Source organism: Aquipseudomonas alcaligenes NBRC 14159, from assembly GCF_000467105.1.
Lineage (GTDB): Bacteria > Pseudomonadota > Gammaproteobacteria > Pseudomonadales > Pseudomonadaceae > Aquipseudomonas > Aquipseudomonas alcaligenes.
In genome coordinates this window covers 109,669-163,795 of the sequence record NZ_BATI01000008.1, presented here as the reverse complement: position 1 = coordinate 163,795, position 54,127 = coordinate 109,669, and the positions used below count along the sequence as shown (strand labels likewise).

The window sequence follows — 54,127 nt, the reverse complement described above, 5'->3', positions numbered from 1 at the left end:
GCTGGTTGAGGATGTGCCGCGCCACCGCGGCGAACAGCTCGGCGCCGTACTCCAGTTCGGAGAACTCGCGGTGGTTGCAGTACAGGGTGACATGCACACGGCCACTGTCGGCGGGCTCGATGATGGCCTGTACGTCGTAGAAGGAGTGGGCGGCCTGGGCCTGTGGCGGTGCACGGCGCTCCAGGTGCCTGGCGCGCTGCGGTGGGGCCGGCAGCACCTCGTAATAGAGGATGTCCAGGGCGGCCGGTGGCAACGGGCTGTCCAGTGGCAGCAGGGCGTTGCGGCGGTACAGCACCGATTGCAGGAAGCGTTGCAGCGGCGTCAGCAGGCTCTGTTCGTCGCGATAGGGCAGGCGCTGGCGCCACAGTGCGTTGTGCTCGTCGAGCACCGTCAGCTCGGCCTGGGCGCCATCGATGCGGTAGAACACCTGGATGCAGTCGGGGCGCCCCAGCGGCAGGATCAGGGCCAGGTCCTCGCCTTCCAGGGCGTAGCGGTCCAGGTGCAGCGGGCTGTAGCTGGGCTGTTCCTCGCCGAGGTGCTCGAGCAGGCTTGGCAGGTCGTGCAGGGCGGCGTGGCTGACCTGGCCGGGCAACAGCTCCAGTACGTGATAGTGCTGCTGGACCTGCAGCAGGTAGCGGCTGTTCGCGGCGCCGGCGAGGCTGGTCAGGGTGTCGCGGAACAGTTCCTCGACGCGCTGGGCGATGGCCTGGGCGCGGTTGCGGCAGAAGCAGCGTACCTCCAGGCGTGGCCGGCGGCCGTCGGCCGGCAGCGCGTTGAGGTAGTCGCGCAGGCAGTCGAGCAGGGCGTTGGGGCCTTCGTAGCGGCTGACCATCAACTCGTTCCAGCTGTTCAGGCTGACCTGGTCGAGGGTCAGCACCAGGTTCTCGCGCACGCCGGAATAGCCCAGCGAGTCGGTGCGGCCGGTGGTCAGGTGTACATTCAGCTGGCTGTGCGCCTTCAGCGGGTCGACGCCGACGTTGACCAGCAGCAGCGTCTCGGCCGGTTCGGCGGCGTGCAGCAGGGCTTCCTCGCTGACCGGCGCCAGGGGTAGCGGTGCCACCTGCTGCAGGCTGCCGAGCAGGCTGGACAGCTCGAACTCGCTGAGGTCGCTGCTGCCGGGGTGCAGCGACAGGCGGGTGCTGGTGTCGATCACGCCGTTGCGGTGGCACCAGGCGAGCAGCTCGATCAACTGGCGCGCCCGCTTGAGCGGGGCGAAGTCCGGCCATTCCTGGCCGTTCAGGTTGCCCTGGTAGAGCGCCCACTGGGTTTCGCCTTCGGTTTCCTGGCTGGGGCTCTGCACCAGGGTCAGGGTGTCCTCGGCCAGGTCCGGGGCGATGCCGGGGTTGATGAACTCGATCTTGCCGGCCTTGCGCTCGAAGGCGGCGTACAGGCGCCGACCGAGCACGCCAAGGTCGCGGCTGTTGAGCGGGATGGCGGTCTGTTCGCTGCGGGCGAACTGCGACAGGAAGCGGTAGCTGTAGGTCAGCTCGTTGACCAGCGCGCGCCGCTCGGCGCTGACCTGGCGCACCTTCCACTGGCTGCGGCTGTCGAGCATGGCCAGTTCGCGCTGGCTCCAGCGCCACTCGCCGGTCAGGCGCTCGAACAGCAGGCGCTGCCAGCTCTTGGCGCGCTGCCGCGGCGGTACGCTGAGGCGCTTGCCGATCTTCAGGTACAGGCAGCGGCGGATCAGCTCCAGGCGCTCCAGCTCGCCGCGCGCGGTGAGGTACTCCTCCAGGCGGCGGTACACCACGATGTAGGGGTCGAGCTCGTCCAGGTCCAGACGGCCCTCGTACACCGCCTGCTTGAACCTCAGGCTCAGGCATTCCACGCGCGGATGCTCGCTGGCATAGACCTCGGTGAGCAGCAGCTTGAGCACCGATTTGTAGGGCGACTCGATGCCCTTGAACAGCTGCCACATGCCGGCGCCGATGAATTCGCCGGGCGGGATGCGCGCCAGGTGGCCGAGGTCCAGCACCTCCTCGGCGCGGACGAAACGCTTGCTCAGCAGGGCGTGGGTGTAGGTGCGGTAGTTGGCCTCTTCGTACACCGGCACCAGCCACCACAGCGGGGTGCGGCCGCCGAGCCAGATGGCCGTGCGGTAGAACTCGTCGAGCAGCAGGTAGTGCTGGGTGGTGCCGCAGTCGTCGGAGGTCAGCTGCGCTTCGCGGTCGCCCAAGGTGTAGCGCGCTGGGTCGATCAGGAAGCAGTGCGCCTCGGCGCCCTGAGTGGCGGCCCAGGCCTCCAGCAGATCGCATTTCTTGCGCAGTTCGGCCAGGGCGCGGGCGTCGAGAGCCGGGTCATGGCATACCCACAGGTCCATGTCGCTCTGCTCGGCCTGCGCCACGGTGCCCAGGCTGCCCATCAGGAACAGGCCCTGGATCGGTGTTGGCGGCTTGCTGCCGGGCGTGCCCCGGCGTGCCTTGTAGGCGAACGAGCGGGTCAGGCGCTGGGCCTCGGCCAGGGTGTTGTCATCCGGCTCGTAGCCGGACAGCCCGGCCGGTGTGCTGGCCGAGACATAGCCCGGCAGCAGCGGATGATTGACGTGGAACAGCAGGGGCAACAGCTTGAGCACCAGTTGCTGGCGCGTCGACAGCGCCTGCATGGCGCGCCCCAGGCGCCCATCGTTGACCTTGAGAAAGCGCGCGCGCAGCTGCCCCAGGACCTTGCGGTCGATGCCTTCGTTGATATCCGTGCGGATTTCCAGGGTGCGCGTCATGTACGGCTCGGAGCGGTGGTGGCAGCAAGACTACCAGTGCCGCGGGGCATCTGGCAGCCATCTCTGCCCAGTGTATCGGCGGCACCTGGCCGCCGCTGCAGGGGAAAATCCGGGGCCGCTCCGCCCCGTTCGGTCAGGCGCGTGCGGGCTCGGTGCGCAGAATGGTCAGCAGCGCCTGGGCATGCTCGGCGGCATCCAGCCCCAGGCTGGTCAGGTAGCCGCCGTCGGCCTGGGTCACCAGCCCCTTCTCGTGCAGACGGGTGATGGCCATCTGGGCACGGTTGGAGGCGTTGTTGTGCACCTTGAGTCCTTCCTGATGATTGTCCAGGTTGTACAGGGCGAGAATTTCCAGCTCGGCGATCAGTTCGGGGGTGTAGGCCATGGTCGTTGCGCTCTTGTTGTTGTGAGGATTGGTTTGAGTGTAGAGGCGTCGCCTGAGGGCGTCGCATCCGGGAGATGCCAGCGCTCGATGATCTGCTGGTAGCGCCCGTCACGATGCAGGGCGCGCATGCCGCTGTCGAAGCGACTCAGCAGCAGCTCGGCCTGCGGGTGGTAGCGCGAGAAGGAGACGAACAGCTGCGGGCGGTGCAGGGTGGCGACCGGCACGAACTGGCCGGCCAGCTCCGGATGCTCGGCAAACAGGGCCGCGGCGATGCCGCGATAGGCGGCGGTGTAGGCCACCCGCTGGTGCGCCAGCATGCGGAATCCATTGAGATCGCGGCGCACTTCCACGCGCTCCACGTCGGCCAGGCTGTCGAAGGGGGTGCCGTACTCGTAGCCGATGGTCACCGCCACCTTGCGCCCGGCCAGCTGCTGCAGATCGGTCACCGGCCGAGCGTTGTCGTGCCGCGCCCAGAGCAGGATGTCATCGCTGAACAGCGGCTCCTGCGGCAGGCGGAATTCGCTGGCGATGTCGGCATCCGGCGAGGTGTTGAAGCAGGCAGCCAGATGGCCCGTTCGAGTCAGCTCCATACAGCGCGAGTAGGGGTAGGGCACCAGTTCGACACGGGTATTGCTGGCGGCGAAGGCGGCGCGCACCAGATCGGCGGACATGCCCTGCACCTTGCCCTCGCGCAGCGCGGTAAAGGGGTACCAGTCGTCCTCGGCGCCGATGCGATAAACCTCGTCGGCCGTGGCCGCCGGAGCGCACAGCAGGGGCAGAAGTATGGCGAGGCAGAGCCGGAGACAGCGCGCGGCCATGAAGTGACCTTTCCGCAACGGGGCCATTGCACCTTAGCAACACCAGGTCGTGGCGGAAATAGACCTTGGTCAAGGCCGGCTCATTCTTCCCCGGGCAGCTCCGGCAGGGCGCGCAGGGCCTGCTCATACCAGGCGCCGTCGAAGGGCCGGTCGTCGCGCAGCATGGCATCGATCTCGTGGGCCAGGACCAGGGCCATCAGCTCGAGGATTTCCTCGCGCTCGTAGCCGACCAGGGTCAGCTTGTTGTACACGGCCTTGGCCGCCGGCGGGTTGTCCGCTTCCAGCTGGTTCTCGATGGCCTGGATCAGGGTTTCTTCGGCGAAGGCTTCATCGTCGTCGTGGTCATGTTCGCTCATGGCTTTTCCTCGTGGGCGGCGCTGTAGTCTGCCACAGCCATCATTCAGCCGGCTGATGGAGCTTCCCGCACGCAGCTGGCCAGCGATAACTGGAGTTTTCCGGATCGGTAAGCCGCCATGCTCAGACTCCACGGATTCGCCGTCAGCAACTACTACAACATGGTCCGCCTGGCCCTGCTGGAAAAGGGCCTGGCGTTCGACACCGTCAGCGTCTACGGCAGCCAGGACGAGGCCTTCCTGGCGCATCTGCGCAGCAGGGCCTGAGGCTCAGGGGCAGGGCTTGCCGGTACCCTTGAGGTCGAGCTTGAAGAATTGCAGGCGGAAGCCCGAGGTCTTGGCGCGGCTGCACAGCTTGGCGTTGTAGGCGCGGTAGTCGGCGATGAAGATCGGCTTGCCTTGGCGGCGCATGGGCACGTAACCGCCGCACTCCTCGTACTGGTAGCAGCTCTCGTTGACCGCGAAGTCGAAGTAGGCTGCCAGCTGCGGCAGCAGCTCGACGGCGTTCTTCAGGCCGACGCTGAGGTTGCGCTTGTGTGCTTCGCTGGCCAGCCAGCGGTTGAAGTCGATCTGCTGGGCGCGGGTCAGCTTGAGGCCGTTGTCATTGCTGTAGCCGTCCACGTTGTCCGGGTCGACGCCGTCGCAACCCTTGCTGCGGGCCAGGTCCAGGCGCTTGGCCAGCAGCTTGCGCACATCGCTGCGGCGATAGTCCAGCCAGCGCTCGCCGGGCCACTCCGGCAGCGGCTTGCCGATGGCGGCCTTGGGATAGAGCTTGGCGTCGCTGCGCCAGTCTTCCCAGGTGCCGGCGCTGAAGTAGCAGATGACGATGCGGCCCTGGCCCTTGAGGTTGGTGATGGTCTGCTTGGGCGTGTCATACAGGTCGATGTCGTAGACCTGCCGGTTGGGCGTCTGCAGGGGGCCGTTGAGTTGCAGGTGCCAGCTGGCATTGGCCGGGATGGCCAGGGGCGAAGCATTGGCGAGCGTAGCCAGGAAAAGCGGGAGCAGAGCCAGGAATGAGCGCATGGGGCGGCCTTGGTGGGGCTGGACGTTTGGGCAAGATACGTGAGCGGCTGGGGCGCCCCAAGCACAGGGCGCCGGGCGGTACTCAGCCGGCAGCGAAGTCGAGCAGCGCCTGGCCGGTCAGGCGGTAGGAGATCCAGTCGTCCTTGGGGCGGGCGCCGAAGGACTCGTAGAACTCCATGGCCGGTGTGTTCCAGTCCAGCACGGCCCACTCCATGCGCCCGCAGCCCTTGGCCACGGCCAGTTGTGCCAGATGCTGCAGCAGCGCCTTGCCGGCGCCGAGCTTGCGGTATTCCGGCGCGACGTACAGGTCTTCCAGGTAGATGCCGTGCTTGCCCAGCCAGGTCGAGTAGCTGAAGAAATACACGGCAAAGCCGATCGCCACGCCATCCTGCTCGCAGATCAGCGCATGGGTGGTCGAGCCCGCGCCAAACAGGCTGTCGCGAATGCCAGCGACGTCGGTCTGCACCTCGTGTTCGGCCTTCTCGTAAATGGCCAGGTCGGTGATGAAGCGCAGGATCAGTGCGGCATCATCGGCTGTGGCGGTGCGGATATGCAGGCTCATGCGAATATTCTCGAAGTGTTTAGCCGTAGAGGAGAACCAGTACAGCCAGTGGCAGGGCAACCAGACAGAGGACGCCGAAGGAGGCGATCCAGTTGCCGCGTGGGCTGTCCGGATCGATCTGGCGCAGTGGCAGGCGCGGATAGCGGCCCAGCGTCAGCAGGCGCAACAGCAGCCAGCCGGCGCTGTAGAAGAAGTAGCCGAAGATCAGCCCCAGAATGGCCTCGCCGAGGAACAGCAGGCCACGTAGCAACAGCTCAAGCATGGGAAGTCCTTTTCCCTTGGCGGGCGATCAGCGCGTCGCCAGCAGTTCCCAGCCGCGCGCCACGGCGGCACGTACCTGGTTCGGCGCGGTGCCGCCGATATGGTCGCGGGCGTTGACCGAGCCTTCCAGGGTCAGCACGGCGAACACGTCGTCGCCGATCTGCTCGCTGAACTGGCGCAGCTCGTCCAGGCTCATCTCGGCCAGGTCCTTGCCGGTTTGCACGCCGTACTTCACCGCGTGGCCGACGATCTCGTGGCAGTCGCGGAAGGGAAGACCCTTGCGCACCAGGTAGTCGGCGAGGTCCGTGGCGGTGGAGAAGCCACGGCGGGCCGCCTCACGCATGATGTCCTTCTTCGGCTTGATCGCCGGAACCATGTCGGCGAAGGCGCGCAGGCTGTCGCGCAGGGTGTCGGCGGCGTCGAACAGCGGTTCCTTGTCTTCCTGGTTGTCCTTGTTGTAGGCCAGCGGCTGGCCCTTCATCAGGGTCAGCAGGCCGGTCAGGGCGCCGAACACCCGGCCGGATTTGCCACGCACCAGCTCCGGCACGTCCGGGTTCTTCTTCTGCGGCATGATCGAGGAGCCGGTGCAGAAGCGGTCGGGCAGGTCGATGAACTGGAACTGGGCGCTGGTCCACAGCACCAGCTCTTCGGAGAAGCGCGAAAGGTGCATCATCGCCAGCGAGGCGGCCGCGCAGAATTCGATGGCGAAGTCACGATCCGACACGCCGTCCAGCGAGTTGCCGCCAACGGCGTCGAAACCCAGCAGTTCAGCGGTGATCTCGCGGGCAATCGGGTAGGTGGTGCCGGCCAGCGCGGCCGAGCCCAGCGGCATGCGGTTGACCCGTTTGCGGCAGTCTACCAGGCGCTCGTAATCGCGCGACAGCATCTCGAACCAGGCCAGCAGGTGATGCCCGAAGGTCACCGGCTGGGCGGTCTGCAGGTGGGTGAAGCCGGGCATGATGGTGTCCGCTTCGGCTTCGGCCAGGCCCAGCAGGCCCTGCTGCAGGCGGGTGATTTCGGCGAGGATGAGGTCGATCTCGTCGCGCAGCCACAGGCGGATGTCGGTGGCCACCTGGTCGTTGCGCGAGCGGCCGGTGTGCAGCTTCTTGCCGGTGACGCCGATGCGGTCGGTCAGGCGCGCCTCGATGTTCATGTGCACGTCTTCCAGGTCGACGCGCCAGTCGAACTGGCCCGCTTCGATCTCGGCCTGGATCTGCTTGAGGCCAGCCTCGATGGCGTCGCGCTCGTCCGCGGTCAGCACGCCGACCTTGGCCAGCATGGTCGCGTGGGCGATCGAGCCCATGATGTCGTGGCGGTACAGGCGCTTGTCGAAGTCGACCGAGGCGGTGAAGCGGGCGACGAAGGCGTCGACGGGCTCGCTGAAGCGGCCGCCCCAGGACTGGTTGGTTTTTTCGCTGCTCATGGCTGGACTCGTGGCAGGGCAGACGCGGCGGGCGCCTGCGAAACGGACAAAGTGTGTCGATAATAACAGCCTTGCCGGGAAAACCGAGGCCGCGCCGATCTGTTGCCGCCGTCACAGTTTGCGTGGTTCGGCGGCATTTGGGTCACCGTTTTGGCCCGGCCGGGCCGCTCTGGCTTGCCGCCCGGTGGCGCACACAAGGAAACTGCAGGGATGAAAATCCAATGGTTCAACAAGGGGCGCACCCTCGCCCCGGACGACGATTTCTTCCTGCCGGAGCTGTGCGAGCCCGAGGCGCTGCTTGGCCTGGTGCTGCTGGCCGAGCTGCTGGTGCTGGTGCTGGTGCTGGCCGAACCCATGCTGCCCGCGTTCAACTGGGAGCGCCTGGCGCTGACCTCACTGTTCGTGCAGTGGATCGTGCTGCTCTCGGCGGCGCTGCTGTGCCGCCTGCGGCCGCTGCTGGCGCGCCTGCGAGCGGCCCTGGCCGGGGCACTGTGCTGCACGCTGGTGGTAGCGCTGACGCTGGCCTGCACCACGGTGGCTGACTACTTCAACCTGGGCGGCGTGTTGCCGCGTGAGGGCGAGGTTAACCTGTACCTGCGCCATGCGCTGATCAGCCTGATCATGTCCGGCCTGATGCTGCGCTACTTCTACCTGCAGAGTCAGTGGCGCAAGCAGCAGCAGGCCGAGCTGAAGGCGCGCATCGAATCGCTGCAGGCGCGTATCCGTCCGCACTTCCTGTTCAACAGCCTGAACAGCATCGCCAGCCTGGTGGTGGTCGACCCGGTCAAGGCCGAGCAGGCGGTGCTTGATCTGTCCGATCTGTTCCGCGCCAGCCTGGCCAAGCCCGGTACCCTGGTGTCCTGGGCCGAGGAACTGGAATTGGGCAAACGATATCTGTCGATCGAGCACTATCGGCTCGGCGACCGGCTACAGTTGGATTGGCAGGTGGAAAATGTGCCGGCGGATCTGCCGATCCCCCAGCTGACCTTGCAGCCGCTGCTGGAGAATGCCCTGATCTACGGCATCCAGCCGCGCATCGAGGGCGGACTGGTACGGATCGAGGCGGACTACCGTGATGGGGTGTTCCAGCTCTGCGTGAGCAACCCCTTCCAGGAAGTCGCCGATCAGCAGCCGTCGCGCGGAACCCACCAGGCCCTGGTGAATATCGATGCGCGCCTGGCGGCACTTTTCGGCCCCGGCGCGAGTCTCAGCGTGGATCGCCGTGACGGGCGCCACTTCACCTGTCTACGCTATCCTTGTTCGAGACTCATGCAGGAAGCCCGAGCAATATGAATGTGCTGATCGTCGATGACGAACCCCTTGCCCGCGAGCGCCTGATCCGCATGGTCGGCGAACTCGAGGGTTATCGTGTCCTCGAGCCCTCGGCCAGCAACGGCGAAGAAGCGCTGGCGCTGATCGACAGCCTGCGGCCGGACGTAGTCCTGCTGGACATCCGCATGCCCGGCCTCGATGGCCTGCAGGTGGCAGCCAAACTGTGCGAACGCGAGGCGCCGCCGGCGGTGATCTTCTGCACCGCGCATGACGAGTTCGCCCTGGAGGCCTTCGACGTCAGTGCCGTCGGCTACCTGGTCAAACCGGTGCGCCCTGAGGCCCTGGCTGCCGCGCTGAAGAAGGCCGAGCGGCCCAACCGCGTGCAGCTGGCGGCGCTGACGCGCCCGGCCATGCCCGGCAATGGCGCCGGCCCGCGCAGCCATATCAGCGCGCGTACCCGCAAGGGTATCGAGCTGATTCCGCTGGAGCAGGTGATCTTCTTCATCGCCGACCACAAGTATGTGACCCTGCGCCATGAAGGCGGCGAGGTGCTGCTGGACGAGCCGTTGAAGGCGCTGGAGGATGAGTTCGGCGAACGCTTCGTGCGCATCCATCGCAATGCGCTGGTCGCCCGCGAACGCATCGAGCGTCTGCAGCGCACGCCGCTGGGGCACTTCCAGCTCTATCTCAAGGGTCTGGGGCCGGACGCCCTGACCGTCAGCCGGCGCCATGTGGCCGGTGTGCGCAAGCTGATGCACAGCCTGTAAGCCCCCCGGATGCAGCCTGCGGCGATCGTGCCTGCGGGCGTGCGCCGGTCATCCTGTTATCATCCCCGGCAGTTCGTCTTCTGGAATTGCCCATGTCCCGCGAAATCCGCATCGCCACCCGTAAGAGCGCCCTGGCCCTGTGGCAGGCCGAGTACGTCAAGGCCCGCCTGGAGCAGGCTCACCCCGGGCTGAAGGTCAGCCTGGTGCCCATGGTCAGTCGTGGCGACAAGCTGCTCGACGCGCCGCTGGCGAAGATCGGCGGCAAGGGCCTGTTCGTCAAGGAACTGGAAACCGCCCTGCTGGAGAACGAGGCCGATATCGCCGTGCACTCCATGAAGGACGTGCCGATGGACTTCCCCGAGGGGCTCGGCCTGTTCTGCATCTGCGAGCGTGAAGACCCGCGCGACGCCTTCGTCTCCAATACCTACGACAGCCTCGACGCACTGCCGCCCGGCAGCGTGGTCGGGACCTCCAGCCTGCGCCGTCAGGCCCAGCTGCTGGCGCGCCGCCCGGACCTGAAGATCCACTTCCTGCGCGGCAACGTGAACACCCGCCTGGCCAAGCTGGATGCCGGCGAGTACGACGCCATCATCCTCGCCGCCGCCGGCCTGATCCGCCTGGGTTTCGAGGCGCGCATCCGTGCCTCGATCAGCGTCGACGACAGCCTGCCGGCCGGTGGTCAGGGCGCGGTGGGCATCGAGTGCCGCACCGCCGATGCCGAGATCCACGCGCTGCTGGCGCCGCTGCACCATGCCGAGACGGCCGCGCGGGTGACCGCCGAGCGCGCGCTGAACAAGCGCCTCAACGGCGGCTGCCAGGTGCCGATCGCCTGCTACGCCCTGCGCGAGGGCGAGCAGCTGTGGCTGCGCGGCCTGGTCGGCCAGCCCGATGGCGGCCTGCTGCTGCGCGCCGAAGGCCGTGGCAGCGATGCCGAGGCGCTTGGCGTGCAGGTGGCCGAGCAGCTGCTGGCGCAGGGCGCCGAGGCCATTCTCAAGGCGGTGTACGGCGAGGCCGCGGCCGAGTGACGGGCTGGCGCCTGCTGCTGACCCGCCCGGCTGCCGAGTGCGAGGCGTTGGCCGCCACCCTGGCCGAGGCTGGCGTCTACAGCTGCAGTCTGCCGCTGCTGGAAACCGAGGCGCTGGCGGAAACGCCCGAGCAGTGCGCCATCCTCCGCGATCTAGAGCGTTACAGCGCCGTCATCGTGGTCAGCAAGCCGGCCGCGCGCCTGGGCCTAGCCCTGCTCCAGCGCCACTGGGCGCAGCCACCGTGCGGCCCGCGCTGGTTCAGCGTGGGCGCCGCCACTGCGCAGATTCTCGACCAGTACCTGCAGCCGCATGGCCTGCAGGCCTGCTGTCCGAGCCTGGGCGACGACAGCGAGGCGCTGCTGGCCCTGCCCGAGCTTGACCAGGCGCTGTGCGTGGCAAACCCACGGGTGCTGCTGATGCGCGGCGAGGGCGGGCGCGAGCTGATCGCCGAGACCCTGCGCGCGCGTGGCGCCGTGGTCGACTATCTGGAACTCTACCGGCGTCTGTGTCCTCAATACCCCAGCGGCACCTTGCCGCAGCTGGTGGCGGCGCAGCGTCTCAACGCACTGCTGGTGAGCAGCGCCCAGGGTCTGGAAAACCTGCTGCAGCTCGCTGCCAGTGCCTGGGCGGAGCTGGCTCGGCTACCCTTGCTGGTGCCCAGCCCGCGGGTGGCCGAACTGGCCCGCGCGGCGGGCGCCCGGCAGGTCATCGATTGTCGCGGCGCCAGTGCTGCGGCTGTTCTGGCGGCCCTGCGCGCCCATCCGGCGCCGGCCTCTGATGCATAAGGAAGGACTCGTGAGCGAAACCACCCCGCAGATCAGTGAACAGACCCCGCCACTCGCCGCGGAGCCGGCCCCGCAGGCAGCCGCCAAGGCCAGTGGGCGCGGCCCGGCCTGGTTGGCCCTGCTGGTCGGCCTGGCCGGCCTCGGTGTCGGCGCCTGGAGCGCCTGGCAGCTGCATCAGCAGCAGGGGCAGGCGGCGGAGCAGCTGGAGCGGCTACGCGAAATCGGCGCGGCGACCGAGACCCGGCTGCAGGGCAGCGAGGATAGCGTGGCCAAGAAGCTGGCCGGTCTGCCCTCGGCGGACCAGCTGGCCACCCAGCGCGACCTGCTGGTGAGCCTGCAGGGCGAGCAGCAACGCCTGGCGCAAAGCCTCTCCGGCCTGCTCGGCAAGAGCCGCGAGGACTGGCGCCTGGCTGAGGCCGAGCACCTGCTGCGCCTGGCCATGCTGCGCCTCTCGGCGCTGCAGGACGTCGACAGCGCGATCGCCCTGGTGCAGGGCGCCGATGACATCCTGCGGGCGCAGAACGATCCGCAGGCCTTCGCCGCCCGTGGCGAGTTGATCAAGGTGCTGGAGGCCCTGCGCAGCTTGCCGCAACTGGATCGCAGCGGCCTGTTCCTGCAGTTGGCCGCCCTGCGCGGCCAGGCCGCCCAGCTGCAGACGCTGACGCCCGAATACCTGGTGCCGGCCGAAGCTCCGGCCGGCGCCAACAACGCCAGCGACGCCAGCCGCTGGGAAGAGCTGTGGCAGCAGGTGTCACGCTATGTGCGTATCGACCTGCACGCCGATCAGGACGTGCGTCCGCAGCTGGCCGGGCAGAGCCTGGCGCAGGTGCGCCTGACCCTGGTGCTGGCCCTGGAGCAGGCGCAATGGGGCGCGCTGAATGGCGAGCCGGAAGTCTACCGTCAGGCGCTGGCCGCCGCCGGTGACGTGCTGGACAGCTACTTCGACCGCGACAACCAGGCTGTGCAGGCCCTGCGCCAGCGCATCGGCGAGCTGGCCGAGCAGCCGGTGGTGGCTCAGCTGCCGAAGCTGGATAACGCGCTCGACGTGCTGCAGGCCTATCTCAAGCGCCGCGAGGCCGCCGAGCTGATGCCCGATGCGCAGGCCGAGCCGGCGCTGGAGCCGGATATCGAAGCCATCGAGGAGGACGGGCAATGATCCGCGCCGTCCTGCTTCTGCTGCTGGTGGTCAGCGCGGCCACCCTGCTGGGGTTGGCCGTCGCCGAGCACAGCGGCTACGTGCTGATCGCCTGGAAGGGTCTGCGCTACGAATCCAGCCTGTGGGTGTTCCTGCTTCTGCTGGCGCTGGCCTGGGGCCTGTTCGTCGGCGTGCGCTGGCTGGTGCGGGTGTTGCTGGCCTCCGGTGGTGTGGTCAATCCCTGGTCCCGGCGCAACCGTGGCAAGCGCCAGCAGCTGGCTGCCGACAAGGGCCTGCTGGACCTGATCGAGGGGCGCTGGGAGCGTGCCGTGCGTCACCTGTCGCTGGCCGCCGAGGGCGAGCGTCAGCCGCTGATGTATTACCTGGGCGCGGCCCGTGCCGCCTACAAGCTGGGGCGGGTGGAGGAGGGCGAGGCGCTCCTGGAAAAGGCCCTGCGCAGCCAGCCGCAGGCCGAGCTGGCCGTGGCCCTGACCCATGCCGAGCTGCAACGCGAGCGCGGCGATCTCGACGGTGCCCTGGAAACCCTGCAGGCCATGCGCGAGCGTCATCCGCGGCATCATGCGGTGCTTGAGCAACTGCAGCGCACGCTGGTCGAACGCGGCGACTGGGCGGCCTTGCTCGACCTTCTGCCGGAGCTGCGCAAGAGCCGTGTGGTTGAGGGCGAGGCGCTCGCCGAACTCGAGCGCAAGGCCTGGATCGACCGCCTGCAACGTGCCGGCGAGCAGGGGCTGGAGCAGGGCGAGTTGGCCCTGCAACCCCTGACGGCGGCCTGGCAGCAGCTGTCCTCGGCGCAGCGCCAGGATGCCGAGCTGCTGCTGGCCTATGCCCGCCAGCTGCGCGCCTTGGGCGCCCAGGAGGAGGCCGAGGAGGTGCTGCGCAAGGCGCTCAAGCAGGGTTACGACGAACGTCTGGTGCGCCTCTACGGCCAGCTGCGCGGGCGCGACCCGGCGCGCCAGCTGCAGAGCGCCGAGGCGCTGCTCAAGCAGCATCCGCAAGCGCCACAACTGCTCCTCGCCCTGGGGCGTCTGAGTCTGCAGAACGGCTTGTGGGGCAAGGCGCGCGAATACTTCGAGATCAGCCTGGAGTTTGCCCGCAGCCCCGAGGCCTGCGCCGAGCTGGCGCGCCTGCTGGCCAGCCAGGGCGAGGCCGAGCAGAGCAACCGTCTGCTGCAGGAGCTGCTGGTGCTGCAAGGCCAGCGCCTGCCCGAGCTGCCACAGCCATCGGTCTGACGTATGGCGCCCTGTCGCTGACGGGGCGTCTGCCATTACCTTGAAAGGCCGCTCGGCTTTCCTCTACCGTAGGCGCCTTTCTCGCCCCCGCATCGGAGTTCCCATGGCGCTGGCCACCCCGCGTACCCTGTTCCTGCTGGCTTTTATCGGCTGCCTGGCCCTGATGGCCGGTGCGCTCTATCTGGAGCATGTGGTCGGCCTCAACCCCTGCCCGCTGTGCGTCGTCCAGCGCGTCTTCGTCATTCTCTTCGCACTGGTCTGCCTGATCGCAGCCATCCATGGCCCGGCCCGTGGCGGGCGCCGCGGATATGCCATGCTGGCCCTGCTGTTTGCCGCCGGTGGTGGCGCCACGGCTGCGCGCCAGGTGTGGTTGCAGGGCGTGCCGGCTGACCAGCTGGAAGCCTGCCTGCCCAGCCTGGAGTTCATGGTCCAGGCGCTGCCCCTGCAGGAAATCGCGCGCCTGGTGTTCCACGGCACCGCCGACTGCGCCGAAGTGACCTGGACCCTGTTTGGCCTCAGCGTGCCGGAGTGGAGCCTGCTGGCCTTCGTCGGCATGGCACTGTTCGCCCTGTTCCAGCTGTTTCGACGTACCTGACGATTCCCGAACGGCATGACTTGATGCCCGCGCCGAGTGGGCATACTCTGGCCCTACGCCTTGTCAGTAAACCGCCGTTTTTGCCGAGGCGTCCCCCGAGAACCCGCGAGCTGACAATAAAATGTCTCGGGGCTGGCGTATTCGCATTCACCAGTAGGGAAGTGAGGACATCATGCTCGAGAGCTGCCAGAACGCCCAGGAACGCTGGGGTGGCGTACACCAGCTGATCGATCGCTGGTTGCAGGAACGCCATGAACTGGTGAGCGCCTTCGGCGCGCTCAGCGACAACCTTCAGGGTGCGGCGTCCGGGCAGGGCGTGCAGCGCTTCTGCGAGATTCTGGTCGACTACGTCTCGGCCGGTCACTTCGAGGTCTACGAGCAGCTGACCAGCGAGGCCAAGGCCTTCGGTGATCAGCGCGGCCTGGACCTGGCCAAGCAGATCTACCCGCGGATCGAGGCCATCACCGAGGTGGCCCTGTCCTTCAATGACCGCTGCGACAACGGCGACTGCCGCGATGCCGCCTCGCTCAATGCCGAACTCAAACGGCTGGGCCAATTGCTGCATGAGCGTTTCGAACTGGAAGACTGCCTGATCGAGGTGTTGCACAACGCTCATCGGCAACAGGCCACTGCGACCCCGCTCTGAGCCGGTCGATCACTCAAGAAAAAGCCGCCCTACGAGGCGGCTTTTTCTTGGCGGTCAGTCGGCGACTTCGAGCAGTTCCACTTCGAACACCAGGGGCGCGTTCGGCGGGATCAGGTCGCCTGCGCCCTCCGCACCGTAGGCCTGCTCGGCCGGAATCACCACGCGCCAGCGCGCACCTGCCGGCATCTCGCGCAGGGCGGTCTGCCAGCCGGGAATCAGCGCGCCGAGGCGGAACCACTGCGGACCTTCGCTCTGGTCGAACAGGCTGCCGTCGGCCAGTTCGCCACGGTAGCTGACCCGCACTCTGCCATTGCTGCGAGGCTTGGCACCGCTGCCCGCGCGTAGCTCGCGCACCAGTACGCCACCGGCCAGTTCGCGTACGCCGTAGCGGGATTTCTCCGTAGCCAGGAAGCGTCCCTCGGCCAGGCGCGCCTGTGTTTCACGGGACTCGGCGCTGCGTTGTTCGTGCTCTGCCAGCAGCGCCTCGATGCGCTCCGGCGGCAGGCGCAGCGCCTCGCCGCGATAGGCCTGGCGCAGGCCCGCGAGCAATGCATCCAGCGGCAGGTCGGGCACCTCGCCGCGCAGGCGCTCACCGAGCTTGGCGCCGAGGCTGTAGGCCAGATCCTCATCCTGCGGTGTGGCGCACGCCAGCGATGAACAGAGGCACAGCAGTACCAGCCAGAAGCGCAACATGGTCGATATCTCCGCAAAATTTGCCGGCGATTATGCAGGTTGCCGGCGCAGGCGCTAGCGACCGGCGAGTCAGCCGTCTAGTATGGGGTCACCAACGTCCGTTAGGAGGCACGCCATGCCGACCAACAATAAGAAGTCCGTTAGCACTCCTTTGCACCTGCTGCAGCAACTGTCCCACAGCCTGCTCGAACATCTGGAAAAGGCCTGCACCCAGGCGCTGGTCGATGCCGAAGAGCTGCTGACCAAGCTGGAGAAGCAGCGCGTCAAGGCGCAGGAAAAACTCCACGACGCCCGCAGCAAACTGCAGGATGCGGCCAAGGCCGGCAAGGCCAAGGCGCAGGAAAAAGCCAAGGCCGCCGCCGCTGAGCTGGAAGAGCTGCTCGCCGCGCTCAAGACCCGTCAGGCCGAAACCCGCAGCTACATTGCCCAGCTCAAGCGTGATGCTCAGGAAAGCCTGAAGCTGGCGCAGGGCGTGGGCAAGGTCCGTGAGGCTGCCGCCAAGGCGCTGGACAGCCGTGCTGTCGCCAAGCCGGCTGCGAAGCCTGCGGCCAAAACCGCGGCGAAGCCGGCCGCGAAGAAGGCGACTGCCAAGCCCGCAGCCAAGGTAGCCGCAAAACCTGCCGCCAAGCCTGCCGCGAAGAGTGCTGCCAAACCCGCCGCCGCCAAGGCCCCGGCCAAAGCAGCCGCTGCCAAGTCCGCAGTGAAACCGGCAGCCAAGCCTGCGGCCAAGGCAGCCGCGAAGCCCGCCGCCAAACCAGCCTCTAAGCCCGCGGCCAAGCCTGCCGCCGCCAAGGCTCCGGCCAAAGCAGCCGCTGCCAAGCCCGCAGCGAAACCGGCAGCCAAGCCTGCGACCAAGGCAGCCGCGAAGCCTGCCGCCAAGCCAGCCTCTAAGCCCGCGGCCAAACCGGCTGCTGCCAAGGCCCCGGCCAAAGCCGTAGCGGCCAAGCCGGTAGCGAAGCCGGCGGCAAAACCCGCGGCCAAAGCCGCTGCCAAGCCTGCGGCGAAGCCGGCAGCCAAGAAGCCTGCGGCGGCCAAACCGGCAGCGGCCAAGCCCACCGCGAAACCGGCCAGCACGCCTGCCGCCGCCAAGCCGGCAGCACCGGCCAGCGCTGCACCGGCAGCGGCGGCCGCACCTGCCGCCAGCAACGGCAGCACGCCGCCCAGCGCTTAAGTCTGAGTGGCCGCGACGCGCAGCAGTTCGCGCGCGTCGCGGTCCTCCAGCAGCTTTTCCAACCAGGCCACGGCTTCGTCCGTGGCCTGCCATTTCTGGGCCAGTTGCTCCAGTCTGCCGAGCAGCTCCCGTTCGGCCTCCAGCTCCAGTGCCTTGACCTGTTCGCGCAGCCGCGCCTGTTGCGGATCGAGCAGCGCCGCTGCCTTCCAGCCCTGGCGTAGTTCGCGCAGCGGCTGCACCACCTGGCGTTGCCAGGGCTCGGCGATGGCGCGCAGCTGCGCCAGGCGCTGCGCCTCGCAGGGCACCTGCCGGCGCTCCAGCCACAGCGCGCAGAGCACCAGGCAGACGTCCGCGCCACCGTCCTGCAGGCGCAGAAAGACCTGCTCCACGCCGGGGCGGGCGTAGCAGGCCAGGGCGAAATTCCACAGGTCAGCTGGCATAGGGTGCTCCGAGCGAAGCTGGTAGACTCCGCGGCCATTATGATCCGACTCCAGAATCTCACTCTACAGCGTGGTCCGCAGCGCCTGCTCGAAGGCGCCGAACTGACCCTGCACGCCGGCCAGAAGGTCGGTCTCATCGGCGCCAATGGCGCCGGCAAATCCAGCCTGTTCGCCCTGCTGCGCGGTGAGCTCGGCCCCGACGCCGGCGATTGCCTGCTGCCGGCGGACTGGCGCATCGCGCACATGCGCCAGGAGGTCGACAACCTCGAACGCCTGGCGGTGGACTATGTCCTCGATGGCGATCTGCACCTGCGCGCGATCCAGGCCGAGCTGGCCAAGGCTGAGGCCGCCCACGACGGCGCCGCCATCGCCCGCCTGCACACCGAGCTGGACAATGCCCAGGGCTACACGGCCGATGCCCGTGCGCGCAAGCTGCTGGCCGGCCTGGGCTTCACCAGCGAACAGATGGACCGCCGTGTCGGCGACTTCTCCGGTGGCTGGCGCATGCGCCTGAACCTGGCCCAGGCGCTGATGTGCCCGTCCGAACTGCTGTTGCTCGACGAACCGACCAACCACCTCGATCTCGATGCGATCCTCTGGCTGGAGGACTGGCTCAAGGGCTACCCCGGCACCCTGCTGCTGATCTCCCACGACCGCGACTTCCTCGACGCCGTGGTCGATCACGTCGCGCACCTCGAACAGCAGAAGCTGACCCTCTACCGCGGCGGCTACTCGGCCTTCGAGCGCACCCGTGCCGAGCGCCTGGCGCAGCAGCAGCAGGCGTACGAGAAGCAGCAGGCGCAGCGCGCACACATGGAAAAGTACATCGCCCGCTTCAAGGCCCAGGCGACTAAGGCCCGTCAGGCGCAGAGCCGGATCAAGGCCCTGGAGCGCCTGGAAGAGCTGGCCCCGGCGCATGTGGATTCGCCTTTCGACTTCGTCTTCCGCGAGGCGGACAAGGTCTCCAGCCCCCTGCTCAACCTGTCCGAGGCGCGTCTCGGCTATGGCGACAAGACGGTGCTGGACAAGGTCAAGCTGAGCCTCGCCCCCGGCGCGCGCATCGGTCTGCTCGGGCCCAACGGCGCCGGCAAGTCGACCCTGATCAAGACCCTGGCCGGCGACCTCGCCGTGTTCGGTGGCACCCTCGCACGCGGCGAGAACCTGGCGATTGGCTACTTCGCCCAGCACCAGCTCGATTCGCTCGATGCCAAGGCCAGCCCGCTGCTGCACCTGCAGCGTATTGCCCCGAGCGAGCGTGAGCAGACCTTGCGCGACTTCCTCGGCGGCTTCGATTTCCGCGGCCCGCGCTGCGACGAAGTGGTGGTGAATTTCTCCGGTGGTGAGAAGGCGCGCCTGGCCCTGGCGCTGATCGCCTGGCAGAAGCCCAACCTGCTGCTGCTCGACGAACCGACCAACCACCTCGACCTGGAAATGCGCCTGGCCCTGACCATGGCCCTGCAGGACTTCGCCGGTGCCGTGCTGGTGGTCTCGCACGACCGTCACCTGCTCAAGAGCACCACCGACGAGTTCCTGCTGGTGGCCGACGGGCGCATCCAGCCATTCGAGGGCGACCTCGATGACTACGCGCGCTGGCTGGTCGACTACCGCGCCCGTCAGCAACCGCAAAGCAGCGCCGCGCCGGCCGCGGACAAGACCGACAAACGCGCCCAGCGTCAGGCCGCCGCCGCCCTGCGCCAGCAACTGGCGCCGCACAAGAAACAGGCCGACAAGCTGGAGCAGGAGCTGGGCAAGCTGCAGGAAAAGCTCGCCGCCGTCGAAGACAAGCTCGGCGACAGCGGCCTGTACGAGGCCGCGCGCAAGGACGAGCTGCGTGAGCTGCTGGCCGAGCAGGCTGCGCTCAAGACCCGCGAGGCCGAGCTGGAAGAGACCTGGCTGGAGGCCCTGGAAACCCTGGAGGCGCTGCAGCAGCAACTGGAGGAGAGCGAGTGATGGAGCAGCTGGCAGTGCTCAGCGACTGGCGCGAACCGCTGATTCTGGCCGGGCAGGTGCTGCTGATCCTGCTCCTGGCCTGGGCCGTCCAGCGCCTGGTCGGACGCGGCATCACCCGCCTTGGCGAGCGCTACGCGGCGCTGCCGACCGAGCTGTGGCTGCCGCTGCGCGGGCTGCTGCGCTGGCTGATCATGGGCAGCGCGCTGATGCTGGTGCTGGAGCGCCTGGGCGTGTCCGCCGAAGTGCTGTGGACGGCGCTGACCGGCTTCGTCGCAGTCGCCGCGGTGGCCTTCTTCGCCATCTGGAGCGTGCTCTCCAACATGTTCTGCGCCCTGCTGATCTTCAGCATGGGGCCGTTTCGCATCGGCGACATCGTCGAGGTGATCGACAGCGCCGACAAGCCCGGAGTCAAGGGACGGGTGATGGCGATCAACCTGTTCTACACCACCCTGGAGGACCCGGAGGCAGCCAATGCGCTGATCCAGGTGCCGAACAGTCTGTTCTTCCAGAAGTCGGTGCGTCGCTGGCGCTGAACGGAGGGCGGGAGTAGGCTGGATGCCCGCCTTTTGCTGTCGAGGTAACTGTCCATGACCCTGGAAACCTGGCTCGCCTTCTTCGTCGCCTGTTGGGTGATCAGCCTGTCGCCGGGTGCCGGTGCGGTGGCCTCGATGAGCGCCGGGCTGCGTTACGGGTTCTTGCGCGGTTACTGGAATGCGCTGGGCCTGCAGCTGGCGCTGCTGATGCAGATCGCCGTGGTCGCCGCCGGCCTCGGTGCCGTGCTGGCCACCTCGGAGCTGGCCTTCAACCTGATCAAGTGGTTCGGCGTGGCCTACCTGGTCTACCTCGGCTGGAAACAGTGGGTCGCCGCGCCTGGCGAGATCGCCGCCGGCGAGGGCGAACGCCCGCTGGGGCGCCCGTTGACCCTGGTGCTGCGCGGTTTTCTGGTCAACGCCAGCAACCCCAAGGCGATCATCTTCATCCTCGCCGTGCTGCCGCAGTTCCTCGATCCCAAGGCGCCGCTGCTGGTCCAGTACCTGCTGATGGCCGCCACCATGGTGGCGGTCGATCTGGTGGTGATGGCCGGCTACACCGGCCTCGCCGCGCGGGTGCTGCGCGCGCTGCGTTCGCCGCGTCAGCAGCGCATCCTCAACCGCACCTTCGGTGGCCTGTTCGTGGCCGCCGCCGCACTGCTGGCCACGGTACGGCGCACGGCCTGAAAGTTCCCGGCGCCTTTTCGAACAGACTGTTCGTCCGGGTGTTGCCAGATATTTCAGATTCCGCTTGAGCGAAATCGTTAGCTCGGCAACAATCTAATGCCATCCATTCGCATTTGGAACGCATTGATGTTCTCCAATCGTTCTCCTTTCGCCTGGCTGATGCTGCCGCTGCTGGCCTGCTTCAGTCTGTTTGCCCTCGCCGAGCCGAGTGAGGGCGCCGCCCAGGCCCTGCACCTGCTGGGCTACCTGGGTGCCGACTATCCCGCCACGGTGAACGCCGGCCAGGTGGTCGATCCGAGTGAGTACCGCGAACAGCTCGAATTTGCCGGTGTGCTGCAGGGACTGATCGTCGCGCTGCCGGCCAACGCCGGGCGCGATGAGCTGGAGCAGGGCGTGCAGCGCCTGCGTGGTGCCATCGAGGCGCGCGCCGCAGGCGAGGCCGTGGCGGCGCAGGCGCGCCAGCTGGCGGTGCGGCTCGCGGAGCTGTATCAGGTGCGCCAGGCTCCGGCGATCACCCCGGATGCCGCCCGTGGTGCCCCGCTGTATGCCCAGCATTGCGCCGTCTGCCACGGTGACAGCGGGCTGGGAGACGGCCCGGCCGGGCTCGGCCTGGAGCCGCCGCCGGCCAATCTGCGCGATACCGCGCGCATGGACCGGCTGAGCCTGTACGACCTGTTCAACACCATCGGCCTGGGTATCGAAGGCACCGACATGCCGGCCTTCGCCGACCAGCTGGACGAGCGCGAGCGCTGGGATCTGGCCAGCTACCTGGCGTCCCTCAGTGCTGGCCAGGCCGACACCGGCAAGCCTTTCGCCCTGGCCGAGCTGGCCGGCAAGACGCCGGCCGAGATTGCCGCCTCCGGTGGCGACGTGGCGGCCTTCCGCGCCCAGCGCGCGCAACCGCCGCAGGTGCAGCGCGGCCCGGCCGAGCTGATCGAGCACACCCGTGCCACCCTGGAGCAGAGCCTGGCGACCTATCGTCAGGGCGACCACGAGCAGGCCTATGACCTGTCGGTGGCCGCCTACCTGGAAGGCTTCGAGCTGGTCGAGAGCGCCCTGGACAACCTCGACGCGGCGCAACGCAAGACCACCGAGCGCGCCCTGATGGCCTACCGCCAGGCGCTGCAGGACGGTGCCGGTGTAGCCCAGGCCGCGCACGCGCTGGAGCTGGCCAAGGCCGAGTTGGGCAAGTCGGCCGCGCTGCTGGCGGACGGCGCCATGAATGCCTCGCTGAGCTTCTTCTCCAGCCTGCTGATCCTGCTGCGCGAGGGCCTTGAGGCGATTCTGGTGCTGGCGGCGATCCTCGCCTTCCTGCGCAATACCGGCCAGCAGGCAGCGGCGCGCAGCGTCCACATCGGCTGGGGCCTGGCTTTGCTGGCGGGCGTTGCCACCTGGGCGGTGGCGGCCTACCTGATCGACATCAGCGGCGCCCAGCGCGAACTGCTGGAAGGCGCCACCGCGCTGTTCGCCAGCGTGGTACTGCTGTGGGTCGGCGTGTGGATGCACGACCGCCGACATGCTGCGGCCTGGCAGGACTACATCAAGAGCAGCCTGGTCGGCGGTGGCGGCCGTTTCGGTTTCGCCGTGCTGGCATTCTTCTCGGTGTATCGCGAGCTGTTCGAGGTCATCCTGTTTTACGAGACCCTCTGGCTGCAGGCCGGCCCGGCCGGTCACGGCATGGTCCTGGCCGGTGCTGCCGCCGCGCTTCTGCTGTTGCTTGGCCTGGCCTGGGTGATCCTGCGTGGTTCGCGCAAGCTGCCGCTGGCCGCTTTCTTCAGCGCCAACGCGGTGCTGCTGTGCGTGCTCTCGGTGGTGTTCGCCGGTCATGGCGTCGCGGCTCTGCAAGAGGCCGGCATGCTCGGCACTCGCCCGGTGGCGTTCTTCGACTTCGACTGGCTCGGCATCCACGCCGACGCCTGGAGCCTGTCCGCCCAGGCGCTGGCCCTGGCCGGCATCGCCACGCTCTATGGGCGCAGCTGGCTCGGCGAGCGGCGCCGTGCGGCAGCGGCTAACATGGCGGCCTCGTCCGACTGAGAGTGCCGAAGATGCGTGTGTGGATCGACGCCGATGCCTGCCCCCGCCTGGCTCGTGACCAGGTGGTGAAGTTCGCCCTGAAGCGCGGCTTCGAGGTGGTGCTGGTGGCTGGCCAGGCCGTGGCCCGGCCGAACTTCGCCTGTGTGAAGCTGGTGGTGGTGCCGAGCGGTCCGGACGCGGCGGATGATCATCTGGTGGAGCATGCCGTGCCCGGCGAGTTGGTGATCTGCAGCGACATCCCGCTGGCCGATCGCCTGGTGAAGAAGGGCGTGGCAGCTCTCGATCCGCGCGGCCGCGAGTTCGACGAGCGCAACATGGGTGAGCGTCTGGCGATACGTAACCTGTTTACCGACCTACGCGAGCAGGGGCAGATGGGCGGCGGCCAGGCGGCTTACTCGGACAAGGACCGGCAGGCCTTCGCCAATTCGCTGGACCGTATTCTGACCCGCCTGATGAGGTAGCTACTGCTCCCCTCTCCCTTTGGGAGAGGGGGCGTGGATCTCAGCAAACATGACGGTCTACCCGCACAGATAGGTGCCGGTACCCACCGCCACCAGGGTGCCGTCGTCGCTGTGCAGTTCGCTGCGCACCACGGCCACCTTGTTGCCGGAGCGCAGCAGCACGGCGGTGGCAGTGAACAGCTGGCCACGACCGGGGCGCAGGTAGTCCACGCGCAGGTCGATGGTGCCCAGTTTGGACAGGCGCTGCATGCGTTCCTGCTGGCTCAGGTGCTGGTGCTTGTCGAAGGCGCCGATCAACGCCATGGCGCCGCCGGCGACGTCCAGCAGCGAGGAGATCACCCCGCCGTGGAGAATGCCGTGGACGAAGTTGCCGATCAGCTCGGGCTTCATCGGCAGGCTCATCACTACCCGGTCGCCACTCAGCTCGTCGATGCGGATGCCCAGCACCTGATTGAAGGGGATGCGCTGGAAGAAGGCCTCCACGCCCTGGCGCTGTTCCTCGGATAGCTGGAAGACCGGTTTGCTCATGCTGCGCTCCTGCGGCTCGACTGTGGCGCACACGCTGCCGCAGGACGCTGCTACTGGCCAGGGGCGCGGCGGGGACGCCGCGCACAATGGCCGGAACGGCCTGTCAGTGAGCCTGGGCCAGCTCCAGCACGCGGTCGACCAGCTTGTTGATGCCGGCGGCGGCCTGGGCAATGGACTCGGCCAGCATGTAGGCGGGGGTGGTAACCAGCTTGCGCGCGCTGTCTTCGACGATGTCCTCGACCGTGCACTCGACGTGCTGGCCGCCCATGGCGGTGAGGCCTGCTACGGCAGGATCGTCGGCAGCGCCCAGGGTGCAGGAAACACCCTCGCCATAGATCTTCGCCGCCAGGGCCGGGGCGATGCAGATCAGGCCGATCGGCTTACCGGCCTGGGCGAAGGCCTGGGCAGCGGCCAGTACATCGGGCTGCACGCTGCAGGCGGCACCTTCCACGGCGAAGTTGGAGAGGTTCTTGGCCACGCCGAAACCGCCCGGCAGGATCAGCGCGTCGAACTGCTCGGCCTTCAGTTCGCGCACGTCCATCACGTCGCCACGGGCGATGCGCGCGGCCTCGGTGAGCACGTTGCGGCTCTCCGGCATCTCGGCGCCGGTGAGGTGGTCGATCACGTGCATCTGCGCGATGTTGGGGGCGAAGCACTGCACCTGGGCGCCGCGCTGGTCGAGGCGCAGCAGGGTGATCACGCTCTCGTGGATCTCCGCGCCGTCGTAGACGCCACAGCCGGAAAGGATGACCGCGACTCGTTTGTGCATGCTGTTCTCCAGTAGCCAGGCAAAGGGACTGCGCGCCAGTTTCGCCGATTGCCGGGGCGAGCGTCGAGCAGTGGCATGTCGCCAAATGCCACTTGGGCTGGCATTCGCCGCCGCGAGCATCCGGCGGGGCAGGCATAGGATCAGCTTAGGTCAACCTGCGCAGTGCCGAACCATGAACCTGATCCTGCTCGCCGTTCCCTTCTTCTTCCTGCTGATCGCCATCGAGCTGGTCGCCGACCGCGTGCGCGGGGTCAGCACCTACCGCCTGGCGGACTCGCTGAACAGCCTCAGCGCCGGGGTGCTGTCACAGACCAGCGGTCTGCTGAGCAAGGCGATTGCCGTGCTCGGCTATGCCTTCGCCTACGAGCACCTGCACCTCACGGCGCTGCCGGACGAGCCCTGGGTCTGGGTGCTGGCCTTCGTCTTCTATGACTTCTGCTACTACTGGAACCATCGCATCGGCCACGAGCGCAACATTTTCTGGGCCTCGCACGTGGTGCACCACCAGAGCGAGGACTACAACCTGTCCACCGCCCTGCGCCAGACCAGCACCGGTTTTCTGCTGAGCTGGATCTTCTACCTGCCGATGGCCGTGGCCGGCGTGCCGCCGCTGGTGTTCGTCACGGTCGCCGCGCTCAACCTGCTCTACCAGTTCTGGGTGCATACCCGCCATGTACCCAAGCTGGGCTGGTACGAGTGGTTCTTCGTCACGCCGTCCAATCATCGGGTGCACCACGCGCAGAACCCGGTGTACATGGATCGCAACTACGGCGGCGTGTTCATTCTCTGGGACCGCCTGTTCGGCACCTTCCAGGAGGAGCTGGACGAGCAGCCGGTGGTGTTCGGCGTGACCACGCCGCTGCGCAGCTGGAACCCGCTGTGGGCCAACCTGCAGTTCTACGTGCAGCTGTGGTGCGACGCGGTGCGTGCTGGCTCCTGGTGGGACAGGCTGCGCATCTGGTTCATGCCCACCGGTTGGCGCCCGGCCGATGTGGCGGCACGCTATCCGCTGGACAAGCCGGATCTGGCCAGCTTCCGCAAGTTCGAGGTGCCGCTGGCGCGCGGGCCGAAGGTCTATGCCGCGCTGCAGTTCAGCGCCTACGTGCTGGGCGTCAGCTGGCTGCTGGCGGTGGCGGCACAGCACGGCCTGGGTGTGCTCGCCGGGGCCTGGCTGTGGGTGGCTTTCGGTCTGTACTGCATCGGTGCCTGGCTGGAGAACCGGCCCTTCGCCCGCGGCCTGGAGCTGCTGCGCCTGGCGCTGAACCTGCCCGCGCTGCTCTGGGCCCAGCAGGTGGGGCTGGTGGCGGGCGGCATGCTGGTGTGGTGGCTGCTGGCGGCCTGGAGCCTGGCCAGCCTGAGCTGGCTGCTGTGGCCACGGCAGGCGCAGACCCAGCCGGCCTGAAGGGAACTGCGGCTGCCCGTCGCAGTCTGGGTGTGACAGTCATTATTTGGTCATAATGGTCGGATATACCTGTCACACTCGCCCGCCGTGCGGGTTCTGGAGTCCGTCGTGAGCTTTACCCCCGCCAATCGCCTGTTCCCCGCTACCCGCCTGCGCCGCAACCGTCGTGACGATTTCTCCCGCCGCCTGGTGCGTGAGCATCGCCTGAGTGTCGATGATCTGATCCTGCCGGTGTTCGTCCTCGATGGCGAAGGCCGCCGTGAGTCGATTCCCTCGATGCCCGGCGTCGAGCGCCTGTCCATCGACCTGCTGCTCAAGGAAGCCGAGCACTGGGTGGCGCTGGGCATTCCGGCGCTGGCACTGTTTCCGGTGACGCCGCTGGAGAAGAAATCCCTCGACGGCGCCGAAGCCTGGAACCCGGACGGCATTGCTCAGCGCGCCATCCGCGCGCTGCGGGCGAAATTCCCCGAGCTGGGGGTGATCAGCGACGTGGCCCTGGACCCCTTCACCACCCACGGCCAGGACGGCATCCTCGATGACGAGGGTTACGTGATGAACGACGTGACCGTCGATGCGCTGGTCCGGCAGGCCCTGTCGCATGCCGAGGCCGGTGCCCAGGTGGTGGCGCCGTCGGACATGATGGACGGGCGCATCCAGGCGATCCGCGAGGCGCTGGAAGTGGCCGAGCACACCAACGTGCGCATCATGGCCTACTCGGCCAAGTACGCCAGCGCCTACTACGGCCCGTTCCGCGACGCGGTCGGCTCCGCCGCCAACCTGGGCAAGGCCAACAAGGCCAGCTACCAGATGGACCCGGCCAACGGCGACGAGGCTCTGCACGAAGTGGGCGCCGACCTCGCCGAAGGCGCCGACATGGTCATGGTCAAGCCGGGCATGCCCTACCTGGACATCGTCTGGCGGGTGAAGGACGCCTTCAAGGTGCCGACCTTCGCCTACCAGGTCAGCGGCGAGTACGCCATGCACATGGCGGCCATCCAGAACGGCTGGCTGGGCGAGGCGGTGATTCTCGAATCGCTGACGGCCTTCAAACGCGCCGGCGCTGATGGCATCCTCACCTACTTCGCCGTGCGTGCGGCAGAACTCTTGAAAGCGGGGCGCTGAAGCGCTCCAGGGAAGCAGGACATGAACACCGAGGGACTCAGCAACAAGCAGATCGTCGACGCCCAGCTCGAGGCCGAACCGCCGGTGCCGGCGGAGGTCGTCGCCGAGGTGGCGCCCGTCGTCGAGCCGGAGCCGGCCCCTGCGCCCGCGCCGATTCCCGGCCTGGATGACAGCAGCTTGTACATCCACCGCGAGCTGTCGCAGCTGAAGTTCAACATCCGCGTGCTGGAGCAGGCGCTGGACGAGTCCTACCCGCTGCTGGAGCGGCTGAAGTTCCTGCTGATCTTCTCCAGCAACCTCGACGAGTTCTTCGAGATCCGTGTCGCCGGCCTGAAGAAGCAGATCAACTTCGCCCGCGAACAGGCCGGCGCCGACGGCCTGCTGCCGAGCCAGGTGCTGGCGCGCATCTCCGAGATCGCCCACGAGCAGGTCGAGCGCCAGTACGCGGTGCTCAACGACGTGCTGCTGCCGGAACTGGCCAAGCACCAGATCAACTTCATCCGCCGCCGCTACTGGACCACCAAGCTGAAGACCTGGGTGCGACGCTACTTCCGCGACGAGATCGCGCCGATCATCACCCCGATCGGCCTCGACCCGACGCACCCCTTCCCGTTGCTGGTGAACAAGAGCCTCAACTTCATCGTCGAGCTGGAAGGCGTCGACGCCTTCGGTCGCGACTCCGGTCTGGCCATCATCCCGGCGCCGCGCCTGCTGCCGCGCATCATCCGCGTGCCGGAAGAAGTCGGCGGCCCTGGCGACAACTACGTGTTCCTCTCCTCGATGATCCACGCCCACGCCGACGACCTGTTCCACGGCATGAGCGTGAAGGGCTGCTACCAGTTCCGCCTGACCCGCAACGCCGACCTGTCGGTGGATGCCGAGGATGTCGAAGACCTGGCGCGCGCCCTGCGTGGCGAGCTGTTCAGCCGCCGCTACGGCGACGCGGTGCGCCTGGAAGTGGCGGACACCTGCCCCAAGAGCCTGGCGGACTTCCTGCTCAAGCAGTTCAACCTCTCCGAGAACGAGCTGTACCGGGTCAACGGCCCGGTCAACCTGACCCGCCTGTTCAGCATCACCGGGCTGGAGAGCCACCCGGAGCTGCAGCACGCGCCGTTCACCCCGGTGATCCCCAAGCTGCTGCAGAACGCCGAGAACATCTTCAACGTGGTCGGCAAGCAGGACATCCTGCTGCTGCACCCCTTCGAGTCGTTCACCCCGGTGATCGACCTGCTGCGCCAGGCCGCCAAGGACCCCAGCGTGCTGGCGATCAAGCAGACCCTGTATCGTTCCGGCGCCAACTCGGAGATCGTCGATGCGCTGGTGGATGCGGCGCGTAACGGCAAGGAAGTCACCGCGGTGATCGAGCTGCGCGCGCGCTTCGACGAGGAGTCCAACCTGCAGCTGGCCAGCCGCCTGCAGGCCGCCGGTGCGGTGGTGATCTACGGCGTGGTCGGCTTCAAGACCCACGCCAAGATGATGCTGATACTGCGCCGCGAGAACGGCGAGCTGCGCCGCTACGCGCACCTCGGCACCGGCAACTACCACGCCGGCAATGCCCGTCTGTACACCGACTACAGCCTGCTGACCGCCGACGAGGCGCTTGGCGAGGACGTGTCCAAGCTGTTCAACCAGCTGATCGGCATGGGCAAGACCCTGCGCATGAAGAAGCTGCTGCACGCGCCCTTCACCCTGAAGAAGACCCTGCTCGACATGATCGCCCGCGAGGCGCAGTTCGCCAGCGAGGGCAAGCCGGCGCATATCATGGCCAAGGTCAACTCGCTGACCGATCCGAAGATCATCCGCGCGCTGTACAAGGCCAGCCAGATGGGCGTGCGCATCGACCTGGTGGTGCGCGGCATGTGCTGCCTGCGTCCGGGGGTTCCGGGGGTGTCGCACAACATCCAGGTGCGCTCCATCGTCGGCCGCTTCCTCGAGCACAGCCGCATCTACTACTTCGGCAATGGCGGCGACGAGCAGCTGTTCCTCTCAAGTGCCGACTGGATGGAGCGCAACCTCGACAAGCGCGTGGAGACCTGCTTCCCGGTGGAGGGCAAGAAGCTCATCACCCGGGTCAAGAAGGAGCTGGAAAGCTACCTCACCGACAACACCCAGGCCTGGCTGCTGCAGCCGGATGGTCGCTACCAGCGCATCACGCCGTTCGGCAACGCCAACCCGCGCAACGCCCAGGCGGCGCTGCTGGAGAAGCTGACCGCACCGCAGGTGCGTTGACTTCCAAGCCCTCTGGCAGGTTGGCTTCCCTCTCCCGTTGACGGGAGAGGGGCAGGGGAGAGGGCTGTTTATGCGGCCCCTCTCCCTAGCCCTCTCCCCGGCGGGGAGAGGGAATGTCCGAGCCGCGGCAGCTACTGCACCGTGATGCTGATCTTCTCGGAGATCACCGGCGGTTCCATCGGCACATGGTGCTTGTCACCGATCAGCAGTTGCAGCGTGTGTTTGCCCGGCGGCAGGGTCAGTTCGGTTTCCGTCTGGCCCTTGCCGAAATGCATAATCTGTTCGCTTGCCGGCAGGGGCGCATCCAGCAGCGGCAGCGTGGCGACATCCACCAGCAGGTGATGATGGCCGGTCGCGGGCACATCAACCCCGGCCGGCGCCACGCCCATGCCTTTCAGGCCAAATCTCACGGTAAAGGTCTGGCCGACGCTGGCGCCATCCTGCGGCGCGATGAAGTACACCTGGGCGCCTTCCGGCGCGGGGAGCTGGGGCATCGAGTTATCGGCCGGGGCCAGGGCGGGTAGCAAGCAGAGCAGGGCGGTCAGCCCCAGGGGCAGTAGCAATGGACGCATGGCAGGCTCCTGTGCGTAGAGGGTCCTGCTCTGACCTTAGGCGCTGCGGCGCCTGGCGCCGGGTCAGTCGTCGCCTTGTTCCAGGCGGGCCAGTTCGGCAGCCGCCTCGGCCAGCTGGGTCTCGTTGAACACCATGACGCCGTGGCGCTTGAGCAGGGCTGCCGTGACGCCCTCGCCGGCCACCAGGGTGCCGTTGAAGTGGCCGTCGTAATTGTGCGTGTTGCCGCAGGACGGGCTGCGCGCCTTGAGTACGGCGACCCGCAAACCGTGCTGCTGGGCCAGGCGCAGTGCGATTTCGGCACCGGCGACGAAGGCCGCCGTGACATCGGCGCCGTCGTCGGTCAGCACCGGCAGGCGGCCGTCGAGCACCGCGCCGCCCTGGCCGCCGGGAATTTCCGCCGGCAGGCGTGGCGTCGGCAGGCCGCCCGCCACTTCGGGACACAGTGGCACGATGCGGCCCTCGTCCTGCCAGCGTTGCAGCAGATCATAGGGCCCGTGGGCGCCGCCGTCGTAGCGAACCTTGTGGCCGAGCAGGCAACGGCTGACCAGCAGCTTTTCCATCATTCCTCCAAGGTTCGCGCAGGTCAGGTGCAAGCGGGTTTCACCCACCGAAAGCGCATGTGACAGTGCCGCCCTCTCCCGGGGAAAGCGGGGAGCATGCTTCAGCGCCGCCTGAACCAGCCGGTCAGCGACAGACGTTCGCGGGTGGCCGGCAGCACTTCGTGGGGCAGCTCGGCGGAGATGAACAGCACCAGGGTACCGGCGCTGGGCAGCACGTCCAGCTCGGTATCGTCCGCCAGGTACAGGCGCAACGCGCCACCCTGCTCGCCCTGCCAGGCCTCGTTGAGGTAGTACACGGCACTGACAGTGCGGCGGTCATCGTCGCGGAAGCGGTCGAGGTGTTTCTGGTAGAAGGCACCCGGCGGGTAGCAGGCAAAGTGGCACTCGAAATCTTCCAGGCCGAGATAGAAGGCCTGGTTGAGGGCGCTGCGCAATTCGTCCATGGCCTGCAGGTAGCCGTCGCTCGGCGCGCTCTGACCCTGTTCCAGCCACTGGATGCTGTCGCCGCGGATGCCCTCGCGCACCGCCAGGCCCTGGCCGCGGCCGACCCCGGCCGGGGTGAGGGCACCGGCGCGCGCACGCTTGCGGCACTCTTCAGCCAGTTCGAGGGTCAGAGTGGCAGGCAGGACGTTGTCCAGTCGTGACCAGCCGCGTGCGGCCAGGTCGTCGATGATCTGCGGCAAGTGCCGCTGGAGAAGTTGCTCGTGCATGGCGGGATTCTACCAGCGTCGCTCGCACGCCCCTACAATAGCCGCGCCCTACAGGAGTGCCCCATGCGCGTCGTCTTTGCTCTGTTCCTGCTGCTGTGCAGCGCCACCGTCCTTGCCGACGATCATGCCCGGCTCTATCAGAGCGCCGGCTGGCCGGAGCAGCGTGCGCATTTCGGCGAGGCCCTCAAGGCGGCCCAGCAGCGTTACCAGGCCAGCCTGCCGCCAGCGGTTTACCAGGCGCTGGTGAACAACAGCGACCAGCGCTTCGCGCCGGCGGCCATGGAGCAGCGCGCCCTGGCGGCCCTGCGCATGAGCCTGGCCGACCCGCAGCCGGCGCTGCAGTTCTTCGAGTCGCCGCTGGGGCGCCGCATCATCGCCGCCGAAACCCGCGCCACCGCGCGCGACCAACTGGCCGCGCATGCCAATGGACTGCCCCGGGTCGAGGCCGACGCCACCCGGCGCCTGTTGATTCGCCACCTGGCCCAGGCCCTACCGGCCACCGCAGCCGGCGCCGAGGTCAGCCTGGCGCTGGCCTCGGTGGCGGCCGACAGCCTGAGTTCGATGGTGCCCGGCCTGTTCGGTGGCGAGCAGGCGCAGATGCTGGTGCAGAGCCAGCGCGAGCGCCTGATGCAGCAGATCGAGGGCGATATCGACAACACCCTGCTGTATGTCTACCGCGACCTGTCCGACCCGGAGCTGGACGAGTTCGTCAGCTTCGCCCAGTCCGCTGGCGGCAAGGCCTACTACCAGGCTGCCCTGGCCGCGCTGCGCGCCGGGCTGGCGGCGGGCGAGAGCGGTAGCGACCTGCAGCCGGCTCAGCAGGGCATCTAGCCGCGTGGGCGGTGAGGCGATCCGGGGCATGGGCCGCGCCGCCCCCGGATGGTATCCGGGCGACCAGGTGATCAGCGCAGGCGTTCGCTGAGGAAGGCGAAGTAGCGCCGGCGGATGTCCTCGTGCTCGTTGACCAGGTGGTGGCGTGCGCCGGGCAGGCGCAGGATCTGCGGCTGGTCGAACTTGTCCTGCAGTACCTGCAGGTTATGCCGCCAGTCCACCGTCATGTCGTCCTCGCCCTGCACCACCAGCGGGTTCAGCGGGCTGCGCGGCGCACGCTCCAGGCACGGAATCCAGCGGGCCAGGGCGCCGACCCAGGCGGTCGGCAGGTGGCGCGGCTGCAATGGGTCGCGGTGGCGCAGGAAGTCGAGGAACGCGGCATCGGTGGAGTTCTCCGAGAAACGCCGAGGAATCTCGCGGCGGAACGGGCCGATCAGGTGATAGCTGAGCTTGGACAGGCCCCAGGCGCGCGGCCGCACCAGCGGCGCCAGGAGAATGGTGGCGCCGGGCTCGGGGCGCTTCTCGCCGAGCAGGAGGAAGTCCAGCAGGATGGCGCCGCCGGTGCTTTGCCCGCACAGGTGCCAGGGTTGCGGCAGGTCGAGGCTGGCGGCCTCGGCGAACAGGCCCTGCAGGGCGCGCTGGTAGGCGGAGAAATCGTCGATGCTGGCGCGCGGCCCGGCGGACAGGCCGTGGCCCGGCAGGTCGCAGGCCAGCACGGCGAGGTTTTCGCCCAGGGCCCAGTCGATCACGTGGCGGTACAGGCCCATGTGGTCGTAGTAGCCGTGCAGCAGGATCAGCGTCGCCTTCGGCTCCGGCGGCAGCCACAGCTGTGCCACCAGGTCCAGCCCGTCGCTCTGGAAGCGGCCGAGGCGACTGTGCACGCGGCCATGCTGCGGCAGGTCCAGGCCGTAATAGCGCTGGTAGGCCAGGACCTCGTCCGTCGGCGCCGCCAGGGCCGCGGCCAAGGGTCGCAGGCCGGCACGCAGGCGCTCGGGCTGGAAGGGCTCTGGCAGGTTCTGGGGCATGGCGGTCATGGCATCTTCGCTGGGGGTGGATGGCAGCCGATATTCAGCTGTCGGGCGCGGCGTGGCAAGCTAGGCCCCTTTCCCTCGTGTCGTCGCTCATGCATTCCCGTCGCCGCATCATCATCGCCAGCCTCCTCGCACTGCTCTGGCTGGCCGCCATGCTGGCCGCCTTCTGGTGGTTCCAGGCCCGCTATATCCGCCCGTTCGACGAGCGCACCGAGCTGTTCATCGGCAGCCAGCTGCGCCTGCCGGCGGAGCTGGCCGGACCCGGGGCGATCCGCCTGGTGCACTTCTGGGACCCGGCCTGCCCGTGCAATGTCGGCAACCAGCAGCACCTCGGCGAGCTGGTCGAGCAGTTCGCGCCGCGTGGCGTGCAGTTCTACGCGGTACAGAAGGCCGGCAGCGAGGGCCGCCTGCCGGACAACCTGCAGCAGCTGCAGCCCCTGCCGGCGCTGCCCGGCAGCGAGAGCCTGGCAGCCAGCCCGGCGGTGGCGATCTGGGACCAGCAGGGCCGGCTCGCCTACTTCGGCCCCTACAGCGAGGGTGCCCTGTGCACCTCCAGTAACAGCTTCATCGAGCCGATCCTCGAGGCGCTGGTGGCGGGGCGTCCGGTGCGTGCCGACAGCAACCTGGCGGTGGGTTGCTTCTGCGACTGGAAGGTCGATTGATCCGTGGCAAGGAGGAGATGGGATACTGCGCTATAATTCCTGTACAATATTTCAAATTTGTATAGGTTTTCATTGCGCTCAGGATGAGCCTCTGCCTCCGGTGAGCTCATGAATTCGTCCGCTTTCAGCCTCCATGCCCACTACCGCCGTGCCGACCGCATCATGCTGGCGGTGCTGTGGCTGATGTTTCTCTATTCCCTCGGGCTGGCTGCCTGGCACGGCACCTGGGGGCAGGCGCTGCTGGTCGGTGGCGGTACCGCTGCGGCGCTGAGCAGCCTGTATGCGCTGGTGCCCGGCAGTCGCCTGATGCGCTGCTGCGTGGGGCTGGCCTTCATGGTCATGTCCGCCCTGCACATCAACCAGAGCGGCGGTGTGCTGGAGATGCACTTCGGCATCTTCGTGCTGCTGGCCTTTCTCGTCTATTACCGCGACTGGCTGCCGATCGTGCTGGCTGCCGGCCTGATTGCCGCCCACCACCTGGCCTTCTTCGCCCTGCAGCAGCAGGGCGTGGGCGTGTACGTGGTACCCCAGGGCAGTTGGGGCGTGATCCTGCTGCATGCCTTCTACGTGGTGCTGGAGAGCGCGATCCTCATCTACCTGGCGCGCCAGGCCTATGCCGAAGCGCGCGAGGGCGAGGCCCTGCTGCAGGTGGTGGAGGGGCTGACGGCCGAGGAGGAGCATATCGATCTGCGCTTGCGTGGAACTGAAGCTGGCCCGGTGATCCTGCGCTTCAACCATTTCCTCGCCCAGCTGGAGGCGATGGTGGGCGAGGTAGTCGAGGACACTCAGGGGCTGACGGCGACCGGCGACAGCCTGGCGCGCGCTACCCGCCAGCTGCGCGAGGGCTCCGGGCGCCAGCTGGGCGAAATCTCGCAGATGTCCAGCGCCATGCATGAAATGAGTGTGGCCATCGACGATGTCGCCGGACATGCCCAGCAGGCCGCGCAGGCCACCGAGGCAGCGACGACCAAGGCGGCCGAGGGCCGCGCCGCGGTGAAGCAGAGTGCCGAGGAAATCGGCCGCCTGGCCACGCGCATCGAGGGCACCGGCGTCGAGGTGAATGCCCTGGCGGAGCAGTCCCAGCAGATCGGCCGGGTACTGGAAGTGATTCGCGCCATCGCCGAGCAGACCAACCTGCTGGCGCTGAACGCGGCGATCGAGGCTGCACGTGCCGGCGAGCAGGGGCGCGGCTTTGCCGTGGTGGCCGACGAGGTGCGCAACCTGGCGCAGAAGACGGCCGTCTCGACCGCGGAAATCCAGGACATCATCGCCCGCCTGCAGCACAGCAGCCGCCAGGCCGCCAGCGCCATGCAGGAGAGTCAGGCCGGCGTGGTACGTTGCGTCGACGACAGCCGTCAGGCCGGCGAGCTGCTGCTGGCCATCGTCGCGGAGATCGAGGCGATCAGCCAGATGAGTGCGCTGATTGCCGCCGCCACCCATGAGCAGGCCAAGGCCAGTGCGGAAGTCAGCGAACACCTGAGCGAGGTGCAGCGGGTGGCCGAGCAGAATGCCGAGGACGCCGGCGTGCTCGATGGCGACAGCCTGCGGCTGCGCGAACTGGCGCGGCGCCTGGGGGTTCTCAGTGCCCGCTTCACGGTCGGCCGGCCGCCGCGCTGAGGTTCAGGGCAGCACCAGACGGACTTCGCCGATTGGCTCGCCGCTGCGGCCGAAGCTGCGCTCCAGCAGCTGCAGGCCGCCATCGCGCTGCAGCACCAGGGCGGTGCTGGCTCGGGTGCCATAGCCGGGGCCGACGATGAAGATGGTGGCCAGCAGCATTTCCCAGTCCAGGCCCACTCCGGTATCCGGCAGCAGCACCCGGGGCGGTTGCTGGCGGTCGGCCAGCAGCTCCAGCAGCTGCGCGGGCTCAGCCGAGTCGAGCGCCGCCGCCAGGCTGGAGCTGGCGCGCAGCACCTTGGGCCAGGGCGTGTCCAGGTCGGCATTGGACAAGCCGTAGAGACCGGGCTGCAGACGCTCTACCTCGCCCCGCTCGGAGTTGAGGAAGAACAGCCCGTGGCGATCGCCCAGCAGCAGGTTGAAGCCGCTGTACTGCTCCACGCACGGCAGTAGCCCGGCGAGGAAGTCGGCGGCGTTCGCATCGCCACGCAGGAACTGCACCGGCAGTTCGCCGCGCGAGCGCTCGCCCTTGGGTTGGCGCGGGTCGCGGATATTGGTCAGCGCGGCGAAGCGGCCGCTAGCCGTCACCCCCAGCCAGGTACCGCCGGCCAGCAGGTCACGCCCGGCATACAGGCCGGGCACCTCCGGCCATTCGGCCAGGGGCAGGCAGGCGCGGTCGTAGAACTCGTCGCGGTTGGCCGCCAGCACCAGCGGTTGCGGGTGCTCGGGGCGCCAGGCAAAGACGATCAGGCACATGTCGGAGTCCGGGTCGGGTATGCGCCGAGCCTACTGCATCCGCCGGGGCAAGTGGAGGCGTCGCACGCCATCCGTTACCATGCCGCTTCGTTTCCGGGGGTGTGCATGGAATTCCTGCTCTATCTGCTGTTGGGCGCGGCGGCCGGCGTGCTGGCCGGGCTGTTCGGCGTCGGCGGCGGCATCATCATCGTGCCGGTCCTGGTGCTGAGCTTCACCGCCCAGGGCATCGATCCGGCCGTGCTGACCCACCTGGCCGTGGGCACCTCGCTGGCCACCATCGTCTTCACCTCGATCAATTCGGTGCTCGAACACCAGCGCAAGGGCGCGGTGCTGTGGCCGGTCTTCGCCTGGATGACCCTCGGTATCCTGCTCGGCGCCGGTCTCGGTTCGCTCACTGCCGCGGCCATTCAGGGACCGCTGCTGCAGAAGATCATTGGCGTGTTCGCTATCGTCATCGCCATCCAGATGGGTCTGGAGTTGAAACCCAAGGCCGGTCGCGCGGTCCCAGGCAAGCTGGGGCTGACGGCCGCTGGCGGGGTGATCGGCTGGGCTTCGGCGATCTTCGGCATCGGCGGCGGCTCGCTGACCGTGCCGTTCCTGACCTGGCGCAGCGTATCCATGCAGCAGGCGGTGGCCACTTCCGCCGCCTGCGGCCTGCCGATTGCCGCTGCCAGCGCCCTGAGTTTCATGCTGATCGGTTGGGGCGAGCCGCAGCTGCCGCCGTGGAGCGCCGGTTTCGTCTACCTGCCGGCCATGGCCGGTATCGCCATCACCAGTATGTTCTTCGCCCGCTTCGGCGCGCGCCTGGCGCACAAGCTGTCGCCACGCCTGCTCAAGCGCCTGTTCGCCCTGCTGTTGCTCTGTGTGGGCGTGAATTTCCTGATCTGAGGATTGCTCGATGCTGTCTTACCCGCAGATAAACCCGGTGGCGCTGGACCTCGGCGTCATCAAGATCCACTGGTACGGCCTGATGTACCTGGTCGGCATTGGCGGCGCCTGGCTGCTGGCCAGCCGCCGGCTGAAAGACTTCGACCCGACCTGGAGCAAGGAGAAACTCTCCGACCTGGTGTTCTGGGTGGCCATGGGCGTGATCCTTGGCGGCCGCCTGGGCTATGCGCTGTTCTACGATCTGTCCGCCTACCTGGCCGAGCCGCTGAAGATCCTGCGCGTGTGGGAAGGCGGCATGTCGTTCCACGGCGGCCTGATCGGCGTGATGCTGGCCACCTGGCTGTTCGGCCGGCGCAACGGCAAGAGCTTCTTCCAGCTGATGGACTTCATCGCCCCCCTGGTGCCGATCGGCCTGGGTGCCGGGCGCATCGGCAACTTCATCAACGCCGAGCTGTGGGGCAAGGTCACCGACGTGCCCTGGGCCATGGTCTTCCCCAATGGCGGCCCGGACCCGCGTCACCCGTCGCAGCTGTACCAGTTCGCCCTCGAAGGCGTGGCCCTGTTCGTCATCCTCTGGCTGTACTCGCGCAAGCCGCGCCCGACCATGGCGGTGTCCGGCCTGTTCGCCATCTGTTACGGCATCTTCCGCTTCATCGTCGAGTTCGTCCGCGTGCCGGATGCCCAGCTCGGCTACCTGGCGTGGAACTGGCTGACCATGGGCCAGGTGCTGTGCCTGCCGATGATCCTCGGCGGTATCGGCCTGATGGTCTGGGCGTATCGCCGCCAGGCGGCGGCCTGAACCGAGCCCGATTTCGTTAGAATTTGCGTTTTGCCCGGGCGCCACGGCGCCCGTGATCCTTCAGCGGAGCTGAGATGAAACAGTACCTCGACCTGATGCGCCTGGTGCGCGAGACCGGCACCTTCAAGAGCGACCGCACCGGCACCGGTACCTACTCGGTGTTCGGCCACCAGATGCGCTTCAACCTGGCCGACGGCTTCCCGCTGGTGACCACCAAGAAGTGCCACCTGAAATCCATCATTCACGAGCTGCTGTGGTTCCTCCAGGGCGACACCAACATCAAGTACCTGAAGGACAACGGCGTACGCATCTGGGACGAGTGGGCCGACGAGAACGGCGACCTCGGCCCGGTGTATGGCTACCAGTGGCGCAGCTGGCCGGCGCCGAACGGCGAGTCGATCGACCAGATCAGCAAGCTGATCGAGATGATCAAAAAGAACCCGGACTCGCGCCGCTTGATCGTCTCCGCCTGGAACCCGGCGCTGGTCGACCAGATGGCCCTGCCGCCGTGCCACACCATGTTCCAGTTCTACGTCGCCGACGGCCGCCTGAGCTGCCAGCTGTACCAGCGCTCGGCCGACATCTTCCTCGGCGTGCCCTTCAACATCGCCAGCTACGCCCTGCTGACGATGATGATCGCCCAGGTCTGCGACCTCGAACCGGGCGACTTCGTCTGGACCGGCGGCGACTGCCACCTATATGCCAACCATATCGAGCAGACCGACCTGCAGCTGACCCGCGAGCCGCTGCCGCTGCCGACCATGAAGCTCAACCCCGAAGTGAAGGACCTGTTCGCTTTCAAGTTCGAGGATTTCGAACTGCAGAACTACCAGGCCCACCCGCACATTCCCGCGCCGGTCGCGGTGTAACGGGTTTATCCCGCGCTAGCGCTGCAGTTCGCTGGCCAGCGCGTCGACCTGCTGGCGTCGCTCCATCTGCTCCAGGCGCGCGCCGGGGTTGAGCGAGGACCAGTCCGGGTGGGCGCGAGCGCGGCGCAGGGCCTCGGGCAGCTTGCCCTCGCGCCAGCTGTCGTCGCCGGGGGTGTCGAGCTGGATGGTGCTGGTCGCCGCGTGGCCGCGGGCGTTCAGTGCGCCGAGCAGCTGGCGCTGGCGCAGGGCGAGCAGGCGCAGCAGGTTGTCATTCAGGGTCAGCTCGCGCTGGCCCTTGAGCTTGCCGAGCAGGCGCCCGCCGTAGTTGCGTGCGGTCTGCAGGCCGCCGCCGGCCAGGGCGCCGAGCAGCGCGGCGGCGCCCAGGGTGACGCCACCTACCAGCAGGTCGATGCCCACCCCGGTGGCGGCGCCGGCCGCCATGCCGCCACCGACCTTCACCCCCAGCTGGCGCAGGGTTTCCGGGTTGAACAGGTCGTCGCCCCAGCGCCCATCGGTGAGCGGCAGGTCGGCGGCACGGGCGTCGTTGCGGCGGAAGGCATACAGGCGCAGCAGCGCGTCCACGCACTGCTGTTCGCGCTGGCGTACGGCCTGGTGCAGGGCGGCGATCTCGCCCTGTTCGATCTGTGGCTGCGTGGCCACGCTGCGCCGGCAGGCGGCGCAATCGAGCAGCAGCTCGGCGATCAGCCGCGCCCCGGCCTGGCGGCGCGCCTCGGCCTGCGCCTCGTGGTCGGCAATCAGCCGTTCCAGCTGCGGCCGGGCAGACTCGATGAGCAGGGCCAGGCTTTCGTACAGACGCCGCTCGCCGTCCAGCGGCGGCGCCACCGTGTCGAACGCCACCCGCGCGTGCAGGCCCAGGCGGGCCAGCGCCTCGCGCCATTCGCCCTCGCGCTGGTTGGCGGCGTGGATGAAGTTGAGTACCGGCAGCAGCGGTTTGCCGCAGCCCGCCAGCACCGCCAGCTCATCCTTGTACTTGGCTAGCACCGGCTCGCGGGCGTCGATCACGTACAGGCCGGCGTCGCTGGCCAGCAGCTGGCGCAGCACCTTGGCCTCCTGCTCGAAGCGCTGGCGCGCCTCGGTGCTGTCGAGGAAGCGGCCTATGCGTGCCGGGCCGTCCAGTCGCTCGCCGGGCCGTTCCAGGCGCTCCAGGTGCTCAAGCAGGGCAATGGCGTCTTCCAGGCCGGGGGTGTCGTACAGCTCCAGCAGCGCCTCGCCATCCACCGACAGGCGCGCGCCCTCGACATGGCGGGTGGTGCTGGGCCGGTGCGAGACCTCGCCGAAGCCGACATCGCGCAGCAGGGTGCGCAGCAGCGAGGTCTTGCCGACATTGGTATGGCCGACCACGGCCAGTTTCAGCGGCTTGGTCATCGGCGGCCCTCTCTCCCACTCGCGGGCAAGGGGCGGTTCCAGTGGGGCACAAAATGCACGGACTGCCCCCTCTCCCATTTATGGGAGAGGGCTGGGGAGAGGGTGCAATCAGTCATGACCACGCTCCAGCCAGGCCAGCGGCGCGCTATCGGCGAAGCGCAGGCCCAGGCGCTGCAGGGCCTCGTGCCAGTCGCCCAGGCGCTGGCTGTCCAGCGCTTCGCCTGGGGCGGGCGGCAGCAGCCAGATGCGCGTGGCGCCGGCCGTGCGCGACAGCTCGCCGAGCAGGGCCAGGGTGCCACGGTCCGGTGAGCGGCGCGGGTCGATGGCCACCGCCAGGCGCGCCGGCGGGAAGCGGCCGAGCTGGTCGAGCAGCTGCTGGCGCTGCTCGCGGCTGTCCAGCACGCCGGCGTTGGCCACCGAGGCCGGCAGTTTTGGCGGCCAGGGCCGCGCGCCATCCAGCTCCACAGCCACCAGCACGGCACCGCTGCTGGCCTGCAGTTGGCTGCCGGCATGGCTTTGCGGCAGGGCGGCAGGGGCGGAATCGATCACCCCGAGGTGCTCGCTCGGCGGCTGCAGGCGCTCGGCCAGTAGGCGGTAGGCCGGATCGTTCAGGTTCAGCGCCAGACGTGCCCGGCCGCGTTGCCAGCAGCCCAGGCACAGCAGCAGGCACAGGGCGCGCGGCAGCAGGCCGAACACCAGCAGTACGCCGAGCAGCCAGCCGGCCCAGGCATGGCGGGCAGCCTCGTCGGCCAGTGCGGCGGCACCGCTGGCGCGGATGGTATCGACGTCCGGCAGGGGAAAGCCGAGCAGGGCGGGCAGGGCGCCGAGCAGGTGGGTGAGGGCGACGAAGGTGTCGGCCGAGAGCAGGGTGGTCTCCCAGACAAAGCCATAGCGGCGGGTGCTGAGCAGGAGCAGCAGCATCACCAGGGCCGTGCCCAGCGCCAGCAGCCACAGGCCATGCACCAGCGCGCCGAGCAGCCAGCGGTTGAGCCGCTGGCGCTGCAGCAGCAGAACCAGCGCCGGCCCCAGCTGCGCCGCGGCGGCGTCACGCGCCAGCTTCTCGCTGAGCCACAGCCACAGGCGGCCGAGGGCACTCTGGTGTTCGCCGGCGGCGAGCATGCCCAGCAGCCAGCCAAGCAGGCTCAGCAGGTGCAGGCCGAGCAGGCTGCCCAGGGCCCAGAACAGGTTGATGGTGTCGCCTTCGCCCAGGGCGGCAAAGGCCAGACCGCTGCCGCCGGTCAGGGCCAGCAGGAGCAGTGCCAGCAGCGCCAGACGCGCGCCCTGCAGCCAGTGCAGCAAGGCACGGGCCTGGCCGTCGCGCGAGGCGAGGAACAGGGTGCGCGTTTCGATGCGCGCGGCCAGGTGGCCGCCGGCCTGGCGCGCCAGGCGGTTGGCCTCGCTGTCCTCCAGCGGGCCGCTGTGCTCTTCGCGCAGGCGGATGGCTTCGCACAGCCAGAGCCGCTGCAGGCGCGAGCGGGGATGCGGGGAGCTTTCAGTCACGCGGCATTCCGTTTGCGGATCAAGGCCCAAGCATAACCGCTGCGCCACGGCTGGGGGCAAACCCGAGTTGTGAGGTGCTGCCGGCTGCGGCTAGGCTTCGACGATAACAAAGACAAGAGCGCTGCCATGAAGCTGCCCCCCCTGGATTGGGTCAATCGCGACTCGCCCTACCTGCGCCAGATGCGCGAGGGTTTCCGCACCCTGCGTTTCGACGATGAGCTGGAAGCCGCCTACAAGCGCTACCACGCTGGGGTGTTCCTGCTGCGCATGCGCTGGTCGCTACTGGTGGCCATGGTGCTGTTCCTGGCATTCGCCGTGCTGGACTCCATCAGCTTGCCTCCCGAAGTGCGTGACGGCGTGCTGGGTATCCGCCTGGGGCTGATCGGGCCGATGTTGCTGCTGACCTGGCTGGCGACCTACCGCAAGCGCCTGCACCCCTATCTGCAGCGGCTTGGCGGGGTCTGCGCCGCGGTCTGTGGACTGGGCATCGCCGGCATCATCTGGATTGCCAGGGCCCACGCGTTTCCGTTGCCCTACGAGGGCATCATCCTGGCCACGGTGTTCTTCTACTTCCTTACCGGCCTGCGTTTCGCCGTGGCATCGCTGTGCGGCTGGCTGACCTTCCTCGCCTACCTGGCCGTGGAGCTGATCAGCGACCTCAATTCGGCGGTGCTGCTGTACAACCTGTTCTTCCTGGCTACCGCCAATGTCATCGGCTCGGTCGGTTGCTATTTCCTCGAATACGCCACCCGGCAGAACTTCCTCGCCCTGGGCTTGCTGCAGGACCTGGCGGAGAAGGATCCGCTCACCGGCCTGCTCAACCGCCGCGCCTTCGGCGAACGCGCCGAGGCCGGCTGGCGCCATGCCCAGCGCGAGCGCCAGCCGATCGCCGTGGCGATGATGGATGTGGATTTCTTCAAGCGTTACAACGATCACTATGGCCACAGCGCCGGCGACGAGGCGTTGCGCGCCGTTGCCCAGGTGCTGGGCAGCCATGCGCGGCGCCCGCTGGATGTGGCCGCACGCTATGGCGGCGAGGAGTTCGTCGCCCTCTGGTACGGCCTCGATGAGCCGGCCGTGCTGCGCTTGCTGGAGCAGTTGCGGGCGGAGGTGGAGGGGCTGGGGCTGGCACATGCCGAGTCGTTGGTGGCGCCGGTGGTCACGCTCAGCATCGGCCTGGCCTGGCTGGTGCCACAGCCGCATCAGGGCCTGGCCGATGCCCTGCGCCTGGCCGATGTGGCGCTGTACCTGGCCAAGGAACAGGGGCGCAACCGGGTGGTCAGCAAGCGGCCGGGCAGCGGTCAGGTGGCCTGAGCCGGCGCCAGCCGGTATCCTCGCGCCCATGAAAACGACTCTTCCCCTCTGCCTGATCGCCGCCCTCGCGCAGAACCGTGTGATCGGCCGCGACAACCAGCTGCCCTGGCACCTGCCGGCGGACCTCAAGCACTTCAAGGCCAAGACCCTCGGCAAGCCGATCATCATGGGGCGCAAGACCTGGGATTCGCTCGGGCGACCCCTGCCGGATCGGCTCAACCTGGTGGTCAGCCGCCAGGCCGGGCTGCAACTGGAGGGCGCGGAAGTCTTCCCGTCGCTGGATGCCGCCATCGTGCGCGCCGATGCGTGGGCGCGCGAGCAGGGCGTGGACGAGCTGATGCTGATCGGTGGTGCCCAGCTCTACGAACAGGGCCTGGCCCTGGCCGAACGGCTTTACCTGACCCGCGTGGCGCTGCAGCCCGAGGGCGATGCCTGGTTCCCGGCCTTCGCCGAGGAAGCCTGGCGTTGCTGCGAGTGTGAGGAGCACGAGGCCGGCGAGAGTACGCCGGCCCATCGTTTCGAGACCTGGCAACGCCGCTAGGACTTTTCTTCCACGGCATTGATCGAAGTCGCCTGCGCGAGTGGGCGACATCCTATGCTTGTGCCTTCTGCTTACAGGCTCTACTCCGATGACTGACAACACCGCCGAGCCCACACCGACGGATACGGTCGCTGCCATTTTCGTCCGCCATCCACTGTGGGAGGATGCCCTGGCGCTGCTCTTTGGCACGGCGCTGGTGGCCCTGGGCATCGCCTTCTACAGCCATGCCGGTTTGCTCACCGGCGGCACCGTGGGCATCGCCTTTCTGGCTAAGTATCTGGCCGGCTGGCCGTTCGGCCTGGTGTTCTGCTTGGTCAACCTGCCGTTCTACCTGCTCGGCATCTGGCGTCTGGGCTGGGGCTTCACCCTGCGCACCGGCTGCGCCGTGCTGCTGGTCTCCCTGCTGGCCGAGCTGACCCCGGACTGGGTTGCCTTTACCCACCTCAACGTGCTGTACGCAGCACTGTTCGGCGGCGCGGCCATGGGCCTGGGGCTGCTGATGCTGTTCCGCCACAAGGCCAGCCTGGGCGGGGTGAACATCCTCGCGCTGTTCCTCCAGGAACGCTTCGGCCTGCGGGCCGGCGCGGTGCAGATGGGCATCGACGCGATCATCGTGCTGGGCGCGATCTTCGTGGTAACGCCGGACAAGGTGGCCCTGTCGGTGCTCGGTGCGGTGATGCTCAACCTGGTGCTGGCGCTCAATCACCGCAGCGACCGCTATGTTGGGGTTAGCTGAACTCGCCTCATTTCCCGCAAAGTTACGAGTATGCCGCATCGCAAGATGTAGGTTTTATTTCTGGCGCTATTGTATTGCCACTATGCTTTGTGGATAAATCTACACCTGCGTACAGGGACGTAGTGCATTGCTGTCTGCTGCTTTGGTTCCCTGTTCATCGCATTTATCTAGCCATTGCACACAGGGATACACCATGGACTTCGCCAAAAAGGCCGGCGCTTTTCTGCTCGGCTCCTCCATTGCTATCGCTTCCGGTTGCGCCAATCTCTCCGACAATCAATGGGTCAACAAGGAAAACATCGGTACCTTGGTGGGGGTTACTGCTGGTGTGCTCATCGGCAGCCAGATTGGTGATGGAAACGGTCGAACTGCTGCCATGATTGCTGGTGCTCTGGCAGGGGGGTATCTGGGCAAAACCATTGGTGCCAAGCTGGATGACCGTGATCGCCAGGCTCTGGCTTTGCAGACGCAGCAGGCCCTGCAGCATAGCCAAGATGGTCAGAGCAGCCAGTGGACCTCTTCGCATAGCGGCGCTACGGCTACCATCACCCCGGTCAAGACGGAAACCGTGCAGCGTCAGGTAGCGGTTAAGCGCACACCCAAAGTCCAGCCTGTGGCCAACATGACGCTGATCAACAAGCCCTACCGGGCGGTCAAGTCGGCCAACGTGCGCAATGCTCCCGACCTGAATGCCGAGAAGGTTGCCGGCCTGCCAGTCGATACCACCTTCACCGCCATCGGGCGCACCGATAACGACTGGATCATGGTCGGCCGCCGCGGAGTGACCATTGGCTACGTCTACGCCCCACTGGTCGAGCAGGTGAACGCCACTCCGGCGCCGAGCAGCACAGGCCAGGTCGTGGCCGACAGCGCCACCGACCTCGACAGCCTCGACGTGGCCAGCGCTGCCAGCAAGGGTATCGACCTTGACGCCATCGACCTCGACGCCGCCCCCGTCGAGCAGCAGGTGGCTGCGCAGACCACCTGCCGCACCCTGAACTACAACGTCAGCGCCCAGGGTAGCCAGGAGTCCCAGAGCGTTCAGGCTTGCCAGGCCGCCGATGGCGCCTGGGAACTGATCTGACGGAGTCCCAGATGAAACGTATCCTTACCCTGAGCCTGCTAGCCATTGCCGTCTCGGCCGAGGCGGGCACCCATCGCCTGGCCTATTCGAAGGCGGAAAATGTTGAAGTTTTCGCCGAGTATGCCGACGGTCAGCCTTGGTGCAGCCCCACTCTGCAGCTGCGCTTTGCCTTCGGTAGCGCCACGCCAGACGCTGCCGCTGTTGGCCGTCTGCTGCCCAAGCTGGGTGGCCTGATCGGCAATCAGTGCGCCAGCGCCACCCAACTTGGTTGGTACAGCACCAACAATGCCGGCCAGCGCCTGGCCAGCGGCACGGCATCTCAGGCTGGCGGCTGGCAGGCGCAGCTAGCAACATCCCCTGCTCCTGCTCCTGCTCCTGCTCCTGCTCCTGCTGCAGAGGCTTCCGTGCCTGCTCCCGTACCCGCACCCGTTGCGGCGCCGGCTGTTCCCTCGCCCGCCCCTGCAGCAGAGCCTGCCAACACGTCTACCTCTGCGGTATCCAGCGCGCCCGCTGTGGCCCCTGTCGCTCCATCGCCTGTGCCAGTTTCCGAAGCAACTGCTCCGGCGGTGACCGAACAGGCGCCCGCTGCGGCGCCGGCCAGCCCCGATTTCGCCGTGGGTGGCTGGCAACCGTCGCTGCAGCGGGACGTTCTGGCCAAGGCCGACTTCCTGACCGAGGTCGCTGATCAGAATGGCTGCCGCTTCCGCCTCAGCGTCAAACTGGAGGATGGGGTGCAGAATGTCCGCGCCGAGTCCAAGGGCGTCGCCTGCGGTCCTGATGGTTACGCCCAGGGCAAGGGACAACTGACAATCAACCGTAGTGATGGCGTGCTGCTGCATAGCTTCACTCACGGTGGCTTCCTCGCCGGCCTGGAGTTGACGGGCGACGTGCCAAACTTGCCGGTGGTCGGTTTCGACAACAACAAGAACCTACTGTTGTTGCTTCACAGCGAGCCGGCCAGCAAGGTGCATTATCTGCTGCGGCTGGGGCGCAATTATGGTGGGCACTGGAGCTCCAATAGCGCGAGCCTGATTGCTCTTACCGAGAATCGCGAGTTGTTCCGCGATGTGGAGAGCATCCGCCGGACCATCGATATCGCCACCAATCGTATTGACCAGAGTGCTCCAGGTATCGACAGCCTGCGCTTCTATGCCATGCGTGATCTGGACAATGGCTTGTTCAAAGGTGATCGCGATTTCTGGATGTACGAGGTCAGCCTGGGCCGCCAGTATCGCAGTCGCGTGTGGGACTACAACCCGCAGCATGCAGACAACTACCTGTTCGCCTTCGAACGCAAGGAAGCCGAGCAGCTTCGCCAGGCCGAGCTGCAGCGTCAGCGCGAGGAACAGCGCCAGCGCGAGCTACTGGGCCAGCAGGCCGAGCAGCAGTTGCAGCTTTATCGTCAGCTACGTCGCGAAACCCGGAAGCCCGAAGAGCTGTACCAGCGCATCAGCAGCGATGCCAGTTACTCGCCGCTAGGCGGCGGTAGCTACGCGAGGATGCTCAAGGGCGATGCGGTGAACTATAGCCAGATCGTCTACATCGGCGGCAAGACCGACGGTGGCTGGGAAATCGAATATCCCTACCAGGCCGTGCTGAGCACTGATGACAGTGAGCAGGATGCCGACAAGGGCTGGTTCCTGGTCAAGGGCAAGGCGCGTCTCGACGACGAGCGCCTAGACGAGCAGAAGCTACCACTGACCCTGGTGACTGCAAGCAGCTTGCAGGCCTGCGAGGAGAGCGAATGTGCCGATCTGCGTGACCCGCTCAAACTGCTGCGGCATGAGCTCGGCGATCCGAACTGGACCCCTGAGTCCGCCAAGGAGCTGATCAAGCAAGCCTGGCCGGATCGGGCCGTTGACCAAGGAGATGACCAATGAAGCGCCTTGCTTTGATTGGTGGCGGCGCTGCCGTAGTGCTGGCTGCCACCTACTTCGGCCTCAGTGCCTACAGCAGCAAGCAGGCTGAGAAGCGGCTCGAGGACTGGGTGTACGACATGGAGCTGGATGACAAGCTCAGCTGGAGCTCGGTCTCCGCCAGCCCGTTCGGTGGCAGCGTCAGCATCGCTGGACTGGAGCTGGACTCGGGGGCTGATGAGCCGGCGCTGCGGATTGCCAAGGTTACGCTCAGCGAGTTGGTTGACAGCGATGAACGGAGTCAGGCACGTCTGCGCTTCCAGGGTATTGAGGCGGGGCGGGAGGCACTGTCCGGGCTGAGCAGTCTAAGCCGCATGGCTGGTGGCAACCTGGGGCGTGCTGCCCACAGCTTTGCGCCAGCTCTCAACAGTGGTCTGATGACCCTCAAGCCTTTCGACGCGGAACTGTTCGTCAATGTCGACGACGAAGACGGTAGCCTCGAAAGCGAGGTGTTCATCGGCCTGCCTGAGATGTTCGACAGTCGCATAAGCTATCGCCTGGACAATCAGCGCGACCTCAATCGCACGCTGCGGCGTCTGCCGGACGATCTGGCCGAGGCCGAGGGCCTCTACCAGGTGTTGGCGCAACTGGAGGCGCTGGACGAGAGTCTGAAGCGCGCAGAAATCGGTCGCATCACTCTTTCTATCCAGGATCGCGGCATGCTGGCGCGCAGCATCGCTCTACAGCAGCGCTACAACACCCCACTCGATCCGACCGCCGGTGATGCCGAAGGTCAGCGTCAGAAGCATTACGAGCGCCAGGTGGAACGTGGCGTGAAGCAGTGTGAGAGTGATGAGCTGGGGCGCGGTCTGGATAACGTGTGCGAGCTGCTGGAGCAGGTTCTGTTAGGTAAGGTCGATGGTGTTGAGCTGAACATCGCACCAGACGAGCCAGTACGCCTGCTGGATCTCGCCAAGCTGGACAGCCCACGGGCGGCCAAACGTTTGGTTGAGCGTCTGAATCCTCAGCTGAGCAGCCTCTGAGCCAGCATGCGCGGGGGTGAGATCGCAGGATCTCGCCCCGGGCGCAGTGATCTGCCGGCAAGCTCCCTGCCGGTATAACGCCTGTAATGGATGTATCTATGGCTTACGATTTTGGCTCGCAGTCCCTGGGGATTCGTAATCCCTTCCGTATCGAGGGCGCGCTGGTCGCGCTGCGTGGTGGCCTGATTCTGGCACTGGGCATCTACTGCCTGTTCCAGGTCGCCGGCCTGGTGGATGGCCGGCGCGAGGTGGAGGGCTGGCTGCATGCCGGCTTGGGCCTGGCGCTGCTGGTCTGGGGGCTGGTCGCCCTGGGCAATGGCCTGCTCAAGGTGTTCCGCTTTTATGTGGGGCGCAATGTTCCGGCCAGCCTGGCGAAGAACCAGGCCGACGCGGATGCTCGGCATCAGCTGAGCTACGCCGCTGATGAGTTGCACGGCATGCTGATGGGGCGCAAGAACACCACTTTCAAGGAGCCGCAGAGCCTGTTTGCGCGGCTGGTGCATACGCTGATCCCGCGTCTGATCTTCCTGCCGCCGACCTACCGCGGGCTAGCGGAGAACCTGCTGTTCGGCCTGAGCATGACCCTGTTTATGCTGCTGACCTTCGGCCTGGTCTGGTTTGCCGGTGCCACCGGCCTGGCGCGCCTGGAGGGCACGCCGGTGATGGCCTGGCTGGGCAGCCTGCTGGCGCTGTACCTGTTCAAGCTGTGGTTCGGCATGCGCAACCCGCTGCGCCACTACAGCCGTGGCGGTCTGGATATCGGCCTGCCGCGCATCGGTCTGATCATCGCTCTGGCGATTCTGCTGCCGGTGGCTCTGGTCTACGTGCATCGCCAGGTGCAGGCCATTCCCACCCTTCCGATCAACCCGGCGCCGCTGCTGCTGACCACCCTGGCGCTGGCCCTGCTTGCCTGTGGCCTGGGGCTGTTCCTGTTGCTGCAGCGCCTGCGCAGTGTCGACCCGCATACCGAGGTGTCCGAGCACCGCGACAACTGGCAGCGCAACCTGGTGCCGCGCGAGCTGTTCATCCGCCTGGAGGCGCACATCCTGGCCAATCGCCGTTACCAGGAGATTCCCAACCGGGTCTATCAGAAGTTCAGCCCGGAGATGATCGAGGAGGGTGGGCGCGACAAGGGTTCCTTCAAGGGACGCACTCTGGTGGAAACCCAGCCTGTGTACCAGGAAATCGAGCATTCGCCGGCCTACCGCCTGGTGCGTATGGTCAGCAGTGCCGTCGGGCAATTGCTCTTGGCGGCGGGCGCATTCTGGCTGGTGGGGCTGCTGGATGACCTGGCGCGGGTGGCGTACCGGCCGGAGAACCTGATGCTGCTGGGCTATCCGCTGCTGTTCTTGCTGTTCGGCCTGGTCATCAGCCGCATGAGCAACCTGTTCTGGGCCGAACTGCAGTTCCGTTCGCTGTTGCTGGACCTGTCCATCGAGGGCACCTACACCGAGTCCAGGCTCTCCACCGGTCAGAGCATCTACGACAGTACCCGTTCGGAAAACATCGTGGTGCGCTCGACCATCACCCCCTGGTTCCTGCTCAGCACCCTGCTGACCAGCACCTTCGCCCGTTCCGGCAATATGAACCTGGAGCAGCAGCGTCATGTGCTGTCGTTCGAGAAGAGCGACGAAACCCTGGCGGCGGTGCTCGGTGAGTTGGACGAGTTCTTCGACAGTCGCGAGGCAATCGCCGGGGTCAACGAAGTGGATCTGAAGTCGGCCAGTCAGATTTTCCAGATGAACGAGCAAACCCGTGCTCGCAGCCAGGCGCCGGGGGGCGCGTTGGAGCAGGAACAGGCCGCCGGTCTTCTGCGCCAGCAGGAGGGCGAGGCTGTGGTGGCGGAAAAGCTGCAGGAAACCTGAGGCGCTCTGCCCGTATGAATAAAAAACCCGGCTATATGCCGGGTTTTTTATGACTGCGCTGGCGCAGAGGTGGCTTAGCCTTCCAGCAGTGCCTTGTCGCGTACCGCACCCTTGTCGGCGCTGGTGGCCAGCAGGGCGTAGGCTTTCAGTGCGGTGGACACCTTGCGTGCACGCGGGGCGACCGGCTTCCAGCCTTTTTTGTCCTGCTCGGCGCGGCGTTTGGCCAGCTCCTCATCCGATACCAGCAGGTTGATGCTGCGGCTGGGGATGTCGATCAGCACCTTGTCGCCGTCCTGGACCAGGCCGATGGCGCCGCCGGCAGCGGCTTCCGGCGAGGCGTGGCCGATGGACAGGCCCGAGGTGCCGCCGGAGAAGCGGCCATCGGTGAGCAGGGCGCACTGCTTGCCCAGGCCCTTGGACTTCAGGTAGCTGGTCGGATACAGCATTTCCTGCATGCCCGGGCCGCCTTTCGGGCCTTCGTAGCGGATGATGACGATGTCGCCCGGCTTCACTTCATCGGCGAGGATGCCCTTCACAGCGCTGTCCTGGCTCTCGAAGATCTTCGCGTTGCCTTCGAACACGTGGATGGATTCGTCCACGCCGGCGGTCTTCACCACGCAGCCGTCCAGGGCAATGTTGCCGTACAGCACGGCCAGGCCGCCTTCCTGCGAGTAGGCGTGCTCGACCGAGCGGATGCAGCCGTGCTCGCGGTCGTCGTCCAGGCTGTCCCAGCGGGTGCTCTGGCTGAACGCCACCTGGGTCGGGATGCCGGCCGGGCCGGCCTTGAAGAAGGTGTGGACCTTCTCGTCGTTGGTCTGGGTGATGTCCCACTGGGCGATGGCCTCGGCCATGCTCGGGCTGTGCACGGTCGGCACGTCGGTGTGCAGCAGGCCGCCACGGGCCAGCTCGCCGAGGATGGAGAAGATGCCGCCGGCGCGGTGCACGTCTTCCATATGGTACTTCTGGATGTTCGGCGCCACCTTGCACAGCTGCGGCACCTTGCGCGACAGCCGGTCGATGTCGCGCAGGTCGAAGGCCAGCTCGGCCTCCTGGGCGGCGGCCAGCAGGTGCAGGATGGTGTTGGTCGAGCCGCCCATGGCGATGTCCAGGGTCATGGCGTTCTCGAACGCCTTGAAGCTGGCGATGTTGCGCGGCAGGACGTTGTCGTTGCCTTCGTTGTAGTACTGACGGCACAGGTCGACGATCAGGCGGCCGGCCCGCAGGAACAGCTGCTCGCGATCACTGTGGGTGGCCAGGGTCGAGCCGTTGCCCGGCAGCGACAGGCCGAGGGCCTCGGTCAGGCAGTTCATCGAGTTGGCGGTGAACATGCCGGAGCAGCTGCCGCAGGTCGGGCAGGCGCTGCGCTCGTACTCGGCGACCTTCTCGTCGGAGCAGGAGTCGTCGGCGGCCACCACCATAGCGTCGACCAGATCGAGGCCGTGGCTGGCCAGCTTGGTCTTGCCGGCTTCCATCGGGCCGCCGGAGACGAACACCACCGGGATGTTCAGGCGCAGCGCGGCCATCAGCATGCCGGGGGTGATCTTGTCGCAATTGCTGATGCAGACGATGGCGTCGGCGCAGTGGGCGTTGACCATGTACTCTACGGAGTCGGCGATGATCTCGCGGCTCGGCAGCGAATAGAGCATGCCGTCATGGCCCATGGCGATGCCGTCGTCGACGGCGATGGTGTTGAATTCCTTGGCCACGCCGCCGGCTTTCTCGATCTCGCGGGCGACCAGCTGGCCTAGGTCCTTCAGGTGCACATGGCCCGGGACGAACTGGGTAAAGGAGTTGGCGATGGCGATGATCGGTTTCTTGAAGTCTTCGTCCTTCATCCCGGTGGCGCGCCACAGGGCGCGGGCGCCGGCCATGTTGCGGCCGTGGGTGGAGGTCTTCGAGCGGTAATCGGGCATGACGGATTCCTGCGGCTAATCAGGGAAGCAGTGGTGTGTGGTGAGCGGGTCGGCGGCAGATGGCCGCGTCGAGGGAGGGCGTGCAGCGGGACGGGATCTCCGTCCGCTCGGCCCGGGCTCACAAGCCCGCCGGAGGATGCCTGGCGAGGAATGCCCCGATTCTACGCCGGCCGCGGCCGCCGGGGGAAGGTTGGCGGGCCGCAGGCGGTCGGCACTCAGCTGTTGGGCAGCAGGCGCACGGTCAGGCTCTTGATGTAGCGGGTTTCCGGGATCGCCGGGTGCACCGGGTGGTCCGGGCCCTGGCCGCCGCGTTCCAGCAATTGGATGTTGCGGTCGAGGTGGCGGGCGCTGGTCAGCAGGATGTTCTGCAGGTCGTCCTCGGGCAGGTGCATGGAGCAGCTGGCGCTGACCAGGATGCCGTCCTTGTTGAGCAAGCGCATGGCCTGCTCGTTGAGGCGGCGGTAGGCAGCCTCGCCGTTCTTCAGGTCCTTCTTGCGCTTGATGAAGGCGGGCGGGTCGGCGACCACCACGTCGAAGCGCTCCTCGGCGGCCTTCAGCTCCTTGAGTGCCTCGAACACATCGCCCTCGATGCAGGTGACCTTCTCGGCCACGCCGTTGAGCGTGGCGTTGCGCTCCACGCCGTCCAGCGCCAGGGCCGAGCCGTCGACGCAGAACACTTCGCTGGCGCCGAAGGCGGCGGCCTGCACGCCCCAGCCGCCGACGTAGCTGAACAGGTCGAGCACGCGCTTGCCCTTGACGTAGGGGGCCAGGCGCGCGCGGTTCATGCGGTGGTCGTAGAACCAGCCGGTCTTCTGCCCGCCCTGCACCGGCGCCTCGAACTTCACGCCGTTCTCTTCCAGCGCCACCCACTCCGGCACCAGGCCGAAGGCGGTCTCGACGTAGCGGGTGAGGCCCTCGGCGTCACGCGCGGCGGAGTCGTTCTTGAACAGGATGCCGCGCGGTTTGAGCACCTGGACCAGGGCGTCGATGACGGCGTCCTTGGCCTGCTCCATGGTGGCGGAGGCCAGCTGCACCACCAGGTGGTCGCCGAAGCGGTCCACCACCAGGCCCGGCAGCAGGTCGGAATCGCCGTACACCAGGCGGTAGTGCGGGGTGTCGAACAGGCGCTCGCGCAGGCTCAGGGCGACGTTGAGGCGGTGCACCAGCAGCGACTTGTCCAGCACGTGCTTGACGTCGCGCGACAGCAGGCGGGCGCAGATCAGGTTGTTCGGGCTCATCGCGACGATACCCAGGGCCTTGCCGCCGGCGGCTTCGAGCACGGCCTGGTCGCCGGGCTGGAACAGGTTCAGCGGCGTGGCGGCCACATCGATCTCGTTGCTGTAGACCCACAGGTGGCCGGCCCGCAGGCGACGATCGGCGTTGGCTTTGAGGTGCAGGCTGGGCAGGGACATGGGGCTACTCCGCGAAAAAGAGCGGAATTATAGCCGTTTCGCCCGGCTCACGGCGTTTACAAAAGTTGGCTGTGGCGTCGGGAAAGCTTTGGCTAAACTGTGTCGATTCTCACACTTCAGTCCCGTGCCATGACCCAAGAACTCTCCGCCGAACAGATCCAACAGGTGCTGCAGGGCATCAGCGTGCCGCCGCAGCCACAGATCATGGTGGATCTGCAGATGGAGCAGTTCCTGCCCAATCCGGACCTGAAAACCATCGCCAAGCTGATCAGCCAGGACCCGGGCCTCTCCGGCGCGCTGCTGAAGATCGTCAACTCGCCCTATTTCGGCCTGTCCAACCGCATTGCCTCGATCCAGCAGGCGGTCAACCTGCTGGGCTGCAATTCGGTGATCAACCTGATCAATGCCCAGTCGATCAAAGGCGAGCTGACCGACGAGGCGATCGTCACCTTGAACCGCTTCTGGGACACCGCCCAGGACGTGGCCATGACCTGCCTGACGCTGGCCAAGCGCATCGGCTACAAGTCGCCGGACGAGGCCTATACCCTGGGCCTGTTCCACAACTGCGGCATCCCGCTGATGGTCAAGCGCTTCCCCAACTACATGACGGTGCTGGAGGAGGCTTACTACAACGCCAGCCATGAGCGTCGCGTGGTGGACACCGAGAACCGCCTGCTCAATACCAACCATGCGGTGGTCGGCTACTTCACCGCCAAGTCATGGAACCTGCCACTGCACCTGTGCGAGGCCATCGCCAATCACCACAATGCGCTGTCGCTGTTCGAGGACGATACCGGCCGTGATGCACCGCTGAAGACGCTGATGGCGATCCTCAAGATGGCCGAGCACATCTGTTCGACCTACCGGGTGCTGGGCAACCAGGAAAGCGACCATGAGTGGGAAAGTATCCAGACCCTGGTGCTGGAGTATGTGGGCCTGTCCGAATACGACTTCGAGAACCTGCGCGAGTCGATTCGCGAGCTGGGGCCGGGCTGATTCCCCGTCCGCCGCCTTCCTGCTAGGGTTGTCGGCCTGCTCACCGTCGTACCGAGTCGCTGCATGCCCGAACTACCCGAAGTCGAAACCACCCGCCGTGGCATTGCCCCCCATCTGGAGGGGCAGCGCGTCACCCGTGTGGTGGTGCGCGAGCGCCGC

General features: G+C 67.2%; 53 protein-coding genes and 1 pseudogene (2 of these 54 running past the window's edge). 33 read left to right on the top strand and 21 right to left on the bottom strand.

All coding sequences use genetic code 11. From position 1 onward, the window contains the following. The 4 genes from PA6_RS06280 to PA6_RS06265 form a co-directional block, all read right to left on the bottom strand. Positions 1-2,716, bottom strand: the 5' portion of a protein-coding gene (locus PA6_RS06280; RefSeq protein WP_021700053.1) for a class I adenylate cyclase. The gene continues 146 nt to the left of window position 1, outside the view; 2,716 of the gene's 2,862 nt are visible here — the first part of the coding sequence; the start codon lies at positions 2,714-2,716; the stop codon falls past the left edge of the window. A 133-nt stretch (positions 2,717-2,849) separates the two neighbouring features. Then, positions 2,850-3,098 (bottom strand): TIGR02647 family protein, encoded by a 249-nt coding sequence (locus PA6_RS06275; RefSeq protein ID WP_021700052.1) that lies wholly within the window; start codon positions 3,096-3,098, stop codon positions 2,850-2,852. Continuing rightward, the gene (locus PA6_RS06270) at positions 3,077-3,916 is read right to left on the bottom strand and encodes a substrate-binding periplasmic protein (RefSeq protein WP_021700051.1); all 840 of its coding nucleotides are present in this window, start codon (positions 3,914-3,916) and stop codon (positions 3,077-3,079) included. The genes PA6_RS06275 and PA6_RS06270 overlap by 22 nt, the downstream gene beginning before the upstream one ends. Before the next feature lie 80 nt (positions 3,917-3,996). Beyond that, the gene (locus PA6_RS06265) at positions 3,997-4,272 is read right to left on the bottom strand and encodes a hypothetical protein (protein WP_021700050.1); all 276 of its coding nucleotides are present in this window, start codon (positions 4,270-4,272) and stop codon (positions 3,997-3,999) included. Between the two features lie 117 nt (positions 4,273-4,389). Between PA6_RS06265 and PA6_RS22680 the strand changes: the two are divergent. Further along, positions 4,390-4,497 (top strand): annotated as a pseudogene (locus tag PA6_RS22680) (glutathione S-transferase N-terminal domain-containing protein); the annotation flags it as partial. 42 nt (positions 4,498-4,539) lie between these two features. Here the strand turns inward: PA6_RS22680 and PA6_RS06260 are convergent. The 4 genes from PA6_RS06260 to argH all read right to left on the bottom strand — a co-directional run bounded on the left by PA6_RS06260 (position 4,540) and on the right by argH (position 7,538). Then, on the bottom strand, positions 4,540-5,292 hold the full coding sequence (locus tag PA6_RS06260; RefSeq protein WP_021700049.1) for an endo alpha-1,4 polygalactosaminidase: 753 nt from the start codon (positions 5,290-5,292) through the stop codon (positions 4,540-4,542). An 82-nt stretch (positions 5,293-5,374) separates the two neighbouring features. Continuing rightward, the gene (locus PA6_RS06255) at positions 5,375-5,854 is read right to left on the bottom strand and encodes a GNAT family N-acetyltransferase (protein ID WP_021700048.1); all 480 of its coding nucleotides are present in this window, start codon (positions 5,852-5,854) and stop codon (positions 5,375-5,377) included. 19 nt (positions 5,855-5,873) lie between these two features. Further along, positions 5,874-6,116, bottom strand: a complete 243-nt coding sequence (locus tag PA6_RS06250; protein ID WP_021700047.1) for a hypothetical protein — start codon at positions 6,114-6,116, stop codon at positions 5,874-5,876. A gap of 27 nt (positions 6,117-6,143) precedes the next feature. Beyond that, positions 6,144-7,538 (bottom strand): argininosuccinate lyase, encoded by a 1,395-nt coding sequence (gene argH / locus PA6_RS06245; protein WP_021700046.1) that lies wholly within the window; start codon positions 7,536-7,538, stop codon positions 6,144-6,146. 210 nt (positions 7,539-7,748) lie between these two features. Between argH and PA6_RS06240 the strand changes: the two genes are divergently transcribed. The 8 genes from PA6_RS06240 to PA6_RS06205 all read left to right on the top strand — a co-directional run bounded on the left by PA6_RS06240 (position 7,749) and on the right by PA6_RS06205 (position 15,013). Then, entirely contained in the window at positions 7,749-8,831 is a 1,083-nt protein-coding gene (locus tag PA6_RS06240; protein WP_021700045.1) for a sensor histidine kinase, read from the top strand. Next, the gene (locus PA6_RS06235; RefSeq protein WP_021700044.1) at positions 8,828-9,577 is read left to right on the top strand and encodes a LytR/AlgR family response regulator transcription factor; all 750 of its coding nucleotides are present in this window, start codon (positions 8,828-8,830) and stop codon (positions 9,575-9,577) included. Before PA6_RS06240 ends, PA6_RS06235 begins: the two co-directional genes overlap by 4 nt. 92 nt (positions 9,578-9,669) lie before the next feature. Further along, entirely contained in the window at positions 9,670-10,602 is a 933-nt protein-coding gene (gene hemC / locus PA6_RS06230; protein ID WP_021700043.1) for a hydroxymethylbilane synthase, read from the top strand. Next, a complete protein-coding gene (locus tag PA6_RS06225; protein WP_021700042.1) occupies positions 10,599-11,387 on the top strand; it encodes a uroporphyrinogen-III synthase in 789 nt (262 codons plus the stop codon). The genes hemC and PA6_RS06225 overlap by 4 nt, the downstream gene beginning before the upstream one ends. Continuing rightward, positions 11,380-12,543, top strand: coding sequence for a uroporphyrinogen-III C-methyltransferase (locus PA6_RS06220; RefSeq protein ID WP_081693947.1), 1,164 nt, complete (start codon positions 11,380-11,382; stop codon positions 12,541-12,543). Before PA6_RS06225 ends, PA6_RS06220 begins: the two co-directional genes overlap by 8 nt. Beyond that, entirely contained in the window at positions 12,540-13,772 is a 1,233-nt protein-coding gene (locus PA6_RS06215) for a heme biosynthesis HemY N-terminal domain-containing protein (RefSeq protein WP_021700040.1), read from the top strand. The genes PA6_RS06220 and PA6_RS06215 overlap by 4 nt, the downstream gene beginning before the upstream one ends. A 103-nt stretch (positions 13,773-13,875) precedes the next feature. Continuing rightward, positions 13,876-14,367 (top strand): disulfide bond formation protein B, encoded by a 492-nt coding sequence (locus PA6_RS06210; RefSeq protein ID WP_021700039.1) that lies wholly within the window; start codon positions 13,876-13,878, stop codon positions 14,365-14,367. 172 nt (positions 14,368-14,539) lie between these two features. Next, positions 14,540-15,013 (top strand): Rsd/AlgQ family anti-sigma factor, encoded by a 474-nt coding sequence (locus tag PA6_RS06205; RefSeq protein WP_021700038.1) that lies wholly within the window; start codon positions 14,540-14,542, stop codon positions 15,011-15,013. Positions 15,014-15,067: 54 nt separating this feature from the next. Here PA6_RS06205 and PA6_RS06200 read toward each other — a convergent pair whose 3' ends face one another. Next, positions 15,068-15,706 (bottom strand): FKBP-type peptidyl-prolyl cis-trans isomerase, encoded by a 639-nt coding sequence (locus PA6_RS06200; RefSeq protein WP_021700037.1) that lies wholly within the window; start codon positions 15,704-15,706, stop codon positions 15,068-15,070. A gap of 115 nt (positions 15,707-15,821) precedes the next feature. Here PA6_RS06200 and PA6_RS06195 point away from each other — a divergent pair, with 115 nt between their 5' ends. Continuing rightward, positions 15,822-16,877, top strand: a complete 1,056-nt coding sequence (locus tag PA6_RS06195; protein WP_021700036.1) for an AlgP family protein — start codon at positions 15,822-15,824, stop codon at positions 16,875-16,877. Here the strand turns inward: PA6_RS06195 and PA6_RS06190 are convergent. Next, on the bottom strand, positions 16,874-17,317 hold the full coding sequence (locus PA6_RS06190) for a TIGR02444 family protein (RefSeq protein WP_021700035.1): 444 nt from the start codon (positions 17,315-17,317) through the stop codon (positions 16,874-16,876). The two genes, PA6_RS06195 and PA6_RS06190, sit on opposite strands and share 4 nt — an antisense overlap. Positions 17,318-17,356: 39 nt before the next feature. On the opposite strand from PA6_RS06190, the gene PA6_RS06185 reads away from it, so the two are divergent. The 5 genes from PA6_RS06185 (at position 17,357) to PA6_RS06165 (ending at position 22,979) form a co-directional block, all read left to right on the top strand. Continuing rightward, positions 17,357-19,267, top strand: coding sequence for an ATP-binding cassette domain-containing protein (locus PA6_RS06185; protein WP_021700034.1), 1,911 nt, complete (start codon positions 17,357-17,359; stop codon positions 19,265-19,267). After that, the gene (locus PA6_RS06180) at positions 19,267-19,800 is read left to right on the top strand and encodes a mechanosensitive ion channel family protein (RefSeq protein WP_021700033.1); all 534 of its coding nucleotides are present in this window, start codon (positions 19,267-19,269) and stop codon (positions 19,798-19,800) included. Before PA6_RS06185 ends, PA6_RS06180 begins: the two co-directional genes overlap by 1 nt. A gap of 54 nt (positions 19,801-19,854) precedes the next feature. Then, positions 19,855-20,484, top strand: coding sequence for a LysE family transporter (locus PA6_RS06175; RefSeq protein ID WP_021700032.1), 630 nt, complete (start codon positions 19,855-19,857; stop codon positions 20,482-20,484). 126 nt (positions 20,485-20,610) lie between these two features. Next, entirely contained in the window at positions 20,611-22,518 is a 1,908-nt protein-coding gene (locus PA6_RS06170) for a cytochrome c/FTR1 family iron permease (RefSeq protein ID WP_021700031.1), read from the top strand. 11 nt (positions 22,519-22,529) lie between these two features. After that, complete coding sequence (locus tag PA6_RS06165) at positions 22,530-22,979, top strand: YaiI/YqxD family protein (RefSeq protein ID WP_021700030.1); 450 nt, start codon at positions 22,530-22,532, stop codon at positions 22,977-22,979. A gap of 57 nt (positions 22,980-23,036) precedes the next feature. On the opposite strand, the gene PA6_RS06160 is transcribed toward PA6_RS06165, so the two are convergent. Then, positions 23,037-23,507, bottom strand: coding sequence for a thioesterase family protein (locus PA6_RS06160; protein ID WP_021700029.1), 471 nt, complete (start codon positions 23,505-23,507; stop codon positions 23,037-23,039). Between the two features lie 103 nt (positions 23,508-23,610). After that, positions 23,611-24,276, bottom strand: coding sequence for an isoprenoid biosynthesis glyoxalase ElbB (gene elbB / locus PA6_RS06155; RefSeq protein ID WP_021700028.1), 666 nt, complete (start codon positions 24,274-24,276; stop codon positions 23,611-23,613). A 172-nt stretch (positions 24,277-24,448) separates the two neighbouring features. On the opposite strand from elbB, the gene PA6_RS06150 reads away from it, so the two are divergent. From PA6_RS06150 to ppk1, 3 genes are all read left to right on the top strand, one after another. After that, positions 24,449-25,678, top strand: coding sequence for a sterol desaturase family protein (locus PA6_RS06150; RefSeq protein ID WP_021700027.1), 1,230 nt, complete (start codon positions 24,449-24,451; stop codon positions 25,676-25,678). Positions 25,679-25,786: 108 nt separating this feature from the next. After that, on the top strand, positions 25,787-26,800 hold the full coding sequence (hemB, locus tag PA6_RS06145; RefSeq protein ID WP_021700026.1) for a porphobilinogen synthase: 1,014 nt from the start codon (positions 25,787-25,789) through the stop codon (positions 26,798-26,800). Positions 26,801-26,821: 21 nt separating this feature from the next. Beyond that, positions 26,822-29,029 (top strand): polyphosphate kinase 1, encoded by a 2,208-nt coding sequence (gene ppk1, locus PA6_RS06140; protein WP_021700025.1) that lies wholly within the window; start codon positions 26,822-26,824, stop codon positions 29,027-29,029. 131 nt (positions 29,030-29,160) lie between these two features. On the opposite strand, the gene PA6_RS06135 is transcribed toward ppk1, so the two are convergent. From PA6_RS06135 to PA6_RS06125, 3 genes are all read right to left on the bottom strand, one after another. Beyond that, the gene (locus PA6_RS06135) at positions 29,161-29,601 is read right to left on the bottom strand and encodes a DUF4399 domain-containing protein (RefSeq protein ID WP_021700024.1); all 441 of its coding nucleotides are present in this window, start codon (positions 29,599-29,601) and stop codon (positions 29,161-29,163) included. Between the two features lie 63 nt (positions 29,602-29,664). Continuing rightward, complete coding sequence (locus PA6_RS06130) at positions 29,665-30,162, bottom strand: DUF523 domain-containing protein (protein ID WP_021700023.1); 498 nt, start codon at positions 30,160-30,162, stop codon at positions 29,665-29,667. Positions 30,163-30,263: 101 nt separating this feature from the next. Continuing rightward, positions 30,264-30,872 (bottom strand): 2OG-Fe(II) oxygenase, encoded by a 609-nt coding sequence (locus PA6_RS06125; protein ID WP_021700022.1) that lies wholly within the window; start codon positions 30,870-30,872, stop codon positions 30,264-30,266. A gap of 63 nt (positions 30,873-30,935) precedes the next feature. Here PA6_RS06125 and PA6_RS06120 point away from each other — a divergent pair, with 63 nt between their 5' ends. Continuing rightward, entirely contained in the window at positions 30,936-31,703 is a 768-nt protein-coding gene (locus PA6_RS06120) for a DUF2059 domain-containing protein (RefSeq protein ID WP_021700021.1), read from the top strand. A gap of 71 nt (positions 31,704-31,774) precedes the next feature. On the opposite strand, the gene PA6_RS06115 is transcribed toward PA6_RS06120, so the two are convergent. Continuing rightward, a complete protein-coding gene (locus PA6_RS06115; protein ID WP_043216351.1) occupies positions 31,775-32,716 on the bottom strand; it encodes an alpha/beta hydrolase in 942 nt (313 codons plus the stop codon). A 110-nt stretch (positions 32,717-32,826) separates the two neighbouring features. On the opposite strand from PA6_RS06115, the gene PA6_RS06110 reads away from it, so the two are divergent. Both PA6_RS06110 and PA6_RS06105 read left to right on the top strand, forming a co-directional pair. Continuing rightward, positions 32,827-33,396 (top strand): DUF6436 domain-containing protein, encoded by a 570-nt coding sequence (locus PA6_RS06110; RefSeq protein ID WP_021700019.1) that lies wholly within the window; start codon positions 32,827-32,829, stop codon positions 33,394-33,396. A gap of 108 nt (positions 33,397-33,504) precedes the next feature. Next, a complete protein-coding gene (locus tag PA6_RS06105; RefSeq protein ID WP_021700018.1) occupies positions 33,505-35,013 on the top strand; it encodes a methyl-accepting chemotaxis protein in 1,509 nt (502 codons plus the stop codon). A 3-nt stretch (positions 35,014-35,016) separates the two neighbouring features. Here PA6_RS06105 and PA6_RS06100 read toward each other — a convergent pair whose 3' ends face one another. After that, a complete protein-coding gene (locus PA6_RS06100; protein WP_021700017.1) occupies positions 35,017-35,766 on the bottom strand; it encodes an NRDE family protein in 750 nt (249 codons plus the stop codon). 105 nt (positions 35,767-35,871) lie between these two features. Here PA6_RS06100 and PA6_RS06095 point away from each other — a divergent pair, with 105 nt between their 5' ends. From PA6_RS06095 to PA6_RS06085, 3 genes are all read left to right on the top strand, one after another. Beyond that, a complete protein-coding gene (locus PA6_RS06095) occupies positions 35,872-36,654 on the top strand; it encodes a sulfite exporter TauE/SafE family protein (RefSeq protein ID WP_021700016.1) in 783 nt (260 codons plus the stop codon). Positions 36,655-36,664: 10 nt separating this feature from the next. Next, a complete protein-coding gene (gene lgt / locus PA6_RS06090) occupies positions 36,665-37,453 on the top strand; it encodes a prolipoprotein diacylglyceryl transferase (RefSeq protein WP_021700015.1) in 789 nt (262 codons plus the stop codon). 74 nt (positions 37,454-37,527) lie between these two features. Then, positions 37,528-38,322 (top strand): thymidylate synthase, encoded by a 795-nt coding sequence (locus PA6_RS06085; protein WP_021700014.1) that lies wholly within the window; start codon positions 37,528-37,530, stop codon positions 38,320-38,322. Positions 38,323-38,337: 15 nt separating this feature from the next. On the opposite strand, the gene PA6_RS06080 is transcribed toward PA6_RS06085, so the two are convergent. Together PA6_RS06080 and PA6_RS06075 are read right to left on the bottom strand one after the other, a co-directional pair. Continuing rightward, a complete protein-coding gene (locus PA6_RS06080; protein WP_021700013.1) occupies positions 38,338-39,708 on the bottom strand; it encodes a DUF3482 domain-containing protein in 1,371 nt (456 codons plus the stop codon). Positions 39,709-39,816: 108 nt separating this feature from the next. Continuing rightward, positions 39,817-41,208 carry a DUF2868 domain-containing protein gene (locus tag PA6_RS06075; RefSeq protein WP_021700012.1) on the bottom strand — a complete coding sequence of 464 codons (1,392 nt, stop codon included), beginning with the start codon at positions 41,206-41,208 and terminating at the stop codon, positions 39,817-39,819. A 126-nt stretch (positions 41,209-41,334) separates the two neighbouring features. Here PA6_RS06075 and PA6_RS06070 point away from each other — a divergent pair, with 126 nt between their 5' ends. The 7 genes from PA6_RS06070 (at position 41,335) to PA6_RS06040 (ending at position 49,647) form a co-directional block, all read left to right on the top strand. After that, positions 41,335-42,522 carry a GGDEF domain-containing protein gene (locus tag PA6_RS06070; RefSeq protein WP_021700011.1) on the top strand — a complete coding sequence of 396 codons (1,188 nt, stop codon included), beginning with the start codon at positions 41,335-41,337 and terminating at the stop codon, positions 42,520-42,522. 28 nt (positions 42,523-42,550) lie between these two features. Next, a complete protein-coding gene (locus tag PA6_RS06065; RefSeq protein ID WP_021700010.1) occupies positions 42,551-43,063 on the top strand; it encodes a dihydrofolate reductase in 513 nt (170 codons plus the stop codon). Positions 43,064-43,151: 88 nt separating this feature from the next. Then, entirely contained in the window at positions 43,152-43,799 is a 648-nt protein-coding gene (locus PA6_RS06060) for a YitT family protein (protein ID WP_021700009.1), read from the top strand. 193 nt (positions 43,800-43,992) lie between these two features. Then, complete coding sequence (locus PA6_RS06055) at positions 43,993-44,883, top strand: SH3 domain-containing protein (RefSeq protein WP_021700008.1); 891 nt, start codon at positions 43,993-43,995, stop codon at positions 44,881-44,883. A gap of 11 nt (positions 44,884-44,894) precedes the next feature. After that, complete coding sequence (locus PA6_RS06050) at positions 44,895-46,763, top strand: hypothetical protein (protein WP_021700007.1); 1,869 nt, start codon at positions 44,895-44,897, stop codon at positions 46,761-46,763. Next, positions 46,760-47,782, top strand: coding sequence for a hypothetical protein (locus PA6_RS06045; protein WP_021700006.1), 1,023 nt, complete (start codon positions 46,760-46,762; stop codon positions 47,780-47,782). The genes PA6_RS06050 and PA6_RS06045 overlap by 4 nt, the downstream gene beginning before the upstream one ends. A 98-nt stretch (positions 47,783-47,880) precedes the next feature. After that, complete coding sequence (locus PA6_RS06040; RefSeq protein WP_021700005.1) at positions 47,881-49,647, top strand: hypothetical protein; 1,767 nt, start codon at positions 47,881-47,883, stop codon at positions 49,645-49,647. Between the two features lie 74 nt (positions 49,648-49,721). Here PA6_RS06040 and ilvD read toward each other — a convergent pair whose 3' ends face one another. Both ilvD and PA6_RS06030 read right to left on the bottom strand, forming a co-directional pair. Beyond that, positions 49,722-51,560 carry a dihydroxy-acid dehydratase gene (ilvD, locus tag PA6_RS06035; RefSeq protein ID WP_021700004.1) on the bottom strand — a complete coding sequence of 613 codons (1,839 nt, stop codon included), beginning with the start codon at positions 51,558-51,560 and terminating at the stop codon, positions 49,722-49,724. A gap of 215 nt (positions 51,561-51,775) precedes the next feature. Further along, positions 51,776-52,972, bottom strand: coding sequence for a class I SAM-dependent rRNA methyltransferase (locus PA6_RS06030; RefSeq protein WP_021700003.1), 1,197 nt, complete (start codon positions 52,970-52,972; stop codon positions 51,776-51,778). 129 nt (positions 52,973-53,101) lie between these two features. Here PA6_RS06030 and PA6_RS06025 point away from each other — a divergent pair, with 129 nt between their 5' ends. Further along, on the top strand, positions 53,102-53,968 hold the full coding sequence (locus PA6_RS06025) for an HDOD domain-containing protein (protein ID WP_043216333.1): 867 nt from the start codon (positions 53,102-53,104) through the stop codon (positions 53,966-53,968). Between the two features lie 63 nt (positions 53,969-54,031). Then, positions 54,032-54,127: the 5' portion of a bifunctional DNA-formamidopyrimidine glycosylase/DNA-(apurinic or apyrimidinic site) lyase gene (mutM, locus tag PA6_RS06020; RefSeq protein WP_021700001.1), read on the top strand. It continues 717 nt past the right edge of the window; only the first 96 of its 813 coding nucleotides appear in the window; it begins with the start codon at positions 54,032-54,034; its stop codon lies beyond the right edge, outside the window.

Bases quoted from the DNA above. Each gene is read 5' to 3' on its own strand.
- PA6_RS06275 (WP_021700052.1), bottom strand. From the start codon at position 3,098: ATGGCCTACACCCCCGAACTGATCGCCGAGCTGGAAATTCTCGCCCTG.
- PA6_RS06270 (WP_021700051.1), bottom strand. From the start codon at position 3,916: ATGGCCGCGCGCTGTCTCCGGCTCTGCCTCGCCATACTTCTGCCCCTG.
- PA6_RS06265 (WP_021700050.1), bottom strand. From the start codon at position 4,272: ATGAGCGAACATGACCACGACGACGATGAAGCCTTCGCCGAAGAAACC.
- PA6_RS06260 (WP_021700049.1), bottom strand. From the start codon at position 5,292: ATGCGCTCATTCCTGGCTCTGCTCCCGCTTTTCCTGGCTACGCTCGCC.
- PA6_RS06255 (WP_021700048.1), bottom strand. From the start codon at position 5,854: ATGAGCCTGCATATCCGCACCGCCACAGCCGATGATGCCGCACTGATC.
- PA6_RS06250 (WP_021700047.1), bottom strand. From the start codon at position 6,116: ATGCTTGAGCTGTTGCTACGTGGCCTGCTGTTCCTCGGCGAGGCCATT.
- argH (WP_021700046.1), bottom strand. From the start codon at position 7,538: ATGAGCAGCGAAAAAACCAACCAGTCCTGGGGCGGCCGCTTCAGCGAG.
- PA6_RS06240 (WP_021700045.1), top strand. From the start codon at position 7,749: ATGAAAATCCAATGGTTCAACAAGGGGCGCACCCTCGCCCCGGACGAC.
- PA6_RS06235 (WP_021700044.1), top strand. From the start codon at position 8,828: ATGAATGTGCTGATCGTCGATGACGAACCCCTTGCCCGCGAGCGCCTG.
- hemC (WP_021700043.1), top strand. From the start codon at position 9,670: ATGTCCCGCGAAATCCGCATCGCCACCCGTAAGAGCGCCCTGGCCCTG.
- PA6_RS06220 (WP_081693947.1), top strand. From the start codon at position 11,380: ATGCATAAGGAAGGACTCGTGAGCGAAACCACCCCGCAGATCAGTGAA.
- PA6_RS06215 (WP_021700040.1), top strand. From the start codon at position 12,540: ATGATCCGCGCCGTCCTGCTTCTGCTGCTGGTGGTCAGCGCGGCCACC.
- PA6_RS06210 (WP_021700039.1), top strand. From the start codon at position 13,876: ATGGCGCTGGCCACCCCGCGTACCCTGTTCCTGCTGGCTTTTATCGGC.
- PA6_RS06205 (WP_021700038.1), top strand. From the start codon at position 14,540: ATGCTCGAGAGCTGCCAGAACGCCCAGGAACGCTGGGGTGGCGTACAC.
- PA6_RS06200 (WP_021700037.1), bottom strand. From the start codon at position 15,706: ATGTTGCGCTTCTGGCTGGTACTGCTGTGCCTCTGTTCATCGCTGGCG.
- PA6_RS06195 (WP_021700036.1), top strand. From the start codon at position 15,822: ATGCCGACCAACAATAAGAAGTCCGTTAGCACTCCTTTGCACCTGCTG.
- PA6_RS06190 (WP_021700035.1), bottom strand. From the start codon at position 17,317: ATGCCAGCTGACCTGTGGAATTTCGCCCTGGCCTGCTACGCCCGCCCC.
- PA6_RS06185 (WP_021700034.1), top strand. From the start codon at position 17,357: ATGATCCGACTCCAGAATCTCACTCTACAGCGTGGTCCGCAGCGCCTG.
- PA6_RS06180 (WP_021700033.1), top strand. From the start codon at position 19,267: ATGGAGCAGCTGGCAGTGCTCAGCGACTGGCGCGAACCGCTGATTCTG.
- PA6_RS06175 (WP_021700032.1), top strand. From the start codon at position 19,855: ATGACCCTGGAAACCTGGCTCGCCTTCTTCGTCGCCTGTTGGGTGATC.
- PA6_RS06170 (WP_021700031.1), top strand. From the start codon at position 20,611: ATGTTCTCCAATCGTTCTCCTTTCGCCTGGCTGATGCTGCCGCTGCTG.
- PA6_RS06165 (WP_021700030.1), top strand. From the start codon at position 22,530: ATGCGTGTGTGGATCGACGCCGATGCCTGCCCCCGCCTGGCTCGTGAC.
- PA6_RS06160 (WP_021700029.1), bottom strand. From the start codon at position 23,507: ATGAGCAAACCGGTCTTCCAGCTATCCGAGGAACAGCGCCAGGGCGTG.
- elbB (WP_021700028.1), bottom strand. From the start codon at position 24,276: ATGCACAAACGAGTCGCGGTCATCCTTTCCGGCTGTGGCGTCTACGAC.
- PA6_RS06150 (WP_021700027.1), top strand. From the start codon at position 24,449: ATGAACCTGATCCTGCTCGCCGTTCCCTTCTTCTTCCTGCTGATCGCC.
- ppk1 (WP_021700025.1), top strand. From the start codon at position 26,822: ATGAACACCGAGGGACTCAGCAACAAGCAGATCGTCGACGCCCAGCTC.
- PA6_RS06135 (WP_021700024.1), bottom strand. From the start codon at position 29,601: ATGCGTCCATTGCTACTGCCCCTGGGGCTGACCGCCCTGCTCTGCTTG.
- PA6_RS06130 (WP_021700023.1), bottom strand. From the start codon at position 30,162: ATGGAAAAGCTGCTGGTCAGCCGTTGCCTGCTCGGCCACAAGGTTCGC.
- PA6_RS06125 (WP_021700022.1), bottom strand. From the start codon at position 30,872: ATGCACGAGCAACTTCTCCAGCGGCACTTGCCGCAGATCATCGACGAC.
- PA6_RS06120 (WP_021700021.1), top strand. From the start codon at position 30,936: ATGCGCGTCGTCTTTGCTCTGTTCCTGCTGCTGTGCAGCGCCACCGTC.
- PA6_RS06110 (WP_021700019.1), top strand. From the start codon at position 32,827: ATGCATTCCCGTCGCCGCATCATCATCGCCAGCCTCCTCGCACTGCTC.
- PA6_RS06105 (WP_021700018.1), top strand. From the start codon at position 33,505: ATGAATTCGTCCGCTTTCAGCCTCCATGCCCACTACCGCCGTGCCGAC.
- PA6_RS06100 (WP_021700017.1), bottom strand. From the start codon at position 35,766: ATGTGCCTGATCGTCTTTGCCTGGCGCCCCGAGCACCCGCAACCGCTG.
- PA6_RS06095 (WP_021700016.1), top strand. From the start codon at position 35,872: ATGGAATTCCTGCTCTATCTGCTGTTGGGCGCGGCGGCCGGCGTGCTG.
- lgt (WP_021700015.1), top strand. From the start codon at position 36,665: ATGCTGTCTTACCCGCAGATAAACCCGGTGGCGCTGGACCTCGGCGTC.
- PA6_RS06085 (WP_021700014.1), top strand. From the start codon at position 37,528: ATGAAACAGTACCTCGACCTGATGCGCCTGGTGCGCGAGACCGGCACC.
- PA6_RS06080 (WP_021700013.1), bottom strand. From the start codon at position 39,708: ATGACCAAGCCGCTGAAACTGGCCGTGGTCGGCCATACCAATGTCGGC.
- PA6_RS06070 (WP_021700011.1), top strand. From the start codon at position 41,335: ATGAAGCTGCCCCCCCTGGATTGGGTCAATCGCGACTCGCCCTACCTG.
- PA6_RS06065 (WP_021700010.1), top strand. From the start codon at position 42,551: ATGAAAACGACTCTTCCCCTCTGCCTGATCGCCGCCCTCGCGCAGAAC.
- PA6_RS06060 (WP_021700009.1), top strand. From the start codon at position 43,152: ATGACTGACAACACCGCCGAGCCCACACCGACGGATACGGTCGCTGCC.
- PA6_RS06055 (WP_021700008.1), top strand. From the start codon at position 43,993: ATGGACTTCGCCAAAAAGGCCGGCGCTTTTCTGCTCGGCTCCTCCATT.
- PA6_RS06050 (WP_021700007.1), top strand. From the start codon at position 44,895: ATGAAACGTATCCTTACCCTGAGCCTGCTAGCCATTGCCGTCTCGGCC.
- PA6_RS06045 (WP_021700006.1), top strand. From the start codon at position 46,760: ATGAAGCGCCTTGCTTTGATTGGTGGCGGCGCTGCCGTAGTGCTGGCT.
- PA6_RS06040 (WP_021700005.1), top strand. From the start codon at position 47,881: ATGGCTTACGATTTTGGCTCGCAGTCCCTGGGGATTCGTAATCCCTTC.
- ilvD (WP_021700004.1), bottom strand. From the start codon at position 51,560: ATGCCCGATTACCGCTCGAAGACCTCCACCCACGGCCGCAACATGGCC.
- PA6_RS06030 (WP_021700003.1), bottom strand. From the start codon at position 52,972: ATGTCCCTGCCCAGCCTGCACCTCAAAGCCAACGCCGATCGTCGCCTG.
- PA6_RS06025 (WP_043216333.1), top strand. From the start codon at position 53,102: ATGACCCAAGAACTCTCCGCCGAACAGATCCAACAGGTGCTGCAGGGC.